Genomic DNA, 54,954 nt, shown 5'->3' with positions numbered 1-54,954 from the left:
GCGACAACTCCTCCCCGTCGTTGTACACCTGCTCGATCCCCTTCCGCACTGCGAGGTCGCCGAGCGGGAGCACGTCCTCCCGCCCGAGAGCGAAGATGAGGTACATCCGCGCAGTCCACGCGCCGACGCCCTTGATCTCGGTGAGCCGGTCGACGACCGCCTCGTCGCTCACGCCGGCCAGCCCCTCCCGGGTGAAGTCGCGCTCGTCGTCGCGGAACGCGTCGGCGACGTTCCGCAGGTACTCGACCTTCGTGGCGCTGAGCCCGGCCTCGCGGAGGGCCGCCTCGTCGGCGGCGAGGACGCGGTCGGGCGTCGGGTCGCCGCCCAGCACCTCCAGAAACCGCTCGCGGATCGCGTCCGCGGAGGCGGTCGAGAGCTGCTGGTTCACGATCGAGGTACAGAGCCGGCCGAACTCGTCGTCCGCGGGCGCGATGTCGAGGGGGCCGTGGCGGTCGACCAGCGCCGCCATCGTCGGGTCCGCGCGAAGCACTTTGGCCACCGACGCGTTCGTGGGCTCCTCGTCCGCGGCCGCAACTCGTTCCGCCGCGCCGTCGACTCCGGCGTCCATACCGGATCGAGGGGACCGCACGCACGAGTACGTTCGGTTCTGCGCCGGTCCCCGACCCGAATCGCTCTTCAGTTCCGAAACGCACCCGGCCTCGCTGCCTCGTCGCCCCCACACCGACTCGCCCAAATAAACTTACGGTGCGTTTCGCGTTTGGAAGATGAAAACGTTCAACCATGACGGTTCCGACCGTTCTGGTATGCAACTCGAAGACGTCCAACGCGTGGCGGTACTCGGCGCCGGAAACATGGGGCACGGCATCGCGGAGGTGGCCGCGCTCGCCGGCTACGACGTGTCGCTCCGCGACATCAACGACGAACTCGTCCAGAACGGCTACGACCAGATCGAGTGGTCGCTCGGCAAGCTCGCCGAGAAGGACCGGATCGGCGACGACGAGGCGGACGCCGCGCTCGACCGCGTCGACGCGTTCGTCGACCTCGAAGACGCGCTCGACGGCGCCGACGTCGTCGTCGAGGTCGTCCCCGAGAAGATGGCGATCAAGAAGGACGTGTACGACGAGGTCGTCGAGCACGCGCCCGACGAGGCCGTCTTCGTCACCAACACCTCCAGCCTCTCCATCACCGAGCTGTCGGAGGTCACCGACCGCCCCGAGCGCTTCTGCGGGATGCACTTCTTCAACCCGCCGGTGCGGATGGACCTCGTCGAGGTCATCTCCGGGAAACACACCAGCGACGAGACGCTCGACCTGATCGAGGGGCTCGCGGAGTCGATGGGGAAGACCCCCGTCCGCGTCCGGAAGGACAGCCCCGGCTTCATCGTGAACCGCATCCTCGTCCCCCTGATGAACGAGGCGGCATGGATCGTCGAGTCCGGCGACGCGACGATGGAGGCAGTCGACTCCACGACGAAGTTCGGCATGGGCCTGCCGATGGGCTCGTTCGAACTCGCCGACCAGGTCGGCATCGACGTGGGCTACCACGTGCTGGAGTACATGTACGAGGTCCTCGGTGACGCCTACCGCCCCTGCCCGCTGCTCGGCGAGAAGGTCGAGGCGGAGGACCTCGGTAAGAAGACCGGCACGGGCTTCTACGACTACGAGGACGGCGACGGCGCGCAGATCCCGAGCGACGCGGTCGACGACGACGTGCGCCGCCGCCTGCTCGCGGTGATGGCCAACGAGACGGCCGGCCTGATCGGCAACGACGTGGCCGACGCCGACGACGTCGACGAGGCGGTCAAACTCGGCGCGGGCTTCCCCGACGGCCCGGCGAAGCTCGCGGACGAGGAGGGGCTCGACGCCCTCGTCGAGACTCTCGACGCGCTCGCCGAGGAGACCAGCGAGGCGCGCTACGAGGCGACCGACTACCTGCGCGAGGCCGCCGATTCCGGCGGGTTCCGTGGCGACGGAAGCGGCGACGGCGACGCGGACAGCGGCCCAGCGTTCGAGGTGCTGAACGTCGACGTCGACGCCGACAGCCGGGTGGGACACATCGAGATCGATCGCCCGCACCGGATGAACACGATCAGCGGCGAGGTCCTCGACGAGCTCGCCGACGCCGTCGACCTGCTCGACGGCGACGACGACGTGCGGGCGATCCTGCTCTCCGGCGCGGGCGACCGCGCGTTCTCCGCGGGCGCCGACGTCCAGAGCATGGCCGCCGGCGGCGCGGACCCGATCCACGCGGTCGAGCTCTCCCGACAGGGCCAGCAGACGTTCGGCAAGTTCGAGGAGTCGGACAAGCCCGTCGTCGCCGCCATCGACGGCTACTGCCTCGGCGGCGGGATGGAGCTCGCGACCGCGGCGGACATCCGGATCGCCTCCGAGCGCTCCGAGCTCGGCCAGCCCGAGCTCGACCTCGGCCTGCTGCCGGGCTGGGGCGGCACCCAGCGGCTCGCGCGGGTCGTCGGCGAGGGCCGCGCGAAGGAGATCATCCTCACCGCCGACCGCTACGACGCCGGGACGATGGCCGAGTACGACTTCGTCAACGAGGTCGTCCCGGACGACGAACTCGACGAGCGGGCGCGTGAGCTGGCCGGCCAGCTCGCCGGCGGCCCGCCGATCGCCCAGAAGTACACGAAGCGCGCGATCCACGCCGGCCGCACCGATAACGAGGCCGGGCTGGAGGTCGAGGCGATGGGCTTCGGCCACGTGATGAACACCGACGACCTCATGGAGGGGGTCACGGCGTTCATGGGCGACGGCGAGCCCGAGTTCGAAGGGAAGTAGGACGCGGGAGGACCAGTCGTTGCGGTGGGTGCGGTCACCCCGACAACCGGTTATTAATAAACGGGAGACGGCGGAGCGGCAGTGGACGCCGTCAAGACCTCGGCCTCTCGGTCGGACGAGAGTGTGTTTTATAAATAACTGATTGACACGACCACCGCCGAAGCCCCAGCCGCGAGGCCGGCGTACGCTCGCTGCGCTCCTCGGTCGCTCCGCTCCCTGCGGTGCTTACGTCGCCTACGCCGGCCTCGCGACTGCCCCTTCGAGTCCCGCCCCTCCGGAAGACGTTCCTGCTCGCTTCGCTGCGCGGGCTGCGACTTCCGTGCTCCCGCTCGCTTCGCTCGCGGGAACGCACANGAGTCCCGCCCCTCCGGAAGACGTTCCTGCTCGCTTCGCTGCGCGGGCTGCGACTTCCGTGCTCCCGCTCGCTTCGCTCGCGGGAACGCACAGCATCGCACCTCACGCCTCCCCAGCCTCGTCGCTGGCGCCGCTGGCGCCAGCGACTCCCTCGCGCGTGTGGCTTCGCGGCCGCCGGAGGCGGCCGCTCACAGGCACGCGCCACAGCACTACGGAGGCATCTCTTTGCGGACTCATTTCGCTCCAAAAACCGCAGTCGTCGTCGATGTCTCGACGGCGGATTCCCGTTTCAGACGTACCCTTCCTCGACGAGCAGTTCGCCGTTGAGCAGCGAGGCGCCGGCCGCGCCGCGGATCGTGTTGTGCGCGAGACAGTTGTACTTCGCGCCGGCGTCGGTCGTCTGGACGCCGCCGGCGACGATCCCCATCCCGTCCGCGTACGTGCGGTCGAGCCGGGGCTGCGGGCGCTCGGGCTCGTCGTCGCCGAACACCTTGATGAGCTGGTCGGGCGAACTCGGGAGGTCGCCGACGCTCTCGAACGAGCGCATCGACTCGCGGAGGTCCTCGGCGGAGGGGTCCTCGGCGAACTCGGCGAAGACGTTCTCCAAGTGGCCGTCGAGCGTGGGGATCCGGTTACAGGACGCCGCCACGTCGGCGACGTGGAGACTGACCTCGGCGCCGTCGAACTCGCCGAGCAGCTTGCGCGACTCCGTCTCCATCTTGTTCTCCTCGCCGCCGATGTGCGGGATGGCGTTGTCGATGATCTCCATCGAGGTGACGCCCGAGTAGCCCGCGCCCGAGACGGCCTGAAGCGTCGAGACGCGGACGCTCTCCAAGCCGAACTCGTCGATCGCTGCGAGCGTCGGGACCATCGTGATCGTCGAGCAGTTGGGGTTCTTCACGAGGGCGCCGTCCCAGCCGCGCTCGTCGCGTTGGACCTCGATCAGGTCGAGGTGGTCGGGGTTGATCTCCGGGATGGTGAGCGGCACGTCCGCCGCCATGCGGTCGTTCGAGGAGTTCGAGGAGACGACGTATCCCTCCTCCAAGAATTCGGGTTCGACCTCGGCCGCGACCCCCGAGGGGAGCGAGGAGAAGAGGAGGTCGACGTCGTCGTCCGCGATGCCCGCGGGCGACGTCTCCGCGACCTCCATCTCGGCGACGTCGTCCGGGATCGGGGTGTTCACGCGCCACTTGGCCGCCTCGCGGTAGGTCTCGCCCGCGCTCTCCGAACTCGCGGTGACCGCGGTGAGGTCGAACGTCGGGTGGTCGTCGAGCAGCTGGATGAATCGCTGGCCCACGGCGCCCGTCGCGCCGAGGATGCCGACTCGTACTGACATTGCGCGTGGGTCCGTGGCAGGGACGTAAGTGCGTTCGGATAGGCGTCGATACCGCCGGTCGCGGCGCGTCGCCGGCGAATCGAACCGGTCGCGAGGACCGTGCGGGGCGTCGCCACCGCGGAGCAGGGGCGTTAAGCCCCTCGGGGCGGTACGTCTCGCCGCGCGCCATCAGTCCCCACCCGAGTACTCCCCGATGGGAGCGATGACAGCGCGGAGAACCCAGGCGCGTCACATCGGTCGCACGCGCGACCCGCCCGTCGCCGCGCAGGCGACCGCCCGCCACGAGGGTTTCCCGGTCGACGCGGCACGCCGCCGGAGATGAGACCGGTCGTTAGTGTTGCGGGCGATATTTCGATTTGAAATGTGTTAGCCACTAGAGCGACTGTTTTGGGCGATGGATGTCACGGTGGTGTGGTCTTCTCAACAGCCGTTTCGAGCCGGTCGAGGAAGGCTGGAGCGTACTCTTCTCCGACATGGTTGACGTTCCACAGTCCGGACTGGCGGATCGCTTCAGACGCGCTCGCGTTACCCAACCATTCGCAATCTCTTCCATCGATAGACTTCTTCGCGTAGTTGCTGGCGAGTGCGATCATGTTGCGTTCGATATATGCCCGATCACTTTCCGGGCTCGGTTCGTCGTCGATGTCTATCCACAGGAATGGGAGATCACGGATGTACTCACTCACGCGGCGTTCGTGTTCCAGCTCCGCGAGACGACGCTCGCGGGCTGCGCTGGAACCTTGGCCCCAATACGGATACTCATCGTGTAGACCGTCCCGCTCGATCATCGCCTCCCCGACACGCTTTCGGAATACCGAGCCACGATGATTTCCGCCACCCTCGTAGCTCCCGCGGTTAGCTCCGCGATGCGTCCGCAGTCGATCCCACAGGGACGTACTCGAACCCGTCGAGACCGCGTGTGTGCCGATGCGGGTGAGCCGTAGCTGGTCAGTCGAGTCTCGTGTCTCACCCGCTGCGAAGAACAGATAGACGCCACGGTCAGGCCAGTCCATATATCCCGTACAGTCTTTGAGCCGTTGCTTGCCACCCACGTTCGCTTCGAGACGGTCGAGGAGGTCGTAGAGTCTATCGAGATCCGGACGGCGCGACATATGACTTCGTTCAGAGGTGGGACACAAAACCGCTCGGGGCTTCAGATGTGTTCGTTGTACCACGCGAGCGTCTTGCCGAACTGAAGACCGTCTGTAGGTGTCTTGATGTCGATCGGCGTATCCTCTAGGAGCGGGATGAGTTCGGTGTAGTAGTCACGCCCCGCATGAAACACGAGGCGATTGCCGTCGTCAAGTAAGCCTTCTTTTTCGAGCTGATTGAACACTGTCTCAGCCCACTCACGTTTCCGGGCAATCGGCGCACCGGACAGGGTGTCGTCATAGGGCCCGATAGGCGGGCCAAAGGGATCGAGCAGGTGGTGTTTCGCGGAGAGGATGTACCAGTCGTCGTGATTGGCTTCGACGTACTCACGCGCCTTCCTGAAGAACGCTGACTCCGTGTATAGGTCGGCGGGCTTCGCGGGTTGGTCGCGTTTGCTCTTCGTACAACTAACGAGGCCGATCTCCATCGTTGGGGTGTATCCACCAACGGAGTAATGACTCTGGTGGTCAATTCAAACAGATTACGTGAACTGCTTCCAACTGCGTACTGCCTGCGTAACTCGATCGGCGTATTCGTTCGGGGACCGTTGCGCTCCGAAGGCCTGTCCACTCATATGAAGCAGAGGAACGACGTGTGTCTCAATTAACCGCTGAGATCGGTATAGATGTCCGTCGATCTCCGTGATACCGGCGTCGGGAGTCGGGTTATGACCCGCTTCGACCGGGGTGAGAGCTAACTCACGCGAGAGAACATCCCAGGCGTCATTACCGAAGGCGAAGATCAGGTTGGGGTCGGCTGTGCGTAGTTCGGGAGCAGTGAAGTACGCTGTGAGCGACGCGATTTCTCTGCTGGTACTGGCTGATGCTCGGTATTTGTTCACGTCAGTGAGATAGAAATCGTCGAAAAACCCGCCGCTTCTGGCGTATGCCCGAGCAGATTGATCAAATTCGATGAGCCCCTCGTCGGCACACGCTCCGAAAAACGATTCCGCGAACCGAGCATTATCAGAACCGAGCCATCGAGAGGCGAAGTCACGGTAGATCGATACTTGCTCAAGCGGGTCATCTCCTGAGAGCTCGGCAAAGTCGATCAAATCCGAGGTATGACGACTTTGAATCCCACCGGGATCTTCGCTCACCATCATGTATGTGGGGTCGTCTGACTCCCAGTCGTGGTAGTAAGTAAATGCAAGCTTCCGGAAGACTGCCTGGTCGTGAACGTCTACACTCCGGTTCGGGAGTGTCTCTTCGACGTTTTGGATGGCCTTGTCTCGGAGTTGTTCAAGTGTTCGTGGTTCGGGGTGCTCAATTCGATTAAGATACTCGGAGTTCATGCTATACGTAGGTACTCCTGTTGTTTGAGCCAACATCATATACCTGTGCTGGAGATCGCAGTTCTAACTGATCGTGGGTTAAAACGCACCGGGTACTGTCAGCGGTGGAAGGCAGAGAGACGAGATTCTACTCCGAGGTCAGCACAGCTAACCGGCAATCGACGTACCGTGGAGATCGCCAACTCCCAATTTACAGTATATTATTACGGGTCGTTTGGTGATCTTGAGAGACGTTAATTCACACTCGTCGCTGACAGCACACACCGTCTGGTGACTACTCAGCGTAGCTGTTTCGTGATGGGGTTCGTCCGAGTCATACCCGCAAGTACCCCGTTATATATAACACCGAACATACGCGGGCGACATTTCGAACGCCGAGGAGCGACGGCGGTGCGCGGAGTCCGCGAACCGGCGATCCGTCGGGTGAGCCGGTGCGGGTTTTACGTCCCGCGTCACCCAGATCGGCGTATGATCGGGCAGATCGCTCTCCCGGGGTGGCTGACGGACCTCCTCGCCGGGTACAACCAGGTGCTGTCGGAGCTGTTCTGGTTCTCGGTGGGGTTCGGCGTCGTCTACCTCGTGAGCCAGCTCGTCCTCATTCCGCTCGCGACGCAGGCCGTCAGGTCGCGCAATCGAAACAACCCCACGATCGAGACGGCGACGAGGACGTACCTCCGGGTGGTTCTGATCGGGTTCGCGGTCCTGACGGGTATCATCGCCGCCGGCTACGGGCAGATACTCTCCGAGTCGGCGGTCATCATCGCGGCGCTCACGTTCGCTCTCGGCATCGCCGGGCAGCAGGTGTTCGGGTCGCTCGTCAGCGGGATGTTCCTCGTCGCCGACCCCGACTTCAACGTCGGCGACTGGATCGAGTGGCCGGGCGGAAGCGGGACGATCGAAGCGGTCGACTTTCGCGTCACCCGCATCCGAACGCCGGCCAACGAGACGGTCTCCGTCCCCAACACCGAGCTCACGGCCAACGCGATCACCCGACCCTACGGTCGGGACCGCTATCGACTCACGGAACGAGTGGATGTCGCCTACTACGAGGACACCGAGCGGGCGCTGTTGGAATTACGGCGGGTCGTTTCGACTCTCGATCCGGTGTTAGACGAGCCGGCACCGGAGACGCGCATCGTCGAACTCGGCGAGAACGCGATCACGATACAGGCGGATTTCTGGACCGACGATCCGGGAAATAGGGATATGCCGACGATCCGGTCGGACTTCCGCCGACTGGTGAAGCGGCGCTTCGACGAGGAGGGGATCACGCTCGCTCCGCCGACCGCGCAGCTGCTCTCAGGGGGGCTCACCGTGACGGACCGGACGGCCGACGCACCGAACGCGTCCGGTCAGTGACCGCGGACACGCGTCGACGGCCTCGCGGACGGCAGCCCGGGCCGTCGAAGGCACGGAGCGGTCGCTACTCCGAGTCCCGCAACACCAGCGGTCCGATCGCGAGCGTCCGCTTCGCGAGGGTGAGGACCCGGAGCAGGTAGGAGACGAACAGCGAGAACGGGAGCAGGGTGACCGCGAACGCGCCCCCGACGACGAGCGTCACGTGGTCGACCCCGAGCGTACTCCCCGAGAACGTGCCGGCGTCGACGACCGTGACCATCGCGCCCGCGACGACCAGCGCGGGCACCGCGGCGTAGAGGATCAGCCGCGAGAGGTCGATCAGCGCCCACTGGAAGTACAGCGTCTTGACGTGCTCGCGGCCGGGACCGAACAGCGACAGCGCCTCCCGGAGCGCGTCGAGTTGGTCGCGTTCCCCGTCGGTGAGCGCCTCGCCGTGTTCGTCGGCGATGCGCTCGATCCCGCCGAGCTTCCGCCCGTAGTTGAAGTCGAGCGCGGCGAACACCACGTCGAAGGAGCCGAACGCCGATCCGTCGAGCCGAGAACGCGCGGCGTCCGCGTTACCGACGACGCCCGCGGCGAACTCGTCGACGTCCCCTTGGAGCCCCGGTCTGTCCGAGTCGTCCTCGTCGGTGCGCTCGCGGACCGATTCTCGGAGGGCGCGAGCGCGTCCCGCCGCGGCCGCGAGGAGCGCGTCGAGAAACGCGGCCGGGTCGGTCGGGGCTGGCTCGCCGATGAGTTCCGCGACGTCGTCCCGGACCGCAAGGGTGTCGTCCATGCGCTCCCGTTGGTCGCCGAGCGGGCCGTTCTCCTGCGTGAGTACGAGCTGTCCGATCGTGACGACGAGCGTCGCCCCGGTGACGATCGCCGTGATCATCGAGGCGAACAGCGTCTCGATCGGGTCGCTGGACCCGAGCTTCTCTGCGAGCGACGGCGAGATGACGGCCGCGACGGCGACGAACGCGACGAAGACGGCGACCGTCAGAACGCCCGCGACGACGAGCCGGTTCGCGCGCAACAGCAGCCAGAGCTTTACCCGGTTCTCACCGGCGCGCTCGCGCATCGTGTCGGCGGTGTCGGTGTCGCTTTCGGTCTCGGGACCGTTGCCGGCGTCGTCCCCGCGCGGACCCGCCCCCGTAGACCCGCTCATCGCGCCTCGACGCGCACCGAGAGGTCGTCGACGTAGTGGGTCGCGTCCGCCTCCCAGGTCACCGCGGTGCCGACGAGGAGGGACAGGGTGTCGGTCGACAGCTCCGGGATCGTCCACTCGAATGCGTACTCGCGCCAGCCCCTCTCGAACCCTTCCTCGAAGGACGGCTCGTCGCCGCCGGACCCCGCACACCCGGCGAGTCCGGCGACGCCGACGGCGCCGACCCCGGCAATCTTCCGGAGCAGTTCGCGTCGCGTCGCCCGCCGCTCACGTCCGCTCATGTCGGGCGGAACGACTCGCGATCGACATATAAGTGTGCGGGCGCCGCGCGGTCGACCGGAACGGGCCGTCTCGGCGGATCGATTGTACCACCGCCGTTCGGGAACGGAGGCTGTCCCCTTCGTCATTTCCGAGGTGGCTCGGTGGGTGGTCGGACTCCTCCGGGTCTTCGGGTGGCCCGGGGAGCGCTCCGCCGCAACCCACAACACCGCGCCCGTCGAAGGGTTAGTATGTCGAAGGACGCCGACCTCGCCGTCACGCTCGTCCGCAACGCCACGGCCTCGCGGCCGTCGGCGGGACCACCTTCCTCGTCGACCCGCTGTTCGCCGAACAGGGCGCGCTGCCGCCGATCGACAACACCCCGAACGACCGGAACAATCCGCTCGTGCCGATGCCCGACGTCGACCTCGCGCACGACGCGGTGGTCGTCACCCACCGCCACCCGGACCACTTCGACGACGCCGCGAAGGCGGAACTCGACGCCGACGTGCCCCTCTTCTGCCGGCCGGCCGAGGCGGAGGCGTTCGTCGAGGACGGGTTCACCGACTTGCGGCCGGTCGAGGAGACGGCGTCGTTCGACGGCGTCACGCTCCACCGGACGCCCGGTCGGCACGGCCACGGGGAACTCGCCGATCAGATGGGGCCCGTTTCCGGGTTCGTCTTCGAGGGCGACGAGACGCTGTACCTCGCCGGCGACACGGTCTGGTACGAGCCGGTCGCGGAGACGCTGACGGAACACGACCCCGACGCAGTCGTCCTCAACGGCGGCGCGGCGCGGTTCAATCAGGGAGAGCCGATCACGATGGGCGTCGGGGACGTGACGGCCGTGCGCGAAGCCACCGACGCCGCGGTCGCCGTGGTACACATGGAGGTCATAAACCACTGTCTGCTCTCGCGCGAGGAACTGCGCGCGGAGACGGCGGACGTGCTGGTCCCCGAAGACGGCGAGCGGATCGGGTTCTGATCCCCGCGAGGGGCCCGGATGTGGAGATGAGCCTCAATCGTCGCGGAGCCTCGCGGCTCGCGGTGTTGCTCGCCGCGAGAAGGTCCGGGTGCGAGAATCGAACCCGCGTCTCAGCCTCCACAAGGCTGAAGGATAGTCCACTACCCTAACCCGGACACGCGTCGCAAAGTACCCCGCTTCGGTAAATAACGGTTACGACTCCCGGACGGGCGTGTGATGCGATGTCGTTCGGACCGCCGATCGATTTATCGGAGGTACGTGCCGAGCGCATCGACGACGCGGTCGACGAATTCGTCGTCGACCTGACCTTGCCACGCGATCAAATCCTCGCTCCGAGGGGAGTGAACCGCCCACGGAGAGACGTACGAGTCGCGCGGAACGCCACCGACCTTTCACACGTCCGATGACAGCGCGATCGACTCAGGGTACTCCTTCGTCGAAACGGCGACCGCGACGAACTGCTCGTCGCCGAACGGGTGCGACTCGTTGTTGACTATCAGCCACGGGCGCTGCCGCTCGTCTCCCGTCTTGAACGGGTCCGAACTCCGGACCACGTCTCCGCGCTCCGGGTATATCAGTCCTCGCGTTCGCTGGGATGCGGCTCGTCCGGCGCGGCTTCGTCCCACGTCTCGGGATCGATACCCCCGTCCTCGGCGTCGAGGCGAGCGCTGCTGTCGTGGAGCGCGTACGCGTCACGGACTCGATCCAGATCCGTCGCGATCGCCCAGTACTCTCCCCGATGGCGGACGATATCGCGTTTCTTCAGCCGTGAGAGGGCGGTCCCGACCGCGTTCGCGTCAGCGTCAATCGCGGATGCGACCTCGGACCGGGTGAACGCTTTATCTCGATTCGCGTAGAGGTGCGCAACCACGCGCTCGGGAACGCTCGGACCGTTCGGCAGGTCGCCGGACTCGAACTCGTCGATACGGACGGGCATAGAGCGTACTTAGTGTACTTTTGAGATGAGTGTATTGACGTACCAAACGCTGCCGGCCGATCTCCCGATCACCGCGTCGCTTTTGAGGGCCGCGGGCGTATCGAGTGGTAACTGTGGCCTTTACCGACAAGATCTACGTGAAGAACCACCGGCAGCTGGCCTCGCAGTTGGAGACGAACATCCCGAAGGGGGCGTTCGCCGGCGCGACCCTCGACCTGCTGTTCACCGGTGACGGCCTCTCGAAGCTCGACGAGACGACCCGGGACCGCGTCCTCGACTTCGCCGAGGACTTCCTCGACTGTAACTGCGAGGCGAACCCCTACTGCGGCTGTCCCGAGGAGAAGTTCATGCGCTACGTCCTCGAACTGCGCGCCGAAGGGCTCGGCCCGCAGGCCATCGTCGACGTGATGACCGACGACTACATGGTGTACGCGTACACCGGCGACGTGCTCTCCTTCCTCGACGACTCCGTCCGGAAACTGGAGGCGATCGAGACGCTCGCGGACGTCGACGGCAACGGGGAGATGTCGGAGCGGGCGCGGAAGGCGAAGCGGGAACTGTCGGGATAGCGACCGGGATCCGTGGGATAGCGACCGGGATCCGTGGGATAGCGACCGGGATTCGTGGGATAGCGACCGAGGCTCGTCGACGCGCTCGCGTCGTTCGAACCCAGACGTTCGCGGCCCGAGTCAGTCGTTGTCCGCCGAGGCGACGCCGGACCCGATCTCGTCGACCGGAGCGTCCTCCTCGGTCAGGTTCCCGTCGCGCCACGTGTCGCGTTTGAACCAGAGGTAGGCGACGACGCCCCCGACGACGTTCGAAATGGGGAAGGCGATCCACAGCCCCATCACGCCGAGCGACCCGGCGGCGACCCACGCGACCGGCAGGCGGACGAAGCCGAGCGTGATCAGGGAGATGACGGCCGCGATCATCGTGTGGCCCGCGCCGCGGAAACCGCCGGTGTACGCGCGCATGGCGCCGATGAAACCGAAGGAGAGCCCGCTCACGCGGAGGAACGTCGTCGCGTGGTCGACGACCGCCGGATCGGGGGAGAAGACGCCGGCGATCGGCCGCGCGGCGAGGACGATGACCCCGCCGCCGACCGTGAGCAGGAGGAGCATGGCGCGCGCGCCGAAGTGGTTCGTCTCGGCGGCGCGGTCCAGTTCCTCCGCGCCGATGTTCTGTCCCGTCATCGTCTCGATCCCCTGCGAGACGGCGAGCGCCGGCAGGAAGATAACCGAGAAGATCCGCGTGCCGATGCCGTACGCCCCGCTGACCGCGTTCGGGAAGTTCGCGACCACGACGAGGAGCGCGGTGATCGACACCGACCGGGCCGCGCCCTCGGCGGAGGCCGGCAGGCCGATGCCGAGGACGGTCTTACCGAACTCGAGGTCCGGGACCATCTCCGAGAGCCGGATCTGGACTCCCCGGTCGCCGCGGAACATGATCTGAAGGCCGACGAGGAGCGCGAGCGCCCGGGAGCCGACCGTCGCGATCGCGGCGCCGGCGATCCCCCAGCCGGTGAACCCCGTCGCGCCGAGCGCGGCGGCCTCCAGCCCGCCGAGTCCGAGCGCGCCGAACAGGGGGTTCGCGTCGAAGCCGAAGATGAATATCGGGTCGAGGAGGATGTTGAGGACCACCGACCCGGCCATGACGTACATCGGGGTCACCGTGTCGCCGTAGCCGCGCATCAGCGCCATGAACACCGCGAAGCCGAAGACGGCGAACAGGCCGACGGCGTACACCCGCATGTACTCGACGACGAGCGGCGCCACCGTCTCGTTCACGCCGAGGAGCGCGGTGACGTCGTCGACGAGGACGTACCCCAGCACGCCCAGCACGACGGAGATGACGGCCGCGTACGCCATCGTCTGCGAGGCGGCGTAGGCGGCTCGGTCCTCGTTTCCGGCCCCGGTGTGCTGGGCGACGAGGACGCTCCCCGCGACGGAGACGCCCAGCGCCAGCGAAATCATCAGGAAGACGATCGGGAACGCGAACGTGATCGCCGACAGCGCCTCGGTGCTGTAGCGCCCGAGCCAGAAAGTGTCGGCGAGGTTGTACAACACCTGAAAGAGGTTCTGGACGACGATCGGTAAAGAGAGGAAGAACAGCGGCCAGCCGATGTCGCCCGAGGTGAGGTCCAGCTCGTCGGCTCCCTTGAACAGCGAGTCGATCGAATCTCGGAGCCCCATCAGCGGCTCGCCTCCGGGAGGCTCGCGGCGTCGTAGTCGGGGAGGCGACCGGACGCGGCGTCGCGGTCGCGGGGGGAGCTGTTCGCGGCGTCGGAGATGCGGCTGTTCGTGTCGGCCATTCGGTTCGTACCAATACTGACTGACTGGTCAGTCAAAAACGTTCGGAAGCCGGGTGATCGCGGCGCCCGCTTCCCGCAGGCGAGGAGCGGCCGAACGGTCTAAGTGCGCGCGCGCCCGAAATCGGCCAATGAGTCTTCGGCCCGCGTGGCTAACGTTCAGGCGATACGCGGCGGCGACGACGGGGATGACGCTCGTCCTCTTCTCGCTCGGCGTCTACACCGCGGCGACCGGCTCCGGACTGGCGTGTCAGGCCCAGTGGCCGCTGTGTTCCGACCAGCTCATCCCGGCGCTGACGATCAATCCCGACTTCATCGAGTGGTTCCACCGCGCGTGGGCGATGGTTACCGGCTTCCTCATCGTCGGCGTCGCCGGCTGGACGTGGCTCGGCTCCGGGTTCGACCGCCGGACCCGGCTGGCCGCGACGCTGGCAGTCGCGATCCTCCCGCTCCAGATCACCGTCGGCGCGATCACCGTCACCCTGAGCGGACTCGTCCCCGGCGGATACGCGGTGTCGACCCACGCCGCCCACCTGATCGTGGCACTGGCCATCTTCACGCTGCTCGGGCTGGCGACCATCTGGGGCGGCGGGCGCGGGAACGCGCGGCTGCTCCGCGCGGCCGCGGGAATCGCGGTCGCCGGCATCGTCGCCAGCGCCCTCTTCTCGCGGGCGGTGCCGGTCCTCACCTACGCGCCGCCCGCGCAGGCCGCCTTCTACATCGCCGGACTCGCCGGCCACCTCGGTCTCGTCGCGACGGTCGCGTACGCGACGGCGGCGGTCCGGTCGGGCTACGACGGCCTCGACGCCGGCACCGCCGCCATCGTCCGCGCGCTCGCCGCCGGATCCATGACCGCGCTCGTCGGCACGCTGCTGCTCGGCCGCGACCTCGTGTTGTACACCGCGACGTGGCAGGGGATCAACCTCGTCGCGCTGGGCGTCGCGGTCGCGCTCGCCGCGGGCGCGATGTGGACGCTCCGCGGGACGGGGGAGCTGCGCGACGGGTCCGTCCCGATCGGCGGCGACTGATCGGGCTGCTCGCCGAGCACGTCGCGGCTGCGACGAAGCGGCGTCTCTCCTGAACGACCCTGTCAGACCCCCGAAGTTCGGCAAATATTGCTCTCCCACGGCCGAAACGTTGAAACCGTGATCAACCGACAAACGGTGTATGGATGAACACCGTGCTGTGAATCGGCGACAGTACCTGACCGCGGTCGGTGCGAGCGGACTGGCGGCCACCGCCGGCTGTATCGGCGGCGGCGGAGGCGGCGGTGAGACGATCACCATCGGCTCGGACATCCCGTACGCGCCCTTCGAGTACCGCAACGAGGCGGGCGACCTCATCGGGTTCGACGTCGAGATCGCTGAGGCCGTGTTCGCCGAGCAGCTCGACATGGACTACGAGTTCCAAGAGACCTCCTTCGACGGGATCATCGCGTCGCTGAACAACGCGAACTTCCGCGTCATCATGAGCGCGATGACGATCAACGAGTCGCGCGCCGAGCGGGTTGACTTCTCGGACCCGTACTTCACGGCGTACCAGACCGTCCTCCTCTTGGAGGGCAGCGACATCGGCTCCCGTGAGGACCTCCAGGGCACGTCCGTCGGCGTCCAACGCGGGACGACCGGCGAGGCCGCCGCCGAGGACCTCCAAGAGGAGTTCGACGGGGATCTCCAGATCGAGAGCTACGACCAGATTAACGGCGCGTTCGACGCGCTGCTCAACAACCAGGTGGACGCGGTCATCAACGACAACACCGTGAGCGCCTCGTTCGCCGCAGAGAACGAGGAGGTCGTCTTCCTCGAGGGCGACGGCGTCGCCGCCGACCGCGACAACGCGCCGCCGTACCTCACGCTGACGATCGAGGAGTACGGGATCGCGTTCCGGCAGGACGACGACGACTTCCGAGAGGAGGTCAACGGAGCCCTCGCGACGGTCCGCGAGAACGGGACGTACGAAGAGATCTACAACGAGTACTTCGACGGCTGAGTCTCCGGACCTCGCCGTTTCTACCTGACATCACATGGCAACACAGACAGAGTCGGAGTCGAGCGGCGGCGGCGTACTGATGCGCGACCGGCTGGTGAAGCGGGTCGGCGAGGTGGCCGCCGGCGGGTTCGTGCTGGCCATCGGGGGGCTGTTGGCCTGGATCCTCTCGACGCAGGTCGACTACGACCTGCTCGCCTCGCCGCTCATCGCGCGGCGGTTCGCGGAGGCGTTCTTCCTCGTCATCCAGATCGTCGTGATCTCGAGTCTCCTCTCCGTGTCGCTCGGCGTCCTCGTGGGGCTCGGCCGGATCTCGACGTCGAACGTCACCGGACGGATCGCGAAGGGGTACGTCGAGTTCTTCCGCGGCACGCCCCTGCTGTTCCAGCTGTTCGTCATCTACTTCGGCGTGCCCCGGCTCTGGGCCACCGGCGAGTTCCCCTTCACGGACTGGGCGATCCCGGCCGCGATCATCGGGCTCACGCTGAATCACGGGGCGTACGTCGGCGAGGCGATCCGCGGCGGGATCGACGCCGTCCCGAACGGCCAGATGGAGGCGGCCCGGTCGCTCGGGATGTCCCGCGTGATGGCGCTGCGGCAGGTCGTCCTCCCGCAGGCGTGGCGCAACGCGCTCGCGGCCATCGGCAACGACCAGATCATCCTCGTGAAAGACACCTCGCTGCTGACCGTCATCGCCGTTCCGGAGATTATGAGCGTGTTCCGAAACATCAACAGCAACCAACTGGACCCGTGGACCCCGCTCGTGTGGGTGTGCGTGCTCTACCTCGCGATCACGATGTCGATGAGCCAACTCGTCAACGGACTGGAACGCCGGTCGGACTGGGGGTCCGACAGCCGGATGTTCGGTCGGCTGTCGGGGCTCGGCTCCGGCGACGACGACGGGGGTGAGGAGACGTGACCGGTCCGCTCGTCGAGTTCGACGGCGTCGACAAGTCGTTCGGCGACACACAGGTGCTGTACGACGTCGACGTCGACGTCGACGAGGGCGAGGTCGTCGTCGTCATCGGACCGTCCGGGTCCGGGAAGTCGACGCTGCTCCGGTGTGCGAACCGGTTGGAGGAGATCCAGGGCGGCGACATCCGGCTCGACGGCCGGTCGGTGATCGAGACGGACGTCAACGAGATCCGACAGCAGATCGGGATGGTGTTCCAGTCGTTCAACCTCTTCCCGCACAAGACCGCGCTGGAGAACGTCGCGCTCGCCCCGGAGAAGGTGAAAGGCGAGCCGGAGGCCGAGGCGAAGCGAGCCGCATCCGACCTCCTCGACCGGGTCGGGCTCGCCGACCAGGCCGAGTCGTACCCGGGTGCGCTCTCGGGCGGCCAGCAGCAGCGCGTCGCCATCGCCCGCGCGCTCGCGATGGAGCCGCGGGTGATGCTGTTCGACGAGGTGACGAGCGCCCTGGACCCTGAGCTCGTCGGCGAGGTCCTCGACGTGATCGAGGGACTCGCGGCCGACGGGATGACGATGGTCCTCGTCACCCACGAGATGGGGTTCGCCCGCGAGGTCGGCGACCGGATCGTCCTGATGGCCGACGGCCGGGTCGTCGAGCGGACCGAGACGCGGTCCTTCTTCGACGAGCCGTCGACGGAGCGCGGCCAGCAGTTCCTCTCGCGACTCTTGTAGGTTGGGCCGCGCTCAGAACTCGGTCACGACCTCGACCCCCCGCGCGTCGTACTCGTCCATCGCGGCGAGCCGATCTGACACTTCCGACAGCGACAGTTCCCGAGAGACGAGTTCGCCGGGGTCGATCCCCGTCGCCTCGATCAGCGCGAACAGGTCCGGGTAGCTCGTCGGCGGCATCCCGCGCGAGCCGAGGAACGAGATCTCCCATCGGGTCATCCAGTCCGTCGGCAGCGACACCTCGCCGCGCTCGGCGTCCGTGGTGAGTCCGACCTGAACGTGCGTGCCGCGGGGTCGCAGCGACCGAACGGAGTTGCGGCAGGTCTCCGCGATCCCGAGGGCGTCGAGCGAGACGTCGGCGCCGCCGTCGGTGAGATCGCGGATCCGTTCGGGGACGGAACGCTCCGCCGGCAGCGACGCCGGGTTCACGGTGTCGGCCGCGCCGAACTCGCTCGCGAGCGCGAGTGCGTCGTCGTCGACGTCGACAGCGACGACGCGCGCGCCAAGCGCGGCGGCGATCTGGACCGCGGAGAGCCCGACGCCGCCGCAGCCGTGGACGGCGACGGCGTCGCCTCCGCCGACGGTCGTCCGCTCGGCGAGGGCGTGATACGCGGTCATGTACCGACAGCCGAGCGCCGCGGCCGCGGTCGGGTCGAGCCACTCAGGGCGCTCGACGAGGTTGTAGTCGGCCGCCGGGACCGCGACGCGCTCCGCGAACGCGCCCGGGGCGGCGGCCTCGAATCCCAGCGCGCGCCCGTCTTCGCAGACGTTCCCGGCCCCGCGGCGGCAGTGCGGACAGGTGCCGTCGCCGAGCGAGAAGGGGACGACCACGCGGTCGCCCTGGCCGAACCGGTCGACCTCGTCGCCGACGGCGGCGACCTCGCCGGCCGGCTCGTGGCCGAGGACCTGGCCGCGCGGGACGCGGTCGTCCGCCCACTCGCCGTGGCCGGCCCACGCGTGCCAGTCGCTGCGGCAGACGCCACAGGCGTCGACGCGGACGACGGCACCGTCGGAGGCCGGCCCGGGGGCTGGGAGTTCGCGGACCGCGAGCGGCTCGCCGTGCTCTCGGAGGATCGCTGCGCGCATACGCCGATCCATCGGCGGCCGCGACAAAGGTCTCTCGGCAGCCCCGTCCGCGCGATCGATTCTTTTCACGCTTTTTCGATTTTATCTCAGCGTTTGACAAGTGATAGCCGAGTAAGGTTTATTCCGGCCGAGTGACCTCGTTGATACGTGTCGCGAGCGATGGAACGACGCCCCGGGATCGCCTATCGCCGTCCCGAGGGAGACCCCGCTCGGTTCGTGATCGAGGCGGCCGGCGAGCCGCGGCTCGACGCGCCGGAGCGGCCGGACGGCGAGTGGCTCGACTGCGTCGCCGCCGAGGACCGCGACCGGCTCCGAGAGGCGCTCGACGCGGACCCCGTCGACGTCGTGTACCGGGTGGCTTCCGACGGGGAGCCGCAGTGGGTCCACGAGCGCGGGCGGACGACCGACGGCGGCGACGTGGTGGGGTACCTCTTCTTCGCGGACGAACGGGTGGAACGCCAGAAGCGACTGGAACAGCAGCGGGAGCGGCTCGAAGAGTTCGCGAGCGTCGTGAGCCACGACCTCCGGAGCCCGCTCTCCGTCGCGGTCGGGAACGTCGAACTGGCCGACGAACTCGACGGCGACGCGTTGAGCCAGCGGCTGGAGCGCGCCCTCGACGCGCTCGACCGCATGGACGACCTCATCAGCGACCTCCTGACGCTGGCCCGCGAGGGGAAGACGGTCAAGGCCGCCGAGCCGACCGACCTGCGATCGGTTGTCGAGCGTGCGTGGAGGACGGTCGGCGAGCCCGCCGACGCCGCGCTCGTCGTCGACGGGCCGCTCCCGACGGTCCAGTGCGACGGTGACAGGCTCCGACAGGCGTTCGAGAACCTCTTCCGGAACGCGATCGAACACGGCACGCCGGAGGGTGGCGGTCCGCCCCTCACCGAGCCCGGAGGCGATGAGTCGGAGCCGAGAGACCCCGTCGCGTCCGAGACGTTCTCGCCGCGTGCCGGTTCGGGCGCCGACGACGCCCCGACGAGTCCCGCGGACGCCGCGGTCCGCGTCTCCGTCGGCGGGACGGACGACGGGTTCTACGTCGCCGACGACGGGCCGGGTATCGACCCCGACCAGCGGGGCGCCGTCTTTGAACCGGGACACACGACGGCGCCGGACGGAACCGGGTTCGGGCTGGCGATCGTCGATCGGATCGCGGCGGCTCACGGATGGGACGTCTCGGTGACGGAGAGCCGCGAGGGCGGCGCGCGGTTCGAGTTCTGCTGCGTGGAGTCGATCGAGGCCGCGGAGGCGGGCGGGAGCGACTCGGACCCGACCTCGCCCTGTCTCAGCGGCGGGGAGCCGTGACCGGCCGCCTCCGGATTACATGAAGTCGGTCAGGCCGGCCTGATCGTCGTCGTCGTCCTCGGTCGAAAGATCGTCGTCCGACGCCGAGTCGCTTCGGTCGGTCCCGTCCGGGGTCGTTTCGGAGTCGTCGGGGTCCGCGTCGTCACGGTCGCCGTCGCGCGCCGCGCCGTTGGGCGCGTCGGCGTCGCCCTCGTCGTCACCGCGGTCCGGTCCGTCGAACGCGAAGGCGCCGTCGGCGTGTTCCTCGATCAGCTCGTCGCGCCGGGCCTGCGCGTCCTCGACGATCGACGCGACCTTGTTCGTCGACTCGCCCGAGCCGGTGACGAAGGCGACGCCCTCTTCGTCGAGGTCGTAGGCCGCCGCCATCGCGACGGTCAGCTCGCGGGGCTTACAGTGGTGGGTGACCGCCTGGAGGAACGGCAACACCTCGCGGCGGGCGGTCGCGACGCTACAGCCGCTCGCGGCCGCGATCTTCCCGACGACCTCGTCTGCGGTCGCGTCCGACGATGACCAGAACTGCGGGCGGCCGTACCGGGTCCAGCCGCCCTTCTCGCCGTCGCGGGCGGCAGCGACGCCCGCCGCGGCGTTGTCTGTCGCGTAACGCCAGTAGGAGTAGTTCTGCGTGGCGCGCACCCGGCCGAGCCACACGTCCGCGTTCGCGAGGAAGTCGTACGCGCGGACCGCCTCCGCCGGCTCGTACACGTCGAGGACGTTGTTCTCGAGCCATCGCATCAGGTCGTCCGGCGTCTCGTCGACGGCGTACGCCGACTGGAGCGCCTCCTCGGCGGACTCCTCTTTCAACACGGCGTCGAGGAACGGGAACAGCCCCAGCGCCTTGTCGCGGTCGCCGGTGACCACGTCCCCGACCGTGATCGAGTCGCGGCCCTGCGTCGCGGCCTGAAGGTCGTTGATGGCGCCGCGGAGGTCGCCGCGGTTCCCCTCCGCGATCCGCTGGAGCGCGTCGGACTCGAACTCGATCCCCTCCTTGCGGCAGACATCCCGGAGGACCGGGACGATGGAGCGCGCGGAGACGTCGCGGAACTCGATCTCTTGGGTCGCGTTCCGGAGCCCCCGCGACATGTCGTAGTAGTCGTTGGCGATGAGCACGATGGGCTGGCCCGACTCCTTCACCAGCTCCGTGATCGCCGAGGCACCGCCGCGGTCGTAGTTGCCGTGGATGTTGTCGGCCTCGTCCAAGATGACGAGCTGGCGCGAGGCGGTGTCGCCGCCGGCCGCGCCGCCGCCCGCCGCGCTCCCGCCGAGGGTGGCGTTGCGCGCGGCCCGCCCCGCGAAGCGCTCGATGACGTCGGCGGTACGCTGGTCGGAGGCGTTGAGTTCGACGGTCTCCCACCCCATGTCGTTGGCGAGCGCGTGCGCCGCGCTCGTCTTCCCGACGCCGGGGCTGCCGTGGAGGACGACCGCCTCGCGGTGGTCGTCCCACGAGCGGGCCCACTCCGCGAACGCGTCCCGGGCCTTGTCGTTGCCGCGCACCTCCGAGAGCGTGCTCGGGCGGTACTTCTCCGTCCAGTCGGCCATTACCGGAGCAAGGAGCGAGCCGCGTTTAGTGGTTGCGGAGCGTCACTCCTCGGTCGGCTCCGTCGGGTCGAGTCGCGGCGCGAAACCCTCGTATGCCTTATCGCTGGAGACGATCCGGTCGCCGTCGGACTCGACGAGGTGGAGCGCGTCGAACGGCGTGAACCCGTGTTCCTCGACGTACGTCGCCGCCGCGACGACCGTGTCGACGTCGCCGCGGACCTCCACGAGATTCGCGGCGTTCGTCACGACCCGCTCCGTGTCTCGGTCCTCGCGATAGGCGACCAGCAGCAGTTCGATGAGCGTGAACTGCGACGTCCACAGCTCGTCCCGACGGTCGCGGTACACCGTCTCGGCCGCGTCGCCCAGCCAGTCTTCGTCTTTGATCACCGCGAGGAGGAAGTCGGTCTCCGCGTACATTCAGCGTCCCGCCTCGTCGAACGCCGCTTCGCGCGCCTCCTCCCGGAGCTCATCGGCCGTCTTCTCGGCCGCCGCGAACTCGTCTCGAAGGGCGTCGAGCGGGTCGTCCGCGACCGGGATCAGCTTGATCCCGTCGTGGACCTCGACGATGCGATAGCGATCGCCGTACCGCTCTCGCAGCTCCTTCGGGACCGTCATCCGACCGCGGTCATCGAGCGTCGCCTCGGACATACGCGAACGTTGTGTGGGTGAGAATAAAAGTATACCCACTCTTCACGTCAGTGCCCACGCTCGAGGTCTCTGGGTTCGTTCACCCGTCACGTCGTGCGTGACTCACTCGTTGATCACGAGAGAGGTGTTCGCGCGCGGCGTCCGTACGAGGTCGACCCCCCGAACGGGTACCGAATCGACCGGATGAGGCGGAGAGCGACCCGGATTTACCCGCTGCGGAGCGGTGCCCGAGATGCTCGCCTGTCGGCCGATGGTGCCCGGAGTACCCGGATTTCGCAGAATTCGAAAAAACGCAGATTCGTACCGCTGAACGCGGCGAACTCCACTCAATTTTCGTCTCTGATATTCGCGGCACTAAGTACATAAGTCCGGTTCCCATTTCTTTAGTTAGCCAGCAACCGATCGGAACGAACCGGCGAGCCACACGACACTGGCACGCGAGGCTCTCAGGCACCGTTTCTCGGTGAACCGCTGGGTTCAAACTATGAAACCAAACACTCAATGCAACTCGGACGACCGTGCGGTGAGCCCCGTTATTGGGGTCATCCTGATGGTCGCGATCACAGTCATCCTAGCGGCCGTCATCGGGACGTTCGTCCTCGGCCTCGGCGATCAGCTGGGCGACACCGCGCCGCAGGCGACGTTCACGATTGACGACAACAGCTCGAAAACGATCAACATCACCAAAACGGGCGGTCAGTCGCTTGAAGCGAGTGATCTCGTGCTTTCTGTTGATGGGGAGAGAGTTAACAGCTCCATTCCGGAGGACACTTGGGAAACAGGTGAACGGAAAGAGATCGGTAACGGAGACAGTAGTCTCAGCGATTGGGACAGTGGTGAGCAGGTCGTTCGAATAATCCACGACCCGAGCGGAAACGCGATCTTCGAGCGGACGTGGGACTTCAGCTGATCGGGTGGCGTCCCTCGTTTTTCGGCTTCGATTTTTGTCGTATTGCGATGACTGGCAGGACCCAGAGGGTAGTTCGGCGTACTCAGCAGAGTTAGTAGCTAGCTACCGCTGAAATTCGACTTACCATGTGTTGGGAAATTTCTCGCAGCAAAGGAGGGACCGAATTTCCTGATAACCCTTTCCCGCTCATCAGGCGCTCCAGCTTCTTTTCGAACTTCACCGCGGTTTCGGCGTCGAGTGTCGCCGGTCCCACCGATTCTGCCGGAATCCGCCGTATTTTCACGTGCGACCCGCCAGAGTCCGACCATGACCGCGAACGCTCCGGGACGGAAGAAGACGGAGAAATACTTGAACGCCTCTAGGTTCCCACTCTCCAGAATCTCCGGAATGTCGACCTCGTAGTAGGTCTGTGTTTCGTAGTCCTTCGTCCCGTAGAGTCGCCACTTCTTCCCGCCAGTGAGGATTCCCCAGTTGAGATTGCCTGGTGTCCATTCGAGGTAGAACTTGATCTGGTGAGAGGCGTCGCGATACGACCGCTGTTCGGAGAAGAACTTCTCAAAGTCGGCTTCCCACTGTTTACTTCGAGGATCGACAGCGACCGCGAGAAGTGGCTTTCCGTGTCGCTGCCGACCGATTGCTCAGCGCTATCCCGGCGCATGTCCTCGCTCTCGAAGAGCAGTCGGTCGACGTATCCGCCGCCGTCCGGGAGCGTCACCTCGGAACTGGTGCCGTACCCGAGGATGTCGAGAATCTCGGCGATCCACGTGTCGATCAGTTCGTCTTCCTTGTAGGAGGGAGAAGCGTGCCCTCTCGATTCCAGAGGTCACGAATCTGTTCGAAGGCTTCCTCCGCCTCGGCGTCGCAGTCCCACGCGTCGAGATCGGCAACGCGCTCGTCGAGATAGTAACCAGAGAAGAGGCTGGAGTTCCGATAGGGACCGCTTCCAAGCGTCGCTTGGCTCATGTAATACCAAACCCACACGTCAGCGCGATTAAATAGATGACGGAGACACTCACAGATCCCGATCTGTTGTGGTTCTTGAGACTTCTTACATTTTGGCTGGGTGTGGTCAGTACAATTAGTATACTAACTGAACCGCAACCGGTCAAACAGGTCGTTAGTCAGCAATCCCCTCCTGCTCCGGTACACTATCTCCGAGTTGACCGGGAACCGCAGGAAGAGTTCCATCCTGTGTCAACGTCTGTGACCCGGCATACAGCGCAATGATCAACGCACAGAGCAGATAGAGTACGGTGTCCCCGGACAGGATGTCAAACACGGCAGGCACGTCTCCAGCAGCGTCTCCGATACGGGGCATATTATGCGAAGCATGGGCAATCATCACGGCTGGTAACGCTCCCCCCGTGTTGTTGTACAGCCAGCCGAGAATGACTGACATCGCTATGATATTCAGCATATACTCCCAAAATACGGTAAAACCGCCGGTTCCAGTGAGTATCATTGGGACGTGCCAAAGGCCCCAGACGACGCCAATTACTACACTCGCGCGAAGCGCACTAAATCGCTGCTGGAGACGAGGCTGTAGGAAGCCACGCCAGCCCAGCTCTTCCAATGCACCAGCCAGAAAGAGCGTAACGGCGAAAGTCAAGAGGTACTGTCCAGCCGGAGCATAGGGAACCGCGACGTCGGCACCGGAAAGTGCCGCAACTATCGTCTCGGCCTCAGTACCGAGCATCATGATGGCGATACCGATGAGATACCAGTGAATGCCAGCTCGCAGGTTGCGAAGTTGTCCAAGCCAATCTCGAACGCTTTCACCAAGTAACCAGACCGTCACCCCCGCAGCAATCATCGGAGCCCATGCATAGAGAATCGGCCCCCCTGGTGACGGAATATCGGATCCAAACATCCCGTAGAGGCCCGCAAAGACGAGTCCCGAATAGAGTGCAAGCACAGCTATGAATGTTCCAATTGGCCGGTGAGATGCCTTTCGTCTGAGGCTACCAACGCCATTCATCTTCTCTCACCATTTTTAAATTTCGTACTCCAATATACACTGTCGGACGCCCAAACGACTGGAAGCGACCATTTCTGAACTGGCAGTTGGTGTGGGCCGTTCATAGGCAAGTGAAATTGTTGGTGAGAAATAAATACCGAGTGGATGTTTCAACTTTTCAAACACAATATACAACAAACCTGATGGGAGTCGGCTACAGCGCATACACAGTGAGCAGGCAGATTCTATCGGCTAGTTCAGGACCTATCTGGAGAAAATAACACAGTCCCAGTGCTGACTACATCCTCTGTATCTCGATTTCTCCAAGCAGGGCACTCGGAAGCGACTCTACGCACTCGCTGACGAGGGACTGCTCGACTTCAAGAAAGTAGGGAGAAACCCGGCATGGTGGCTGACGGATGACGGACGTGAGCATCTCTCTGACGAGAACCAGTAGCGACAGAACGCTTATTCCGAGGTCACTACTACTACCAGCCATGAGTACTGGCCGAGAGATCCGCCTGATCGAGGAGGAAGAAGGCGGCTGGTCGGCGATCGACCAAGAACTGAACGTCGCCAGCCAAGGCGAGACGCGCGAAGAGGCCCTCTCGAACCTCGACGAGGCGATCGAACTGACGAAAGAGGCCCGCGAGGCGGACACGGATGCGCCCGAGCCGGACGCCCCGTGGTTCGAGGGATGAGCGGCCCGCCGCGAAACTTCTCCGGTCGAGAGATCGTCAACGTTCTCACCTCCTTCAGCTACCGCAAAGACCGTCAGCGCGGAAGCCACGCTATTCTGAAGTACACGAACCCCGACACCGGTGAGGTTCGAACCGTCACCGTCCCGCTCCACGATCGAGTGAAGATCGGGACGCTCCAGTCGATCGCCGACCAGTGCGGCGCGGAGGACTTCGACGCGTGGTGCCGCTGGATCGACGACCATCGCTGACGCGCTCACACGCGGCCCCCTTCCATCCGGTCGACGACCACCTCGCCGACACGCTTGACCCAACTCGGGATCACGTCGTCGGGGACGCCGTCGCCGTCGTTGAACGCGCGACCGATCTCTAGCGAGCCGTCGGCGATACGCGTGTCGAGCTCCCAGTTCAGTTCGTTCGCCGCCTCGATCTCGATGCGGAGCGTCGAGTTCGCGTCGACGCTGACGACGACGCTCGCGCTGTAGGGACCGGTGCCGGTCTGGATGCCTTCGGCGACGAGGTCGACGTCGACGCGGAGCGTGGGACTGCGGCGCCAACGAGGTCGCGGGAGAGCCGTTCGAGAACGACATTGCGGGTATAGTCCCGCCAGCAGTTCACATACGCGTGCGGCACGTCGAGGACCTCGCGCCGGAGCTCGCGCACGGCGGCTCTCGCAACAGTCGTCTTCCCGGCGCCGGAGGGACCGAATAGAAAGAAGTTCTCGGCGCGCTGGCCCTTCTGAATATGTGAGACGGCGTCGGTCACCTCGTTCATGTGGCTGTTCCAACCGACAATCGGAGCTGGAAGGTGGTCGTCTTCGAAGACTGCTCCGTCGCTAATCACATCACCGAGGACTCTCGGCGAGGTATATAAAATGAACCCGAGGTGTTCCGGATGGTTCCGGATGGTATAGAACAACAGTTTTGAGATAGAGAAGGCCTGCTAACGGGATAGATACTCTTTCTGTGAGATAGTATCTGACGCTGAAAGTCTCGATGAACGATCAGGCTGAGATTTCACCGGCTGCAATCATATCTGTTGTTGTCACAACTGTATCAGCTGGTATAGTTGGCATGATTGGTCTCGCAGTCATATCACCATTCGCAGCACGCTGTGACGAGCCTAGACCATTTGTTCAGGAGTGTATGGGAATCACTCTATCTGTAGGGTCTAGTATCGATGCCTTGGTCGGACCACTGGGTTTGATCATCCTTGTCATTTCCTTGTTCATCGCGCTTTGCCTCCGGCTCGTCGTTGCGATCACCAACTACGAGCAGGGAAACGATCCGGGGTGCGAGAAACTATGAGACGGATTCTATGACACGCTCAATAGGGCTTGTTTAATCGCATAGTCGAACAGTAACGGTACTACCGGTCGGATTGTTCTGATCGAACTCAAGTTCACCGCCCAATTGAGTGACAGCCCAGCTCACAAACCAGAGTCCGATTCCGCGACCATGTTTGAGTTGGGTCTCCCGTCCATCGGCCACGACTTCCTGCTCCAAATCCGGGATGCCGGGACCGTTGTCAGCGACGATGAGTTCGGTGTCCCCATCCGGATTCTCTCGAACGGTAATGGTGACACAGGGTGTGTCGGTGTCGGCGTGCTTCAGTGCATTTTCGACCAGCTCACGGAGGATCCGTCGAACAACAGGCTGGTGGGATACGATCTGGATATCGGCTGCCTCCACCGTAATGTCTCCACTCGGGTCGCCAGATCGAAACTCGTCAGCAACAGCCATTGCAAGANGGGATACGATCTGGATATCGGCTGCCTCCACCGTAATGTCTCCACTCGGGTCGCCAGATCGAAACTCGTCAGCAACAGCCATTGCAAGAGCCGTAAGATCGAATTCCTCCGGGGAGGTCATAACAGTGCTCATCACCTCCTCAGCCTCACGGGCCTTTGCGCTTAGTCGAAGTGTTCCCTGGAGTGTGCTCTTGATAGTTGATCGAATTTCGTCGTTTGAGATGCGGTCCGAATTGGCTAACACGACGTCAAGATCATTGCGGACGTTGTGTCTGAGAATTCGATTGAGAACCTCGATCCGCTGGCGTCGCATTTCACGGTCAGTCACATCGATGAGGGTGATGGTAAGGCCCAGTCGCTGACCACCACCGCCAGTTATCCTCGACACACGGGGGTCAAACGTCTGAGTCCCGGTTGTGGTCGAATATTCGAGTGTATCACACGCACGCACCGATGAGACTGATTGCTCAAGAACGCTTTCGAAGGATTCACCAACGATATCCGTGCCAAAGAGGGCCGTTGCCGCCGCATTCGCGTTGACAATGTTCTCTTCGGTATTGATTATCAAGACCGCCTCGTCCATCTCGGTCACCACCGAGCGAAGGCCCAGACGACTTGTCCCCGGCCTGCGAGTAAGCACATCGTATCGGGTGACAGCCATCCACAGTGATCCGGTAGCAACCGCCAATACAGTGGCGTTAACTATCGTTCGCGTGGTAGGATCAGCACCAGGTCCCTGTGATGCCATCATTAGCACAACGGGTGGAAGTACCACTGCCAGACTCTGTCCCATGGGGAGTTCGGCGTCTCGATACGTGGAGAGTAACACCATCCCGACGATTGCGAATGTCGCGCCAAACAGGCCTACTATTCCGATACCCAACAGGATGGTCAATAGCGTCGATCCCGGAAGCATTTCTGTTACATCCAATATGAGTACAGTGACGAACAGATAGAGTACAATGCTAATAACACCGATTCGGCGATTCGTCAGGAGGTGATCTCGTCCAGTGTACCTGAGGCAAAATACAGCCCATGGAACCAATACTGCCGCCAAGATTACCAGAGTCAACAGTGTGTAGGCGTCTGGCGGTATGATGCTGTCATACGTCGGAAGGGAGACAACAAGCAACCCGAACAGTACCGTTGTGATAATAAACGGGACAGCTAAATCAGCATGTTGCTCGCGCAGTTGGGGCCACCGGACTACTCGTAGCCACACAGGGAGCGCACATGCTACCAGCCCAACCAGAACGGTTAGACCAGTCGCAAATGTGCTGGGAGAGCTCTGGAGGGTCACTATTAGCGCGAATATCAACGCTTCGTATTAATTCGGATGATATCACGTTTAGATTCCAGCAAACGGCCTCCAGTACGGGAGATCCTCCGGCATCGAGCCGATGCGGTCGCCGTCGGCGTCTCGCGCGTCCGGGACCGAGGGACGAAGCTGGAAGGTCGCCTTCCGCTCGCCGAGGCCGTCCTGTACGCGGACGGCGATCTGGTACTCGTAGAACGTCTCGTAGGGCCGCGACGGCGCCGCGATGCCGCCGGACCAGTACCGCGTTTTGTCGGGATCGATCTCCCAGAGCTCGCCGTCGAAGACGAAGTCGCCGACATCCTCCGCGATCGAGGGCTCGAACTGCGAGACGACGGCGTCGTACGGGGCAAGCGAGCCGGGATGACCCTGCTAGGTTGCGTCGGGCTGTGAGAACAGCAGGTGCGCGCCGAACGCGTGGACACGCGGCTCGACGTACGGGATCGGGCCGTCGGCGTCGAAGCTCCGGTACTCGGTCGCCTCCGGACTGCTGGGATGGACGTCTCCGGTGCCTTCGGTGGCAGCGTCACGAAGCTCACGCGCCTCCTCGGAGTCGACACCGGCGTCGATCGAGTCGTCGGTGTCGGAGGTCACCGGCTCCGCGCCCTCGAGGAGCTCGTCGAGGTCTCCCTGGGCGCCGGGTTCGAGGTAGTCGTCGCTCACAGGTCGACCTCCTTCCGCGGGACGACGACCGGCTCCTTCTGGCCGGCAGTAAAGACAGCCACGACAGGAACCCACGGCTCGGTGACGTCGAGCGGCGGCTCTCCCGTGTCGCGCTCACTCGAATCGAACACATCGATAGAGGCGTGTTCCGGCGCGATCGCGAGGACGTACCGACCGTCGCGATAGCCGCGAACCGGGACCGTCTCCGAGCGGATGCGGTCGATGTGAACGCCGGCGATCCGACGCCGCGGGATCCGGGCCGTGCCGAGCGAGTCGCCAATAATCTCCTCAGTGACGGGGTTAGCCGGGACCCGCTCGTCTCCGACGTGTCGCACGATCGGGCGCCGAAGGACAGTCTGATCGAGCCGCATCACTCGACCTCCGCGGCGTCGAAGACGTTTGTCCAGGTGAGCTGGGCCTTCCGTCCGCGACCGTCAAGTTCCTCACGCCAGCTGGCGTTCGCATCGACGAGCCCGCCGACACTCCGAGCGGGCACGATCTTCATCGCGAGGGGATCTTTCGACGGACGCGGCACGCAGACGACGAAGAGATAGACGCCGCTCCGCTCGACGAGCGCCTCGTGCTGCCCCTCGCGGAGCTTGAAGCGCCCGCGACGCTGGCGGGCGGTATGGACGACCATCGTGCTCCTGATCTCGACGGGTAGCCCGGCCTCGACGACACAGAGTCCGGCCATCGGGAGGTCGTCCGAGGGCCAGAGCGCGGTCTCCGCGACCGCGTCCCAGTGCTGCTCGCCGGAGGCGGGTTCGAGAGCGTCGATGCGGTCGAGGACGTGATGTCCGGCGTTGTGCCCGGCGCGCTTCGCGGCAGCGAGGGCGTCGCTCATCGGTCGAGCCTCGCGGGCATGCGGAGCCGGCCCGCACTGTCCCAGGGCTTCACGCTGACACCACCGCCACCGTAGGCGCACACCGTCGCCCCGAGCAGGTGTTCGCGAGCGAAATGCGTACAGTCTCGGTCAGTCATCGAGCGGACTCACCTCCGTGAAGCGCGGCCTTCGCCTCGGGATCCCACTCGTACACGCCCTCGTGGTCGCGGTACCACGCGACGACGGAGCCGGCCTTCCCACGCGCGACTTCGATCGACCCGTCGACGTCGAGCCTCCGGTCGACGGTCACGAACCGGACGGGGTCGCCGGGCCCAACATCAGCGCTCTCGAAGAGCGCGAGGCCGTCGTCGCCGAGGGCGACACGTCGCATCCGGTCGTCGTCGACGGCGATCTCCTCGGGAACCTCGTCGAGCGAGATGAACCGCTGACCGCGGACGGCGAAGGTGTCGGGGTTGGGGGCGTCGAGCGCGCGCATCTGGTCCCAGATCTCGGTGTGCTGGTGACGGAAGCGGCAGAGGTGCCACTCGCAGAGCGCTTCGTCGCCGCCGAAGTTCGGCCACGCGACGCGGTAGACGGCGTCGCGGTCGCAGTGACCGGAGCCACAGTCGACATCATCGACGGGACCGATGTCGGGCTCCAAGGGCGCCCCGCCGCTGATCTCCCATGGACCGCGGTCGCTGCGGCTCATCGGTTACTCACCCCGATTTTTCGCTGGAGGACGCCACTGGTGATCGACATCAGCAGAAGAGTCAGAAGTGAGATAGCGGCGATGACGAGGGCGGTCTCAAGTACCCCCGGCGGCTCGATGGTCTCACCATTGATCGTCATCCCGCCAACGAGGCGGCCCATGACGTGGTTCGTAATGACGGTCATGAGCCCGATGGGGACTAGGATCGACACCGCTCGAATCGCGCGATGTGCCCACAGCTTGCTTCGTTCTTTCTGACGTTCGGTATCGGTACGCGGCTCAGTGGATCTGTCCCACTCTCTCGGGAGCCGCTTCATCACATCGGCCTCAACGGTGACCTCCAGCTCGTCGTTCCCGTTGTCGTTGGTGACGACCTGAGTGTAGACGAGCTCGCGACGAGTTACGGTACGGTCGCTTCCGTACGTGTGATCATCGTCCTCCAGCTGCCAGAGCGGTATCCTACTGGTTTCGGAAACCGTCGCTTCGTCGCCCAGATCCGCGTTGTCGAGCGGATCGTTCATCGCTGGCCTCCGTCAGCGCGTGCGGCCTCGACCCGGCGGCCGCGGTTCCGATTCGGCTGGTCGGCCGGGTCGACGAGATCGACGTCGACGCCGGCGGCGCTGCCCTTCGAGACGCGACGGAAGCAGTCGCAGCCGAGACAGCGGTGTGCGCGGTCGTCTTGGTCACCGACAACAGACTAAAATTTTTCTGATACGTGACGGCCCCAGTTGAGGCACAGACCGCCACCCTCGGAACCGCCTCGAAGGCGGTTCATAGCACGCCCCCCGAACGCTGTTTTGAAGCGTTAGACGGTGTTGAGACTGTCGATAATGGTAATAGATCAGAATTTTTATGGGACCGCTGAGAGTCGAACTCAGGTCATACGGACCCCATCCGCATAGGATACCACTACCCCACGGTCCCTGACTACACGCTGAAGAACGACGGTCCGGTAATTAAGGACTTCGCTTCACTCCTCGTCGGCGTCCCGCGGGACCTCGAGGTCGCCGTTGTCCCGCACCGCGAGGCTGCCGATCGGGTCGCCCTCGTAGACGGCCAACCCCTCGCACCGACCGAGGACGTAGCCGTCGCTGTCGGCGTGAACCGTCGCGTGCGCTTCGCCCGCGGCGTCGACGACGTCGGCGAGAACGTCGCCCTCGGCGAACCCGTCGCCGGCCGCGACACGGTGCCGGACGAGGCCGGAATCGTCGGTCGTCGGCCCGCGGAAGCGCCGCACGGGGAACTCGACTGGCGCGGGGTCGACGCCGACCCCGGGCGCGCCGACCGACTCGGGCACGTCTCCGGGGGCCAGCAGCCCGAATTCGACGGCGACGCCGAAGACGCCCGCGACGCCCGCGTCGAGCAGAGTGTCGTCGACGACGCTGTGGGCGCCCAGCTCCGCCGTGAACGCCGGGATACCGGCCTCGTTGAGTACGGCGCCCGCGGTCGACCGCTGGAGGTTCTCTTCGACGTACTCGGCCGCGGGGTACTCCCGGACGACCGGGAGGCCGAACGCGTCGATCAGCCGGCCGAGCTCCTCGGAGAGCGCGGCCGCCTCGGACTCGCTCCGGCGGTCGCCGTGGAGGACGCGGTCGCGGATGGCGAAGGGCTCGCTGCCGACGCCGGCGGTGTGGCAGTCGATCAGCGCGTCCGCGGCCGCGTTCCTCCCGACGGTCTCGGCGGCGAACTCGCTCGAATCGTCCGCGGACTCGCTCGCGTCGTCCGAGACTCCATCCGCGTCGGCCGGTACCTCGCCCGTGATCGCGGCGTACAGTCGGGCGTCGATCCGCTCTTGGAGCTTCGGCGGGCGCGCCGACTCCGCGTCGGCGTCCGGGAAGTGGCGGTTCGGGTCCTCGTCGGCGTAGTACGTCTCCCGCGCGTTCCGACGCAGTCCGGCGGGAGAGACGACGGGCACCGCGACGACCGCGCCCGCGAGGTCGGCGAGGCAGTCGCCGAGGGCCGCGAGCGCGTCCTGAACGACCGCGACGCCCGTCGCCTCGTCTCCGTGGACGCCGCCCGTGAGCCACAGCGTTGGTCCGTCGTCGGCACCGTTCGCGACCGCGACCGGAAGCCGCTCCGCGCCGCCAGTCGGAAGTTCCCCGACCCGGAGCCGACCGCGGTCGAGCGTTCCCGGCGCCGCGCTCGCGCTCCCGAGTTTGATTCGGCCGCCCTTCGCCACGTCCGCCTCCGATTCGTCCATGTTCGGATCTGCGGGGAGCTGAATTATAAAAGAACGCGCTCCAAGTCGACGACGACCCCGCTGTCGGCGTCCGGATCGCCGACGACCCGTCCGAGACAGACCGCGGTGCCGTCCGGCGTGAAACACGCGACGAGCGGCGGCCCGTCGTCGGGTCCGCCGTTTGGCCCTCCGTCGCCGTCGCCATCGCCGTCGCGCTCGGTCGGGAGCGCCGCGTCGTCGACGTCGATCACGCCGGGCGCGTAGACGGGCGCGCCGGTCGCGACGTTGCGCGCGGCCGACCGCGCGACCGTCACCGCGGGAAGATGCGTCAGCGCGTCCTCGGCTGGGCGGACCACATCGCGGAGGAGCGCGTCGTCGCCGTCCTCGGCCCACGCGAGCGCGTCCACCAAGTCCTGAAGCATGCGGAGGTCTCGGTCGTCGAACGGGTCGGTGGCGGTCCGGCGGAGGTGCCCCATGTGCGCCCCGACGCCCGTCGCGAGCCCGATGTCGTGGCACAGTTTCCGCACGTACGTCCCAGACTCGCAGCGAATCCTGAGGAGCGCTCGGCGGTCCGCAACCTCCAGCACGTCGAGGTGGTGAATCGTCCGCGTGCGGAGTCGGCGGCTCACCGCGCTCTTCCGCGGCGGCTTCTGGTAGATCTCGCTCTCGAACGCCGCGACCACGTCCCGGAAGTCCGTCGGGGGGGAGCCGTGGAGCTCCAGCACCGCGACGTACTCCTTGGCGCCCTCCAAGAACACCTGCGCCATCCGCGTCGCGTCGCCGGTCAGCGTGGGGAGGCAGCCGGTGACCTTCGGATCGAGCGTGCCCGAGTGGGCGACGCCGCCGGTCGGCTGCCCCTCTGGGTCGAGCGCCGCGAGCGTCTCGTCTATCGCGTCGCGGACCCACGCCGACACCTGGTGCGAGGAGGGGCCGGCCGGCTTGTCCAGGTTGACGACGCCGAACCGTAGCAGCTCCGGTACCGACCGCTCACCGGGGGGTGCTCTGAGGGGGCTCTCGCCGTCGGGGGGCGCGTCGGTGTCGGCGTCGGAAGCGTCTGTCATGCGGGGCGGTGGGTGGTGGAGTCAGAAGTCGTACACGACGCCTTCGACGGGAGCCTTCCCCTCGTCGTCGTCCGGGACGTACGCCTCGACGGTCGCGACGAGGACGTCGAGGAACGGCTCGGGGCCCCAGCGGGCGGTGTTGTACGCGGCGTCGTAGATTGAGAGGTCCTCGATGTCGATGTTGTAGTACTCCTTGTATCGCTTGCGCTCGGAGTCCTCGCGGCGCTCCGTCTCCGTTCGCGCGCGGTCGACGTCCTTCGATTCGCGCTCCGCGATCCGCTCCGCGCGGACCGACAGCGGCGCGTCGAACCAGAACCGGAAGTCGGCGTGGTCGGCCGCGAGCCAGCCGGCGAGCCGCGATTCGAGGACGACGTCGTCGCGCTCGACCGCGATCTCGCGGAGGCGGCGATCGAGGTCGCGGTCGATCTGCGGGTCCTCCTCGGCGAACTCATTGAATTCGACGGGCGTCATGTCGCGTTCGGCCGCCATCTCACGGAAGATGTCGCCGCCGGAGACATGCCCGAGGCCGAGGGCGTCCGCCAGCTGGACGGCGTTGGTGCTCTTCCCGCTGCCGGGCGGGCCGGAGACGGTGATCAACATATCATCACTGCGCGGGTGTCGTTCAAAACGGTTGTCGTTCGCCGGCGTGCCGGCGGGATCTGACGGGGGCGCCGTCGGCCGCGCGGACCGCTCACTCCTCGCGGTCGGCGGTCGCGGCCGTCATCGACCAGACCGCGACGAGGCCGAGGAGGAGGGCTGGGACGAGCGGGAGCGCGAGGTACGTCGCGAAGAACGGGAGACCGAACCAGCCCGCGGCGTACGGGTAGACGTAGATGATCCCCGGGATGACGAGCGCGCAGACGAATATCGCCGCCGTCAGCGCCCATCCCCTGCGACCGAAGCCGTCGGCGGTGGGCTCGTCGGCGTCGACGGCCGGGTCCCGCGAGCCGTCGCCGCCGCTGTCGGTCGCGTCGGCACCGTCGTCGGTGCCGGGGACGTGGACGTAGCCGCCGTCGGTGGTGCCGTCGGCGGGCGCGTCCGCGTCGCGGGTGGACGCATCGTCGGCGGGCGCGTCGGTCTCAGAGCTCACTATCGGGTTTAACGACCACTTTGCCAAAGCCCTCACGGTTCTCGATCATCTCGTGTGCGCGCTCGGCCTCGCTCATCGGGAGGACCTCGCGAACGCGCGGTTCGAAGGTGCCGTCCCAGACGAGATCCAAGACCTCGTCGACCTCGCCCGGCGTCGCCATCGTCGAGCCGAGGACCGACAGCTGGTTCCAGAAGATGCGGTTGAGTCCGGCGCCCGGATTCGGGCCGGTGGTCGCGCCGCAGGTGACGAGCCGGCCGCCCTTCGCCATCGACTTCAGCGAGCTCGGGTAGGTGGCCTCACCGACGTGGTCGACGACGACGTCGACGCCGCGCTTGCCGGTGAGTTCGCCGATCTCCTCGGCGAAGTCGTTCGCCTCGTAATCGATGACGTGGTCGGCGCCACACTCCTCGGCGTGGGAGAGCTTCTCCTCGGTGGAGGCCGTCGCGAACACCTCACAGCCCGCGTGGTCGGCGATCTGGACCGCCGCGTGGCCGACGCCGCCAGAGGCGCCGAGGACCAGAACCTTTTCTCCCGCCTCGATGTCGGCGCGCGTCTGGAGCATGCGCCACGCCGTCTGGAAGACGAGCGACGCGGAGCCGGCGACCTCCCAGTCGACGCCGGACGGGACCGGGACGAGGTTCTCGGCGGGCACCGCGGCCTTCTCGGCGTGGACGCCGCGGACGTGTTCGCCGATGATGTGGAAGGAGACGCAGAGCGACTCCTCACCGTTGCGACAGAACTCGCAGTTCCCGCAGGAGACGCCCGCGCTCACGGCGACGTGGTCGCCCGGCTCGAACCGCGTGACGCCCTCGCCGACCGCCTCGACGACGCCCGCCGCGTCGCTCCCGGGGATGTGCGGCATCTCCAGGTCGATGCCGGGCATCCCGCGTCGGGTCCAGATGTCGAGGTGGTTCAACGCGCCGGCCTTGACGTCGACGAGCACCTCGCCGCGGTCGGGGTCGGGGTCGGGGAAGTCGCCGTACTCGATCACGTCGCGGTCGCCGTGGTCGGCGAACTGAACGGCTTGCATACGCGACCCCTTCCGCGGAACCCACTAAACAGTACGCCTCACGGAACCCTGTGGACCGCGCCGGCCGGGAACCGACACGGTCGCGTGACGGCGCCCGCGGCGACCGTGCGAGACCCCCACAGCGACCCGGCCGTTTCGTGATGTTTAAGTACCGAAAGCGGGAGCATACGAACGCACGAACTGTAGGGGCGTCGGGCCCCGAGTCCGAGAGGGCGATGATACAACGCGGGTTGCGGTAGCCAAGCCTGGCCCAAGGCGCAGGGTTGCTAACTCTGTGGCGTCACTGCCTCCGGGGTTCGAATCCCCGCCGCAACGCTCGAACGGACGAGTACCGCCGGATTCGCGCCGGTAGGGCTCACCACAACCAACACATGAGCACGGAAGAATCACAGGACGACTCGCCGGAGGAGGAGGAAGACCTCCAGTACTTCGTTCGGATCGGGGGCGCGGACCTCGACGGGACGAAGACGGTCGAGCGAAGCCTGTCCGAACTCGACGGCATCGGCACGCGCACGGCGCGGCTGGTCGCCGAGAAGGCCGACGTGGACAGAAACGCCACGTTCGGGCTCCTCGACGAGGATGACATCGACGCGGTGGTCGACATCGCCGAGAACCTCGAAGACCACGTCCCGTCGTGGATGACGAACCGACAGAACGACTTCTTCACCGGAGAGACGACGCACCTCGTCGGCACCGACGTCAACGAGAAGCGCCGTCACGACATCAACCGGATGAAGATCATCGAATCGTACAAGGGCGTGCGCCACAAGCGCGGGCAGAAGGTCCGCGGGCAGCGCACCAAGTCCACGGGTCGCTCGGAGGGGACCATCGGGGTCAACGTCGAGGAGATCCGCGAGGAGATGGCGGACGACGAGGGCGGTGACGACGAATGAGCACCGGAAAGAACACCAAGGGCTACGAGACGCCGAACCACCCGTACCAGGGCGAGCGCATCGCCGAGGAGTCCGACCTCCTCTCGCGGTACGGTCTGAAGAACAAAGAGGAGTTCTGGCGCGCCCAGTCCGAGCTGCGCAACATGCGTCGGGAGGCCCGACGCCTGCTCGGCGAGGCGCAGGGCGACGTCGAGGCCGCTCAGGACGCCGGCGCGGAGTTCGTCGCACGACTCCGCCGCATCGGCATCCTCGGCGACAACGACGACATCTCGACGGTCCTGTCGCTCGACGTGACCGACCTGCTGGAGCGTCGCCTCCAGACGGTCGTCTACCGACAGGGCTTCGCCTCCTCGACCCAGCAGGCCCGCCAGTTCATCGTCCACGGCCACATCACCGTCAACGGCGCCCGCGTCACGCGCCCGTCGGTGAAGGTGGACGTCGACGACGAAGGCGCCATCGCCTTCGACGAGACGAGCCCGCTCGCGGACGATCTCCACCCCGAGCGTGCGGAGTCACAGGAGTGAGCATCCATGAGTGAATCCGAAGACGGAGGAAAGTGGGGCATCGCCCACGTGTACGCGTCGTTCAACAACACGCTCATCACGGTCACCGACGAGACGGGCGCCGAGACGATCGCCAAGTCGTCCGGCGGCACCGTGGTGAAGCAGAACCGCGACGAGGCGTCGCCGTACGCCGCCATGCAGATGGCGGAGGTCGTCGCCGAGCGCGTCAAGGACGCCGGTCTAGAGGGCGTACACGTTCGCGTGCGCGGCCCCGGCGGCAACCTCAACAAGTCCACCGGCCCCGGTGCGCAGGCGACGATCCGCGCGCTCTCGCGTGCGGGCGTCGAGATCGGGCGCATCGAGGACGTCACGCCGATCCCGCACGACGGGACGAAGGCGCCGAAGAACAAGCGAGTCTGACATGACCGAAGACGAATTCGACGTCCAGTACGTCGAACGGGACGAACGCAGCGCGCGAGTGCTGATCCGCGGGCTTACGCCGGCGTTCGCCAACGGCATCCGCCGCGCGATGATCGCCGACGTCCCGACGTTCTCGATCGACACGGTCCAGTTCGTCGAGAACTCCTCGGTCATGTTCGACGAGATGATCGGCCTGCGGCTGGGGCTCGTGCCCCTGACGACGCCGCTCGACGACTTCGAACTCGGCGACGAGGTCACCCTCGCGCTCGACGTCGAAGGCCCGGCGACGGCGTACTCCGGCGACATCGAGAGCAGCGATCCGCTCGTCGAGGTCGCCGACGACAACGTCCCGATCATCGAGCTGAAGGAGGGACAGCGGTTGGAGTTCGAGGCCAACGCGGTCCTCGACACCGGCAAGGAGCACGCCAAACACCAGGGCGGCGTCTCCGTCGGCTACCGCCACCTCCAGCGCGTCTCGGTCGAAGGCGACCGCGGCGAGTTCGACGACGACGAGCCGAACATCCTCCGCGGCGTCATCGAGGCGCCCGAGGGGGACATCGAACTCACCGACGAGTTCGACAACGACCTCTCGGAACGGTTCCCCGGGAAGGAGGTCGCAGTCGAGGAAGTGCCGGGCGCGTTCGTCTTCCACATCGAGACGGACGGCTCGTTCGACGTCGAGGAACTGCTGCTCCGCGCCATCGACTCCATCGAGGAGCGCGCGGACGAACTACAGACGAAAGTCGCAGTATAAGGAAATGACGGCGCTTCAAACCAATACCCTGACCGTCGCCCCCGCAGACAGCCGCGGCGCCGCTCCGACCGTCGGAGCGTCCGCGGCCGACGCGGCGGGCGGCGGGACCGAAAGTGGTTTGAAGGGAGCCGGAATACGGTGGAGTGCACGCAGGGATAGCCAAGTCAGGCCAACGGCGCAGCGTTCAGGGCGCTGTCCTGTAGAGGTCCGCAGGTTCAAATCCTGCTCCCTGCACTCCGTTTTCCACGAACTCTCCACTCAGGAGGGACAGCTATGAGTAGCAAGACGAATCCGAAACTACAGAACCTCATCGCCGATCTGAAGTCGGTCTCGCGTGACTCCGGTGCCAACGTGTGGCAGGACGTCGCCGACCGACTGGAGAAGCCACGGCGCACGCACGCTGAGGTCAACCTGGGCCGCATCGAGCGGTACGCTCAGGAAGACGAGACGGTCGTCGTCCCCGGCAAGGTGCTGGGCAGCGGTGTGCTCGAAACGAACGTCACCGTCGCCGCCGTCGACTTCTCCGGGACCGCCCGGACGAAGATCGACCAGGCCGGCGAAGCGGTGACGCTGGAACAGTACGTCGAACAGAACCCCGAAGGAAGCAACGTCCGGGTGATTCGATGAGTCTCGCGAAGATAGACGCGGACGTCGTCGTCGACGCCCGCGACTGTATCCTCGGTCGCGTCTCCTCGGAGGTCGCACAGCGCGTCCTCGCCGGGGAGACCGTCGCCGTCGTCAACGCCGAACACGCCGTCATCACCGGCAACGAGGAGGCGACGATGGAGACGTACCACAAGCGCGCGGAACTCGGCTCGGACAGCGGGCCGTACTACCCCAAGCGCCCCGACCGGATTTTCAAGCGCGCCATCCGCGGCATGCTGCCGTACAAGTCGGAGGACGGCCGCGAGGCGTTCTCGAACGTGCGCGTGTACGTCGGGAACCCCTACGAGCGCGACGAGGACATCGACAGCGTTGTCCTCGACGGCACCTCGCTCGACCGCCTCTCGAACATCAAATTCACCACGCTCGGGTCGATCTCCGAGTCACTGGGAGCCAACGTCACATGGTAACGAACACCTCAGGCAAGAAGAAGACGGCCGTCGCCCGCGCCACCGTGCGCGAGGGCGAGGGTCGCGTTCGCATCAACTCCCAGCCAGTCGAGCTGGTCGAACCGGAGCAGGCGCGGCTCAAGATGCTCGAGCCGTTCCGCATCGCCGGCGAGGAGCTGCGCGACGGCGTCGACATCGACATCGACGTCGAGGGCGGCGGCTTCAGCGGCCAGGCGGACGCGACGCGGACCGCCATCGCCCGCGGCCTCGTCCAGCACCTCGGCGACGCCGAGCTGCGCGACGCGTACATGAACTTCGACCGCACCCTGCTGGTCAACGACGTGCGCCAGTCCGAACCCAAGAAGTGGGGCGGACCCGGCGCGCGCGCTCGCTACCAGAAGTCCTACCGCTGAGGTGATCCAGTCATGATGATCCCCGTCCGGTGTTTCACGTGCGGCAACGTCGTGGGTGAACACTGGGAAGAGTTTAAACAGCGGGCTCGCGAGGGCGACGAGGACCCCGGCGAGGTGCTCGACGACCTCGGGGTCGACCGGCACTGCTGCCGGCGCATGTTGGTGAGCCACCGCGACCTCGTCGACGTCGTCTCGCCGTACCAGTAACTATGTCAGGACAGCGATACAATCGATACGAGAAGGCACGCATCCTCGGCGCGCGAGCGCTACAGGTGTCCTACGGGGCGCCCGTGCTGATCGACACGGACCAGACGGAGCCGATCCTCGTCGCCGCGGAGGAGTACGACGCGGGCGCGCTCCCGTTCACGGTCCGGAGGGAGAGCTGATGACGCGGATCACCAGCGTCTCGCTCCGTCGCGTGCTCGACTCGCGGGGGAACCCGACGGTCGAGGCCGACGTGCTCACTGAGTCCGGCGGCTTCGGCCGCGGGGCGGCCCCCAGCGGGGCCTCCACGGGCGAGTACGAGGCGATCGAACTGCCCGCGAGCGAGTCGATCGCGAAGGCCCGCGAACACGCGGTGCCGCGCCTCGAAGGCGTCTACGCGGGCGACCAGCGCGCGGTCGACAACGCCCTGCGCGCCGCCGACGGGACGGACGACTTCTCCGCGGTCGGCGCCAACAGCGCGGTCGCCATCTCGATGGCGGCCGCGAAGGCCGCGGCCGACGTGCTGGGCGCGCCGCTGTACCAGCACCTCGGCGGCGCGTTCCGCGGCGAGAACTTCCCGATTCCGCTCGGCAACGTCGTCGGCGGCGGGGAGCACGCCAAGGAGGCGACCCACATCCAAGAGTTCCTCGCGGCACCCGTCGGCGCGCCGAGCGTCTCGGAGGCCGTCTTCGCGAACGCCGCGGTCCACGCGGCGGTCGCGGACGTGCTCGACGAGCGCGGCGTCCCCGCGGCGAAGGGCGACGAGGGCGCGTGGGCGCCCCCCATCTCGGACGCGGACGCGTTCGAGGTCGTCGACGAGGCGGTCGACCGCGTCGAGGAGGAGGTCGGATTCGAGATCCGCTTCGGGCTCGACATGGCCGCCGCCGAACTGTACGACGACGACCGAGGGGCGTACGTGTACGGCGACGAGACGAAGTCGGCCGACGAGCAGATCGAGTACGTCGCCGGCCTCGTCGACGAGTACGACCTCGCGTACGTCGAGGACCCGCTCGACGAGAACGACTACGAGGCGTTCGCGGAGTTGACCGATCAGGTCGGCGACCGGACGCTGATCTGCGGCGACGACCTGTTCGTCACCAACGTCGAGCGGCTTCAAGACGGCATCGACGCCGGCGCGGCCAACAGCATCCTGATCAAGCCGAACCAGATCGGGACGCTGTCGGACGCGTTCGACGCCGTCGAACTCGCCGCCCGCAACGGGTACGAGACGGTTATCTCCCACCGTTCGGGCGAGACCGAGGACACCACCATCGCACACCTCGCCGTGGCGACCGACGCCGGCTACATCAAGACCGGCACGGTCGGCGGCGAGCGAACCGCCAAGCTGAACGAACTGGTCCGCATCGCGGACGACGCGGTATGACGGGCCCACACCACGCATGAGCGAAGACAACGACGCGGTCGAACTCGACGACGACGCGGAGACCGAGGCGGTCGACGCGGCGGTCGAGGAGGAGGCCGACACGACCGAGGAACCGACCGCCGACGCGGCTGCCGAGGGGGCGTCTGCCGACGCCGAACCCGAGGCATCCGCCGACGCCGAGAGCGAGGCCGCCGAGGAGACCGAGGAGGAGGACGCCTCCCCGTTCGACGACGACGTCATGCCCGACGACGACGTCGACCTGTTGATTCCGGTCGAGGACTACCTCTCCGCGGGTGTCCACATCGGGACCCAGCAGAAGACGAAGGACATGGAGCGGTTCATCCACCGCGTCCGCGACGACGGGCTCTACGTCCTCGACGTGAGCCTCACCGACCAGCGGATCCGCACGGCCGCGGACTTCCTCGCGAACTACAACCCCGAGCAGATCCTCGTCACGTCCTCGCGGCAGTACGGCCGGTTCCCGGCCGAGAAGTTCGCGGACGCCATCGGCGCCCGCGCCCGCACCGGCCGCTTCATCCCCGGCACGCTGACGAACCCCGACTACGCCGGCTACATCGAGCCGGACGTCGTCGTGGTGACCGACCCGATCGGCGACGCGCAGGCCGTCAAGGAGGCCATCACCGTCGGCATCCCGGTGATCGCGATGTGCGACTCCAACAACCAGCTGTCGAACGTCGACCTCGTCATCCCGACGAACAACAAGGGTCGACGCGCGCTGTCGGTCGTCTACTGGCTCCTCGCCAACGAGACGCTCGACCGCCGCGGCGCCGACACCGTGTTCGCCCTCGAGGACTTCGAGGACGAGCTCTAAGCCGGTCGCTTTTTGCGTTCACGGTCCCGTTTCGGTCGACTTCCGCCCGCTAGCCGTCGGTCTCCGCCCGCCGGCCGTCGGTAGCCGCACCACCGGAAGAGGACCGTCGTCAGACGATGTCGGGCGTGAACGGGTACGAGTACACCTTCCCGTCGTTGGCCTTCACCGTGCCGACGAGGACCAGGACTAGGTCGGCGACCGCGATGATCGGGAACAGCAGGAGGCCGACGAACACGAAACTGAGGGCGCCGGCGATCATGAGCGCGACGAAGACGATGATCTGGAAGTTCAGCGAGTTCTTCGCGTTCCGTTCGACGAGCTCGTCGCCGTCGTCGGCGAGGATCAGGAAGAGGATCGGGCCGAGGAAGGAGGCGAAGAGGGCCGACGCGTGCGACAGCGCCGCCAGCGTCGTGTCGCCCTCGACGGTGTCGCCCTCGGCGGTGTCGCCCTCGGCGGTCGCGTCGACGGTCTCGGTGGACTCGGTTGCCATAGCGATGGAGTTTCGGAGCGGATTGATAAGTGTTGGGAGAGTGTGACACGACCGCGGCCCGCGCTCAGTCGGCCGTCGACGCCTCGTCGCCGGCGGTCTCCTCCGCCGCCGGAACGTCGTGCGTCCACCGCGGTTCGCCATCACGATCCGGTCGCCGGCGTCGGTGTCGATCCGCGTCTTCCGGAGTTCGATGGCGGCGACGGTGCCGGTGACGCCCTTGGCGTCGACGCGATAGCCGACGTTGAAGTCGGGGTCCCGCAGGAGGTAGACGCCCGCCACCGTGTCCTCTATCATCTCGGAGAGCGCGTAGGAGAGGCCCAGGGCGATGAAGCCGACCGCAGTGCCGAGGCTCGCGGCGATGTCGCCCATGCCGACGACCTTGAGGAAGGTGAGCGCGACCCCGAACCAGAGGAAGATCGCGACGAGCGTCACGATGAGGTCGCCGACCAGCTCCCGGTCGCCGACGTACAGTCGTTCGATCGACCTGCTGACAACGGAGAGGACGATCCGCACCGTCAGGTACGCCAGCGCGAGGAAGATCAGCCCAGAAAGCAGCCGCGGCACCGCGACGACCAGCCCCTCGGCGAAGTTCGAAAGCGACCGGGAGACGAGCGACGGGATCTGGGTCAGTGCCCGATCAGACGTTCGCGCGGGTGGAATAGGTACGGGCCGCGGCGTCGATGGGCGAGGCCGCGGCGTCGAGGCGCGGGACCGCGGCGTCAGTTCGCGTCGGTCTCGTTCGGGCCGGGCTCGGGCGACGACGTATTTGGCGGTGCGGCGTCCGTCGGCGTCGGTCCGCCGTCGGACAGCGCCGACCGCACCTCGGCGACGGTCTCATCCACGCGCGCCCACGCCACGGGCGGCTCGACGGCCTCGAGTTCCGTGTCGAGGCCGTCGAGCCGCTCCTCGAACCGGTCGTCCCACGCCGGTCCGTCGGCGAGCGCCGCCGCGTGGTCCGCTACCTCGGTTTCGAGGCCGTCGAGCCGCTCGTCGACGCCGTCCGGGAAGGAGACGCCGTCACGGCCGGCCCACGTGCGGAGGTCGTCGGCCTCGGCCCGAAGGTCGGCGACGACGAGGTCGAGGACGCGCGTCTGGACCGTCGCGTCGAACCACCGCTCTCGGTCGGGCTCGGCGACGTCCCGAAGCGACTCGACGGTCTCCGCGACAGCCGCAACCGACTCCGCCGCGGCGTCGACCTCGTCCACGAGCGCGTCGTGGCGTCGGTTGGCCGAGTTGAGCCACGCCTCGAACGCCTCCAGTTCGGTTTCGAGGTCGTGAGCGATCCGGACGATGTCCTGCGCGTCGGTCGTGACCTCGTGGAGGGCGACCGCGGCGCGGTAGAGTTCCACCGGGGAGTCAAGTCCCGATCTGGCCTCGCCCAGTTCGTCGCCGAGCGCCTCCACGTCCGCCCGGAGGTCGTCCAGCCGGTCCCCGAACGCGCGGCGTCGAACGGCGACGATATCGAGGTCCGGCGCGTCCGCGGCGGCGGCGGTCGTCTCCTCGTGAGTCCGCGTCGCGAGGTCGACCCGGGTCTCCGCGGTCGCGAGGATCTGTGCCACGTCGGTGACGCTCGCCTCTATCGCCGCGGACGAGACCGTCCCGTCGTCGGTGAACGGATCGAGCCACGTCCGGATCGACTCCGGATCCTCGTCCGTTCGATCGACGACCTCGCCGACGAGTACGTCGGTTGAAACGTTTTCTGTCACCGGTCGGCTCATGTGGTGCCGTACTCGACACGGTGGTGTTATTCCTTCGGTCAGAGCCGAGTATTGACAGATAGAGGCCATTAGAGTGCTATACTGTGCTATATAGGTTATTTATCTCGCTATGATAGATATGGGAACTACCGAGTACTCACTTCGGTCACGGACGCGGACATATCAGAAATATAAACCAGTTTAATACGCTACGCTGTGTCTCCACTCGATGTCAGACCGGAACTGGGTCGACGGCGGCGTGTCGCGGCGGAAAGTTCTCATCACGTGCGGTGCGCTCGGAACCGCCGGATTGGCGGGCTGTAGCGGCGGTAGCGACGGCGGCGACGGCGGCTCCGGGGACGGCGGCGACAGCATGGACGGCAGTGACGGGTCCGACGGCAGCGACGGTAGCGACGGCGGCGACAGCTCCGGGCAGAGTACGTCGCTGCTCAACGCCGAGGGCTCCTCGACCGTGTACCCCATCTCGAACACGGGGAGCTCCTACTGGAACTCCAACGCGCCGCCGAGCGACGGCGAATACTGGGGCGCCAACGACGAGAGTTCGGTCCCCGGCTGGGACGAACTCGCCGCCGACGGCGCGGACGACATGCTCATCGCCGACTACTTCGCCGCGAAGTTCGGCTTCGAGCCGACCGACCAGCGCTCCTCGCCGCCGTTCCCGACGACGGTCGGCCTGAGCCACTCGGGGACCGGCTGTGAGGCCGTCACCGACGGCCTCGTCGACATCGGCAACTCCTCCGGCCCGATCACGGCCGAGCTCGACTGGAGCGATGAGAAGGCACAGAACACGGTCGTCGACAACGTCGTCGGCCGCGACGGGCAGCCGGTCGTCATCAGCTCCGACGTCGCCGACGCCGGCGTTACCCAGCTGACCGGCGAGCAGATTCGCCAGATCTACCAGGACGAGATTACCAACTGGAACCAGATCGACGGCGTCGACTACGACCAAGAGATCTACGCCATCGGTCGCGCCGAGGGGTCGGGAACCGACACCTCGTTCCGCCTGAACATGCTCGGCGCCGCCGACGCTTCGATGTCGGGTGTCGACACCCGCTTCGGGCAGAACCAGCAGGTCGCCCAGGCCGTCGGCCAGAACGAGGGGTCCATCGCGTACATGGCGCTCGCGTTCACCAGCGAGACGGTCATCCCGATCTCCATCGAGTTCGACGGCACGCTGTACGAGACCAGCCGCGACGCGGAGAACACCATCTTCGACAGCTCGTACCCGCTCAACCGCGACCTCCACATGTACACGCTGATCGAGGAGAGCAACCCCGACGGGGGCGGCTACGACACGCGCGAGGCGGCGTTCGTCAACATGTTCCTCAACGAGTTCGGACAGACCGTCTTCGTCGAGGGGAACAACTACATCCCGCTCCCGACGAGCGACCTGGAGTCGATGAAAGAGCAGGTCTCGTCCGTCGCGACGGAAGAGCTCCTCTCGCCGTAGGTCCCCGCGCCTCGGCCCTTCAGCCACGCACCGAGAACCGACCCGGTTCGGCCCGCGTCGGTCGCCGAACCCCTCGCGGGACGTCCGGGATCCGCTGTCGACCACACGACGTTTCCACCAGACACGCATCACGAGGATGTCACTCATAACAGATTCATGGTACCGGTAATCGGCTCCCAAAGCGGACGAATACGCGACGCGCTCGGCGCGCAGCGCAGGCGGCTCAGGGAGTTCGCCGACGAGACCGAACCGACGGCGCTGGCGATCATCGCCGTGATGGTCCTGTCGCTGCTCGGCGCGTTCGTCGGCTTTCTGGCCGTCTCCGACCTCACCATTGTTCCCTTCCTCGCCTTCCTCACCGCCGCGGGGATCGGCTGGTTCCGGTACCAAGAGGAGACGGCGTACGTCATCGCGCTGATGATGACGGTGTCGACGATCCTCATCCTCGGGCTGATCATCGTGTTCATCTTCCGAGAGTCGGTCCCGGTGATCCGATACGAGAGCGCGACGGTGTTCGGGATCACGGTCCCCGGCCTGCGGATGTTCATCCAGCCGAACTGGGACGCCGTCTCGCCGCCCATCCGGTACTCGATGGTGCCGATGATCCACGGGACGGTGATGGTAACGCTCATCGCCTCCGCCGTCGCCGCCCCGCTGGGCGTCTCCGCGGCGCTGTTCCTCTCTGAGATCGCCCCGGCGACGGTCCGCGAGGTCGTCAAGCCCGGCGTCGAGATCCTCGCCGGCATCCCCTCGATCGTCTACGGGTTCATCGGGTTCACCGTGCTGGGTCCGTGGGCGTCTACCCAGTTCCAGACGACCGGACAGGGATCGTACCTGTTCGTCGGCATCGTCGTCGGGGTGATGGCGCTGCCGACCGTCGTCTCCGTCGCGGAGGACGCGCTGAGCAGCGTCCCCGAGTCGATGAAGAGCGGGTCGCTGGCGATGGGGACGACCGACTGGCAGACCATGACCTCGATCACGCTGCCCGCTGCGTTCTCCGGCGTGTCGGCCGCGGTCCTGCTCGGCGTCGGCCGCGCCATCGGCGAGACGATGGCCGCGACGGTGATGCTGCGGGGCGTGCCGCGGCTCACGGAGCCGCTCGTCAACGTCTTCTACGGCCAGGAGACGCTGACCTCTATCATCGCGCGGAACTACGGCGAGGCGGACGGGTTCCAGATGGACGCGCTGTTCGTCGCGGGCGTAATCCTGTTCATCACCGTTCTCGTCATCTCCATCGGCGCGCAGTACATCGAGTGGCGGGTGCACAAGCGGCTCGGAGGTGAGGTCTGATGGCGGGCGCGAGCGAGGCGGACGCGCAACTCGTCGAGCCGAACACCACAGAGACGGACGCCGTCGCCGGCGTCGCCGTCGGGCTCTCCGCGGTCCTGTTCGCGCTCGCCGTCGCCGCGATGTTCGAGCGCGTCAGCCTCACCGGGTCGCTGTTCGGCGTCCAGACCGTGACGCTGCTCGGCGGACTGCTGACCGCGCTCGGCGTCGCGGTGATCGCCTTCGGGGCCGGATCGCGGCTCGGGTACGTCAAGACGACCCCCGACCCGAGCGCCGGACTGATCGCCGGGATCGGCGCCGCCGTCCCGTGGGTCGTCGTCGGTGGCGCCGTCGCGAGCCAGACCCTCGGCCTCGGCACGACGGTCGGCGCGGTCGCCGGGATCGCCACCGGCGGCGTCGCGTTCGCGCTCACCGTCCTCCCGCGCGAGGACCTCGGGTCGACGCTCCCGCTCGGGAGCCTCCTCGCGCTGACCGGACTCGTGTTCCTGACCGGCGTCATCGGGCCGACGTGGGTGTGGGAGCTCGGCTGGGCACAGCAGGCCGCGATCACCGCGGAGTTCCTGATCCCCGTCGCGACGTTGTTCACCACCCTCTACGGCGGCTGGGCGTCGGCGAAGGCGTACGGCGGGTTCGGCGCCCGCGGGCGCCACATGGGCGCGTACGTCCTCGTCTACCTCAACGCGCTCTCGATCGTCGCCTTCCTGTTCATCCTCGTCGCCTTCGTCGTCGTTCAGGGGATTCCGGGGCTGCTGAACGGCGCCGAGATAGGGCTCGGCACCGGGCCCCAGACGACGATACTCGGGATTTCGGTCACGCTCCCGGTGTCCGTCCCGTTTGTGATGAACGGCGTCGCCCTGTTCAACGACTTCCAAGGCGTGCTGCCCGCGATCGTCGGCACGGTCTGGCTCGTGGCCGGCGCGGTCGCGCTGGCGGTGCCGCTCGGCGTCGGTGCGGCCGTCTTCCTCACCGAGTACGCGGACCGCGGCCGGTTCACGCAGGTCGTCGAGGTCGCGACCAACGGGCTGTGGAGCACCCCGAGCATCGTCTTCGGGCTGTTCGGGTTCGCCTTCCTCATCCCTCGGTTCGGCAACGGGAAGTCGCTGCTCTCCGGAATGATCACGCTCGGGTTCATGCTCCTCCCGCTCGTGGTGATCACCTCCCGCGAGGCGATGCTCTCCGTCCCCGACGAGTACCGCGACGCGAGCGCCGCGCTCGGCGTCTCGAAGTGGCAGACGATCCGGAGCGTCGTCCTCCCGGCGGCGCTCCCGGGCGTCGTCACTGGGGTCATCCTCGGCGTCGGCCGGATCGCCGGCGAGACGGCCCCGATACTGCTGACGATGGCCGGCGGAACCTTCGTCCCGGGCTCGCAGACGGTCGACGTCATCGGCGGCTTCCAGTTCACGGCGTCGCCGCCGTTCGTCGCCAACCCGGCCCTGCTGGAGGCGACCTCGGCGCTGCCGTACCAGCTGTACGCCCTCATTTCCGCCGGCGTGGGCGCAAGCAGCAACGTCGGCAACGCGGACGAGTTCCGCTGGGCGACGGCGCTGGTCCTCCTGATCGTCGTCCTCTCTTTCTACGCGATCGGTATCGCGACGCGCTACTACTTCCGGCGGCGGCTCACACACACCTGAATCCGATGAGCGAGAACACCACTCAACAGACCCAGACCGCATCGACCGACGACCGCTCGCCGACCGACGACCGCTCGCCGACCGACGACCGCTCGCCCACCACGACGGCCGGCGAGACCGTCGAGCAGACCCGAGAGGAGTGGACCGAGTACGAGTTCCGGGGCGAGACCAAGATGGCGGTCGAGGACCTCGACGTCCACTACGGCGACGACCACGCGCTGAAGGGCGTCTCGATGGAGATTCCGGAGAAAAGCGTCACCGCGCTCATCGGCCCCTCCGGCTGCGGGAAGTCGACGTACCTCCGGTGTCTCAACCGGATGAACGACCGGGTCAGCTCCGCCCGGATCGACGGCTCGGTGACGCTGGACGGCGAGGAGATCTACCAGGACGGCGTCAACCTCGTCGAACTCCGGAAGCGGGTCGGAATGGTGTTCCAGTCGCCGAACCCGTTCCCGAAGTCGATCCGCGAGAACATCGCCTACGGCCCGAAGAAGCACGGCGACCTCGACACGGGGCTGCTCGCCCGCCTGCTGAACCGGAGCGACGCGGACGAGCGCGACGAACTCGTCGAGCGGTGCCTGCGCGACGCGGCGCTGTGGGACGAGGTGAGCGACCGCCTCGACGACAACGCGCTCGGCCTCTCCGGCGGCCAACAACAGCGCCTCTGCATCGCCCGCTGTCTCTCGGTCGACCCGGAGGTCATCCTGATGGACGAGCCGGCCTCGGCGCTCGACCCCATCGCCACCGCGAAGATCGAGGACCTGATCGACGACCTCTCCGAACACTACACCGTCGTCATCGTCACGCACAACATGCAGCAGGCGGCCCGGATATCGGACCAGACCGCCGTGTTCCTCACGGGCGGCGAACTCGTCGAGTACGGCGACACCGATCAGGTGTTCGAGGACCCGCACAGCGAGCGCGTCGAGGACTACATCACCGGCAAGTTCGGGTGATCGCATGCCCCGAGAACAGTACCAGGACTCGCTCGACGAGCTCCGGGCCGACGTACTCGCCATGGGAGATCAGGTGATCGGGCAGGTCGAACGGAGCCTCGACGCCGTCGAACGCCGCGACGAGTCGCTGGCGCAGGACGTGGTCGACCGCGACGCGGCGGTCAACGAGACGTACCTGCGCTTGGAGGACCGCTGCGTCGACCTCTTCGCGCTCCAGCAGCCGGTCGCCGGCGACCTCCGGTTCGTCACCGCGTCGTTCAAGATCATCACCGACCTCGAACGCATCGGCGACCTCGCGGTCAATCTCGCGGATTACCTCCGGACCGCGACGCAGACGCTCTCGCCGGAGGTCCAGCTCGGCGTCATCGGCGAGGCGGCGCGCGACCTCCTCGAACGGAGCCTCGCCGCGTACGAGGCCGAGGACGCGGCCGCGTGCCGGGCGGTCGCGACCGACGACGACGAGGTCGACGCGCTCTGCCAGCGCGCGAGCGAGAGCGTCACCCGCGACCTGATCGCGGAGAGCGACGGGGACGGCTGGGAGGTCGAGCGGGTGTTGGACGACGTGTCGCGGGTCCTGTTGACGGTCCGGGACCTCGAACGGGTCGCGGACCACGCCGTGAACATCGCGGCGCGGACCCTCTACATGATCGAAAACGATCCGGAGCTGCTCTACTGAGATGGAGTCACGAAAGGTCCAGACCGTGGGAAACGGAACGTACACGGTCTCGCTCCCGAAGGAGTGGGCGGAGTCGCAGGGCGTCGCGTCCGGCGACACCGTGACGCTCCACGACCACATCGACGGCGTGCTGGCTGTCCAGACCGGGAACGGTGACGACTGTGACCCGCCCGTCGCCCGGATCGAGTCGGCCGACCCGGCGGTGATAGAGCGGGCGCTGCGGGCGGCCTACGCCGCCGGCGCGCGCGAGGTCACGCTCGAACGGGACGAGCCGCTCACCCCGGCCCAGCGGCGCGTCGTCGAGCGGGTCGCCCGCAACCGGGTCGGGATGTCCGTGGCCGCGGAGTCGGGGACCGCGACGACGGTCCAGATCATGCTGGACTCGGCGGAGGTCTCCGTGAGCCAGTCGCTCCGACAGCTGGCGTTCACGGTGCGCTCGATACACGGCGACGCGGTCGAGGCGCTGGCGGCGCCCCCCGACTCGTCGCCGATCGGCTCCCGCGACGGGCAGGTCGACCGCCTCGCGTCGATGATCGACCGCTCCGTCTCCCGGGGCATGGCGGACCTCGGGGAGGTCGACGCGCTCGGGACGACCCGCCCGGAGCTGTTCGAGTCGTGGACGGCGATGCGAGAGCTGTGCCGCTTCCGCGACGCGGCGGCGGACATCGGGGACGCGGCGGCGTCGCTCGACGCCCCGCCGTCAGACGGGCGGCTGGAGACGTGTCGCGACGTCGGCGCCGCGGTCCGGGAGGTCGTCTCCGACGGGGTGAGCGTCGCCCTCGGCGACGACGGCGCCGACGTCGCTCGGGGCGCGATCGGCGACCTCAGTCGGGCTCGCGACGAGATCGACGCGCTCGACCGGGATCTGGACGACGCGGGCGAGGGGGCAGCGGCACTCCGGCGCGTCTCGCGCGCGCTGCGGCGGACCGCGGAGTGCGGCGGCGACGTGGCGGAGATCGGGCTGCGCCGGGCGATCCGGTGCCGGGAGCCGATCCGCGACCGCGAGCCGAGTCGGACGGAGCAGTAGGCCTCGTCGCAGGCCGGGGAGATAGATTCCGCCGCGGGCCGGAACCCGGCAAGCGCAACGACTGTAAGCCCGCGGAGCGACGGTCGCCGTATGACCGTTTGCGAGGCGCCGGGGAAGGTGTACCTCTTCGGCGAACACGCCGTCGTCTACGGCGAGCCGGCCGTGCCGGCGGCCATCGAGCGACGCGCCGCGGTGACCGTCGAGCCGCGCGAGGACGACCACGTGCGCGTCGAGGCCGAGGACCTCTCCCTGAACGGGTTCACCGTGGAGTACGCCGGCGGCACCGGCGACCGGCCCGACGTGGACGTGCCGACCCCGCTCGTCGAGGCCGCGATGGGGTACGTCGACGCGGCCGTCGAGCAGGCCCGGGACGCCGCCGACGCGCCCGACGCCGGTTTCGACATCACCGTCGAGAGCGACATCCCGCTGGGCGCGGGGCTCGGGTCGTCCGCGGCCGTGGTCGTGGCCGGCATCGACGCCGCGACGCGCGCGCTCGGCGAGCCGCTCGACCGGCGTGAGATCGCCGACCGGGCGTACCGGGCCGAGTACGAGGTTCAGGACGGACAGGCCTCCCGCGCGGACACGTTCTGCTCGACGATGGGCGGCGCGGTGCGGGTCGAGGGCGACGACTGCGAGCCGATCGACGCCCCCAACCTGCCGTTCGCCGTCGGCTTCGACGGCGGCGCGGGCGACACCGGCGAACTGGTCGCGGGCGTCCGCGAACTGCGGGCTGAACACGAGTTCGCCGCGGACACCGTGGAGTCGATCGGCGACCTCGTCCGGACGGGCGAGGAGCTGCTCGCCGAGGCTGACCCCCACAGCGAGCCGGAACCGGCGTTGCTCGCGGAGCTCGGCGAGCTGATGGACTTCAACCACGGGCTGCTCACGGCGCTCGGCGTCTCCGCCCGGTCGCTCGACGCGATGGTGTGGGCCGCGCGGGACGCGGGCGCGCACGGCGCGAAGCTCACCGGCGCGGGCGGCGGCGGCTGTATCGTCGCCTTGGACGAGAGCGACGCGACGGAGACCGCGCTGTCGTTCACGCAGGGCTGCGAAGAGGCGTTCCGCGCGGAGCTGGCGACGGAGGGCGTCCGGGTGGTGGAGCCGTGACGGGCGATGACTCAGTCCGCAACGTCGACGGCGCCGCACCCCCCGTCGTCCTCAAACTCGGGGGGAGTCTGATCACCGAGAAGGGCCGGCCCGAAACCCTCGACGACGCGGCGCTTTCGGCCGCCTGCGACGCCGTCGCCGACGCGCTCGCGGCGGGCGCGGCCGACCGGCTCGTCGTCGTCCACGGCGGCGGGAGCTTCGGCCACCATCACGCCAGCGAACACGGGGTGTCGACGACCGACGGGACGCGGGACGCGGAGGCGGTGGCCGCGATTCACGGCGCGATGAAGCGCCTCAACGCGCACGTGCTGGAGCGGTTGCGGGAGCGCGGCGTGCCCGCGGTCCCGGTCCACCCGCTGTCGCTCGCGGCGCGGGCCGACGGCGCGGACGGCGGACTCGACCTCCCGCTCGGATCGACCGTGACGCTGCTCGGCGAGGGGCTCGTCCCCGTCCTCCACGGCGACGGCGTGGCGACTGCGGGCGACGGGGTGACGGTCGTCTCGGGCGACGAGTTGGTCGTGGAACTCGCGACCGGGCTCGGCGCGCGCCGCGTGGGCGTCTGCTCGACGGTCCCCGGCGTCCTCGACGGCGCCGGCGACGTGATTAGCGAGATCGACGAGTTCGCCGCGGTCGCGGACGCGCTCGGCGCGAGCGACGCGACCGACGTCTCCGGCGGGATGGCCGCGAAGGTGCGGGAGCTGCTCGCGCTCGACGCGCCGGCGTACGTGTTCGGCGCGGACGGGCTGGCCCCGTTCCTGCGCGGCGAGGACGCCGGGACGCGGATCGACTGAGCGGGTGACCGCGGGCGCGTCGCGAACGGTGGCGCGCCCGGGTACAGAACCCTTATTCGACCCACGGCCCTCCCACCGGGCATGAACGAATCGGACGTGCGGGAGCGGCTCGCGGACGTGCGGGACCCCGACCTCGGCGACGACATCGTCTCGCTCGGGCTGGTGAACGACGTTGAGGTCGACGACGACGCCGGGACCGTCCACGTGTCGCTCGCGCTCGGCGCGCCCTTCTCGCCGAACGAGTCGGCCGTCGCGGACGACGTGCGCGAGGCGCTCGCGGACACCGGCCTCGACGTCGAGCTGTCGGCGTCGATCCCGGACGACCTCTCGACGGACGAGCAGGTCCTCCCGGGCGTCCAGAACGTGATTGCGGTCGCCTCCGGGAAGGGCGGCGTCGGGAAGTCGACCGTTGCGGTGAACCTCGCAGCCGGGCTCTCCGAGCTGGGCGCCCGCGTCGGCCTGTTCGACGCCGACGTGTACGGGCCGAACGTGCCGCGGATGGTGTCGGCCGAACAGCGCCCGGAGACGGACGGCGAGACGATCGTCCCGCCCGAGCGGTTCGGGGTGAAGCTGATGAGCATGGATTTCCTCACCGGCGAGGACGACCCCGTCATCTGGCGCGGCCCGATGGTCCACAAGATCATCACCCAGCTCGTCGAGGACGTGGAGTGGGGGGAACTCGACTACCTCGTGATGGACCTGCCGCCGGGGACGGGCGACACCCAGCTCACGATCCTCCAGACGCTTCCCCTGACGGGCGCCGTGATCGTCACGACACCGCAGGACGTGGCGCTCGACGACGCGGTGAAGGGGCTCCGCATGTTCGGCAAACACGACACGAACGTCCTCGGCATCGCGGAGAACATGGCCGGCTTCCGCTGTCCGGACTGCGGCGGCTTCCACGAGATATTCGGCTCCGGCGGCGGGAAGGGGCTCGCGCAGGAGCACGAGCTCCCGTTCCTGGGCGGCATCCCGCTCGACCCGGACGTGCGCACCGGCGGCGACGACGGCGAGCCCGTCGTCCTGGAGGACGGCGAGACGGCGGACGCGTTCCGGGTGCTCGTCGAGAACGTCGCGAACAACGCCGGCGTCGTCC

Annotated in this window: 59 protein-coding genes, 4 tRNA genes and 6 pseudogenes (1 of these 69 only partly in view); 34 read left to right on the top strand and 35 right to left on the bottom strand. The window is 67.0% G+C overall.

The annotated features are described in order from the left end of the window. Positions 1-469, bottom strand: partial view of a DNA-3-methyladenine glycosylase family protein gene (locus C463_RS06595; protein ID WP_049905647.1) — the 5' portion only. 86 nt of this gene lie to the left of the window's left edge; only the first 469 of its 555 coding nucleotides appear in the window; it begins with the start codon at positions 467-469; its stop codon lies off the left edge, out of view. 295 nt (positions 470-764) lie between these two features. Here C463_RS06595 and C463_RS06590 point away from each other — a divergent pair, with 295 nt between their 5' ends. Further along, a complete protein-coding gene (locus tag C463_RS06590; RefSeq protein ID WP_008442215.1) occupies positions 765-2,753 on the top strand; it encodes a 3-hydroxyacyl-CoA dehydrogenase/enoyl-CoA hydratase family protein in 1,989 nt (662 codons plus the stop codon). 643 nt (positions 2,754-3,396) lie between these two features. Here C463_RS06590 and asd read toward each other — a convergent pair. The 4 genes from asd to C463_RS06570 all read right to left on the bottom strand — a co-directional run bounded on the left by asd (position 3,397) and on the right by C463_RS06570 (position 6,889). Further along, positions 3,397-4,443: an aspartate-semialdehyde dehydrogenase gene (gene asd / locus C463_RS06585; RefSeq protein ID WP_008442214.1), complete on the bottom strand. Its 1,047-nt coding sequence runs from the start codon at positions 4,441-4,443 to the stop codon at positions 3,397-3,399. A gap of 401 nt (positions 4,444-4,844) precedes the next feature. Further along, entirely contained in the window at positions 4,845-5,555 is a 711-nt protein-coding gene (locus C463_RS06580) for a hypothetical protein (RefSeq protein ID WP_008442213.1), read from the bottom strand. Between the two features lie 41 nt (positions 5,556-5,596). Next, on the bottom strand, positions 5,597-6,022 hold the full coding sequence (locus C463_RS06575) for a DUF6884 domain-containing protein (RefSeq protein ID WP_008442212.1): 426 nt from the start codon (positions 6,020-6,022) through the stop codon (positions 5,597-5,599). Between the two features lie 54 nt (positions 6,023-6,076). Next, on the bottom strand, positions 6,077-6,889 hold the full coding sequence (locus tag C463_RS06570; protein WP_008442211.1) for a uracil-DNA glycosylase family protein: 813 nt from the start codon (positions 6,887-6,889) through the stop codon (positions 6,077-6,079). Positions 6,890-7,357: 468 nt separating this feature from the next. On the opposite strand from C463_RS06570, the gene C463_RS06565 reads away from it, so the two are divergent. Continuing rightward, the gene (locus C463_RS06565) at positions 7,358-8,248 is read left to right on the top strand and encodes a mechanosensitive ion channel family protein (RefSeq protein ID WP_008442210.1); all 891 of its coding nucleotides are present in this window, start codon (positions 7,358-7,360) and stop codon (positions 8,246-8,248) included. A 64-nt stretch (positions 8,249-8,312) separates the two neighbouring features. Here the strand turns inward: C463_RS06565 and C463_RS06560 are convergent, their stop codons facing one another. Both C463_RS06560 and C463_RS06555 read right to left on the bottom strand, forming a co-directional pair. Then, positions 8,313-9,395, bottom strand: coding sequence for a hypothetical protein (locus C463_RS06560; protein ID WP_008442209.1), 1,083 nt, complete (start codon positions 9,393-9,395; stop codon positions 8,313-8,315). Beyond that, the gene (locus C463_RS06555) at positions 9,392-9,676 is read right to left on the bottom strand and encodes a hypothetical protein (protein ID WP_008442207.1); all 285 of its coding nucleotides are present in this window, start codon (positions 9,674-9,676) and stop codon (positions 9,392-9,394) included. Before C463_RS06555 ends, C463_RS06560 begins: the two co-directional genes overlap by 4 nt. Positions 9,677-9,904: 228 nt before the next feature. Between C463_RS06555 and C463_RS06550 the strand changes: the two are divergent. Beyond that, a pseudogene (locus C463_RS06550) lies at positions 9,905-10,638 on the top strand (MBL fold metallo-hydrolase). Between the two features lie 82 nt (positions 10,639-10,720). On the opposite strand, the gene C463_RS06545 reads toward C463_RS06550, so the two are convergent. From C463_RS06545 to C463_RS06535, 3 genes and pseudogenes are all read right to left on the bottom strand, one after another. Beyond that, positions 10,721-10,793, bottom strand: a tRNA-His gene (locus C463_RS06545). Positions 10,794-10,883: 90 nt separating this feature from the next. After that, positions 10,884-11,213 (bottom strand): annotated as a pseudogene (locus C463_RS20120) (type II toxin-antitoxin system PemK/MazF family toxin). Further along, positions 11,213-11,575 (bottom strand): hypothetical protein, encoded by a 363-nt coding sequence (locus C463_RS06535; RefSeq protein ID WP_008442201.1) that lies wholly within the window; start codon positions 11,573-11,575, stop codon positions 11,213-11,215. The pseudogene C463_RS20120 and the gene C463_RS06535 overlap by 1 nt, the downstream one beginning before the upstream one ends. Positions 11,576-11,688: 113 nt before the next feature. Here C463_RS06535 and C463_RS06530 point away from each other — a divergent pair, with 113 nt between their 5' ends. Then, entirely contained in the window at positions 11,689-12,144 is a 456-nt protein-coding gene (locus tag C463_RS06530) for a DUF5814 domain-containing protein (RefSeq protein WP_008442198.1), read from the top strand. Positions 12,145-12,264: 120 nt separating this feature from the next. Here the strand turns inward: C463_RS06530 and C463_RS06525 are convergent, their stop codons facing one another. Then, the gene (locus C463_RS06525; RefSeq protein ID WP_008442197.1) at positions 12,265-13,767 is read right to left on the bottom strand and encodes an MATE family efflux transporter; all 1,503 of its coding nucleotides are present in this window, start codon (positions 13,765-13,767) and stop codon (positions 12,265-12,267) included. 247 nt (positions 13,768-14,014) lie between these two features. On the opposite strand from C463_RS06525, the gene C463_RS06520 reads away from it, so the two are divergent. The 4 genes from C463_RS06520 to C463_RS06505 all read left to right on the top strand — a co-directional run bounded on the left by C463_RS06520 (position 14,015) and on the right by C463_RS06505 (position 17,513). Continuing rightward, a complete protein-coding gene (locus C463_RS06520) occupies positions 14,015-14,911 on the top strand; it encodes a COX15/CtaA family protein (RefSeq protein ID WP_080510784.1) in 897 nt (298 codons plus the stop codon). Positions 14,912-15,050: 139 nt separating this feature from the next. Further along, a complete protein-coding gene (locus C463_RS06515; protein WP_008442194.1) occupies positions 15,051-15,872 on the top strand; it encodes a basic amino acid ABC transporter substrate-binding protein in 822 nt (273 codons plus the stop codon). A gap of 79 nt (positions 15,873-15,951) precedes the next feature. After that, positions 15,952-16,788 (top strand): amino acid ABC transporter permease, encoded by an 837-nt coding sequence (locus tag C463_RS06510; RefSeq protein ID WP_049905646.1) that lies wholly within the window; start codon positions 15,952-15,954, stop codon positions 16,786-16,788. After that, the gene (locus C463_RS06505) at positions 16,785-17,513 is read left to right on the top strand and encodes an amino acid ABC transporter ATP-binding protein (protein WP_008442191.1); all 729 of its coding nucleotides are present in this window, start codon (positions 16,785-16,787) and stop codon (positions 17,511-17,513) included. Before C463_RS06510 ends, C463_RS06505 begins: the two co-directional genes overlap by 4 nt. 12 nt (positions 17,514-17,525) lie before the next feature. Here the strand turns inward: C463_RS06505 and C463_RS06500 are convergent, their stop codons facing one another. Beyond that, complete coding sequence (locus tag C463_RS06500; protein ID WP_008442187.1) at positions 17,526-18,596, bottom strand: zinc-binding dehydrogenase; 1,071 nt, start codon at positions 18,594-18,596, stop codon at positions 17,526-17,528. A gap of 159 nt (positions 18,597-18,755) precedes the next feature. On the opposite strand from C463_RS06500, the gene C463_RS06495 reads away from it, so the two are divergent. After that, a complete protein-coding gene (locus C463_RS06495) occupies positions 18,756-19,901 on the top strand; it encodes a sensor histidine kinase (RefSeq protein WP_008442186.1) in 1,146 nt (381 codons plus the stop codon). Positions 19,902-19,916: 15 nt separating this feature from the next. On the opposite strand, the gene C463_RS06490 is transcribed toward C463_RS06495, so the two are convergent. Genes C463_RS06490 through C463_RS06480 form a run of 3 tightly spaced genes read right to left on the bottom strand, consistent with a single transcriptional unit; the run spans position 19,917 to position 22,085 of the window. After that, a complete protein-coding gene (locus C463_RS06490) occupies positions 19,917-21,437 on the bottom strand; it encodes a replication factor C large subunit (RefSeq protein ID WP_008442185.1) in 1,521 nt (506 codons plus the stop codon). Between the two features lie 42 nt (positions 21,438-21,479). Beyond that, the gene (locus C463_RS06485; protein ID WP_008442184.1) at positions 21,480-21,854 is read right to left on the bottom strand and encodes a type II toxin-antitoxin system VapC family toxin; all 375 of its coding nucleotides are present in this window, start codon (positions 21,852-21,854) and stop codon (positions 21,480-21,482) included. Then, on the bottom strand, positions 21,855-22,085 hold the full coding sequence (locus C463_RS06480; RefSeq protein ID WP_008442182.1) for an AbrB/MazE/SpoVT family DNA-binding domain-containing protein: 231 nt from the start codon (positions 22,083-22,085) through the stop codon (positions 21,855-21,857). It abuts the gene before it with no gap. Positions 22,086-22,569: 484 nt separating this feature from the next. On the opposite strand from C463_RS06480, the gene C463_RS06475 reads away from it, so the two are divergent. Beyond that, complete coding sequence (locus C463_RS06475; RefSeq protein WP_049905644.1) at positions 22,570-22,995, top strand: type IV pilin; 426 nt, start codon at positions 22,570-22,572, stop codon at positions 22,993-22,995. Positions 22,996-23,309: 314 nt separating this feature from the next. Here the strand turns inward: C463_RS06475 and C463_RS20115 are convergent. Beyond that, a pseudogene (locus tag C463_RS20115) lies at positions 23,310-23,958 on the bottom strand (Eco57I restriction-modification methylase domain-containing protein); the annotation flags it as partial. 154 nt (positions 23,959-24,112) lie between these two features. Then, positions 24,113-24,910 (bottom strand): CPBP family intramembrane glutamic endopeptidase, encoded by a 798-nt coding sequence (locus C463_RS06465; protein ID WP_158294464.1) that lies wholly within the window; start codon positions 24,908-24,910, stop codon positions 24,113-24,115. A 539-nt stretch (positions 24,911-25,449) separates the two neighbouring features. Here C463_RS06465 and C463_RS06460 point away from each other — a divergent pair. Together C463_RS06460 and C463_RS06455 are read left to right on the top strand one after the other, a co-directional pair. Beyond that, positions 25,450-25,653, top strand: coding sequence for a type II toxin-antitoxin system HicB family antitoxin (locus C463_RS06460; RefSeq protein WP_008442178.1), 204 nt, complete (start codon positions 25,450-25,452; stop codon positions 25,651-25,653). Beyond that, the gene (locus tag C463_RS06455; RefSeq protein ID WP_008442177.1) at positions 25,650-25,901 is read left to right on the top strand and encodes a type II toxin-antitoxin system HicA family toxin; all 252 of its coding nucleotides are present in this window, start codon (positions 25,650-25,652) and stop codon (positions 25,899-25,901) included. Before C463_RS06460 ends, C463_RS06455 begins: the two co-directional genes overlap by 4 nt. Before the next feature lie 271 nt (positions 25,902-26,172). Here C463_RS06455 and C463_RS19590 read toward each other — a convergent pair. From C463_RS19590 to C463_RS06385, 15 genes and pseudogenes are all read right to left on the bottom strand, one after another. Further along, positions 26,173-26,424: pseudogene (locus C463_RS19590) on the bottom strand (AAA family ATPase); the annotation flags it as partial. Between the two features lie 566 nt (positions 26,425-26,990). Continuing rightward, positions 26,991-28,061 (bottom strand): ATP-binding protein, encoded by a 1,071-nt coding sequence (locus C463_RS18980; protein WP_049905641.1) that lies wholly within the window; start codon positions 28,059-28,061, stop codon positions 26,991-26,993. A gap of 687 nt (positions 28,062-28,748) precedes the next feature. Then, positions 28,749-29,057 (bottom strand): annotated as a pseudogene (locus C463_RS20280) (DUF7845 domain-containing protein); the annotation flags it as partial. Positions 29,058-29,087: 30 nt separating this feature from the next. Beyond that, entirely contained in the window at positions 29,088-29,378 is a 291-nt protein-coding gene (locus tag C463_RS19585; RefSeq protein WP_008442175.1) for a hypothetical protein, read from the bottom strand. Then, the gene (locus C463_RS06430) at positions 29,375-29,749 is read right to left on the bottom strand and encodes a hypothetical protein (protein ID WP_008442173.1); all 375 of its coding nucleotides are present in this window, start codon (positions 29,747-29,749) and stop codon (positions 29,375-29,377) included. Before C463_RS06430 ends, C463_RS19585 begins: the two co-directional genes overlap by 4 nt. Continuing rightward, a complete protein-coding gene (locus tag C463_RS06425; RefSeq protein ID WP_008442171.1) occupies positions 29,749-30,222 on the bottom strand; it encodes a hypothetical protein in 474 nt (157 codons plus the stop codon). The genes C463_RS06430 and C463_RS06425 overlap by 1 nt, the downstream gene beginning before the upstream one ends. Next, complete coding sequence (locus tag C463_RS18975; protein ID WP_160163098.1) at positions 30,219-30,359, bottom strand: hypothetical protein; 141 nt, start codon at positions 30,357-30,359, stop codon at positions 30,219-30,221. The genes C463_RS06425 and C463_RS18975 overlap by 4 nt, the downstream gene beginning before the upstream one ends. After that, the gene (locus C463_RS06420; RefSeq protein WP_008442169.1) at positions 30,356-30,910 is read right to left on the bottom strand and encodes a hypothetical protein; all 555 of its coding nucleotides are present in this window, start codon (positions 30,908-30,910) and stop codon (positions 30,356-30,358) included. The genes C463_RS18975 and C463_RS06420 overlap by 4 nt, the downstream gene beginning before the upstream one ends. Beyond that, positions 30,907-31,431, bottom strand: a complete 525-nt coding sequence (locus C463_RS06415; RefSeq protein WP_008442167.1) for a hypothetical protein — start codon at positions 31,429-31,431, stop codon at positions 30,907-30,909. The genes C463_RS06420 and C463_RS06415 overlap by 4 nt, the downstream gene beginning before the upstream one ends. Positions 31,432-31,763: 332 nt before the next feature. Further along, positions 31,764-31,834: transfer RNA gene (locus tag C463_RS06410), tRNA-Pro, on the bottom strand. A gap of 46 nt (positions 31,835-31,880) precedes the next feature. Continuing rightward, positions 31,881-33,110 carry a succinylglutamate desuccinylase/aspartoacylase family protein gene (locus tag C463_RS06405; protein ID WP_008442165.1) on the bottom strand — a complete coding sequence of 410 codons (1,230 nt, stop codon included), beginning with the start codon at positions 33,108-33,110 and terminating at the stop codon, positions 31,881-31,883. Positions 33,111-33,133: 23 nt separating this feature from the next. After that, the gene (locus C463_RS06400; protein ID WP_008442163.1) at positions 33,134-34,150 is read right to left on the bottom strand and encodes an RNA-guided pseudouridylation complex pseudouridine synthase subunit Cbf5; all 1,017 of its coding nucleotides are present in this window, start codon (positions 34,148-34,150) and stop codon (positions 33,134-33,136) included. A gap of 21 nt (positions 34,151-34,171) precedes the next feature. Then, positions 34,172-34,750, bottom strand: coding sequence for a (d)CMP kinase (gene cmk / locus C463_RS06395; protein ID WP_008442161.1), 579 nt, complete (start codon positions 34,748-34,750; stop codon positions 34,172-34,174). A 91-nt stretch (positions 34,751-34,841) separates the two neighbouring features. After that, a complete protein-coding gene (locus C463_RS06390; protein ID WP_008442160.1) occupies positions 34,842-35,240 on the bottom strand; it encodes a hypothetical protein in 399 nt (132 codons plus the stop codon). After that, positions 35,230-36,270 carry a zinc-binding dehydrogenase gene (locus C463_RS06385; RefSeq protein WP_008442159.1) on the bottom strand — a complete coding sequence of 347 codons (1,041 nt, stop codon included), beginning with the start codon at positions 36,268-36,270 and terminating at the stop codon, positions 35,230-35,232. Before C463_RS06385 ends, C463_RS06390 begins: the two co-directional genes overlap by 11 nt. 229 nt (positions 36,271-36,499) lie before the next feature. Between C463_RS06385 and C463_RS06380 the strand changes: the two genes are divergently transcribed. From C463_RS06380 to rpsB, 13 genes are all read left to right on the top strand, one after another. Further along, positions 36,500-36,585: transfer RNA gene (locus tag C463_RS06380), tRNA-Ser, on the top strand. 56 nt (positions 36,586-36,641) lie between these two features. Further along, on the top strand, positions 36,642-37,163 hold the full coding sequence (locus C463_RS06375; protein ID WP_008442156.1) for a 30S ribosomal protein S13: 522 nt from the start codon (positions 36,642-36,644) through the stop codon (positions 37,161-37,163). After that, entirely contained in the window at positions 37,160-37,687 is a 528-nt protein-coding gene (locus tag C463_RS06370) for a 30S ribosomal protein S4 (RefSeq protein ID WP_008442154.1), read from the top strand. The genes C463_RS06375 and C463_RS06370 overlap by 4 nt, the downstream gene beginning before the upstream one ends. Positions 37,688-37,693: 6 nt before the next feature. Beyond that, entirely contained in the window at positions 37,694-38,086 is a 393-nt protein-coding gene (locus C463_RS06365; protein WP_004595254.1) for a 30S ribosomal protein S11, read from the top strand. Between the two features lies 1 nt (position 38,087). Further along, complete coding sequence (locus tag C463_RS06360) at positions 38,088-38,840, top strand: DNA-directed RNA polymerase subunit D (protein WP_008442152.1); 753 nt, start codon at positions 38,088-38,090, stop codon at positions 38,838-38,840. Between the two features lie 149 nt (positions 38,841-38,989). Beyond that, a tRNA-Leu gene (locus tag C463_RS06355) sits at positions 38,990-39,074 on the top strand. A 39-nt stretch (positions 39,075-39,113) separates the two neighbouring features. Continuing rightward, a complete protein-coding gene (locus C463_RS06350; protein ID WP_004595256.1) occupies positions 39,114-39,467 on the top strand; it encodes a 50S ribosomal protein L18e in 354 nt (117 codons plus the stop codon). After that, positions 39,464-39,913 carry a 50S ribosomal protein L13 gene (locus tag C463_RS06345; protein ID WP_008442150.1) on the top strand — a complete coding sequence of 150 codons (450 nt, stop codon included), beginning with the start codon at positions 39,464-39,466 and terminating at the stop codon, positions 39,911-39,913. The genes C463_RS06350 and C463_RS06345 overlap by 4 nt, the downstream gene beginning before the upstream one ends. Further along, a complete protein-coding gene (locus C463_RS06340; RefSeq protein ID WP_004595258.1) occupies positions 39,907-40,305 on the top strand; it encodes a 30S ribosomal protein S9 in 399 nt (132 codons plus the stop codon). Before C463_RS06345 ends, C463_RS06340 begins: the two co-directional genes overlap by 7 nt. Positions 40,306-40,317: 12 nt before the next feature. Further along, entirely contained in the window at positions 40,318-40,512 is a 195-nt protein-coding gene (locus C463_RS06335) for a DNA-directed RNA polymerase subunit N (protein WP_008442149.1), read from the top strand. Positions 40,513-40,514: 2 nt separating this feature from the next. After that, positions 40,515-40,691 (top strand): DNA-directed RNA polymerase subunit K, encoded by a 177-nt coding sequence (locus C463_RS06330; RefSeq protein ID WP_006628057.1) that lies wholly within the window; start codon positions 40,515-40,517, stop codon positions 40,689-40,691. Beyond that, entirely contained in the window at positions 40,691-41,893 is a 1,203-nt protein-coding gene (gene eno / locus C463_RS06325) for a phosphopyruvate hydratase (protein ID WP_008442148.1), read from the top strand. Before C463_RS06330 ends, eno begins: the two co-directional genes overlap by 1 nt. 16 nt (positions 41,894-41,909) lie before the next feature. After that, entirely contained in the window at positions 41,910-42,725 is an 816-nt protein-coding gene (gene rpsB, locus C463_RS06320) for a 30S ribosomal protein S2 (RefSeq protein WP_008442147.1), read from the top strand. Between the two features lie 109 nt (positions 42,726-42,834). On the opposite strand, the gene C463_RS06315 is transcribed toward rpsB, so the two are convergent. The 3 genes and pseudogenes from C463_RS06315 to C463_RS06305 form a co-directional block, all read right to left on the bottom strand. Further along, the gene (locus C463_RS06315; protein ID WP_049905637.1) at positions 42,835-43,215 is read right to left on the bottom strand and encodes a DUF4870 domain-containing protein; all 381 of its coding nucleotides are present in this window, start codon (positions 43,213-43,215) and stop codon (positions 42,835-42,837) included. A 64-nt stretch (positions 43,216-43,279) separates the two neighbouring features. After that, positions 43,280-43,845, bottom strand: a pseudogene (locus C463_RS06310) (mechanosensitive ion channel domain-containing protein). An 89-nt stretch (positions 43,846-43,934) separates the two neighbouring features. Further along, complete coding sequence (locus C463_RS06305) at positions 43,935-44,933, bottom strand: hypothetical protein (RefSeq protein ID WP_008442142.1); 999 nt, start codon at positions 44,931-44,933, stop codon at positions 43,935-43,937. Between the two features lie 208 nt (positions 44,934-45,141). On the opposite strand from C463_RS06305, the gene C463_RS06300 reads away from it, so the two are divergent. From C463_RS06300 to C463_RS06260, 9 genes are all read left to right on the top strand, one after another. Further along, the gene (locus C463_RS06300; RefSeq protein ID WP_008442141.1) at positions 45,142-46,383 is read left to right on the top strand and encodes a PstS family phosphate ABC transporter substrate-binding protein; all 1,242 of its coding nucleotides are present in this window, start codon (positions 45,142-45,144) and stop codon (positions 46,381-46,383) included. A gap of 156 nt (positions 46,384-46,539) precedes the next feature. Next, entirely contained in the window at positions 46,540-47,673 is a 1,134-nt protein-coding gene (gene pstC / locus C463_RS06295; protein ID WP_008442133.1) for a phosphate ABC transporter permease subunit PstC, read from the top strand. Next, complete coding sequence (pstA, locus tag C463_RS06290; RefSeq protein ID WP_008442132.1) at positions 47,673-49,301, top strand: phosphate ABC transporter permease PstA; 1,629 nt, start codon at positions 47,673-47,675, stop codon at positions 49,299-49,301. The genes pstC and pstA overlap by 1 nt, the downstream gene beginning before the upstream one ends. A 5-nt stretch (positions 49,302-49,306) precedes the next feature. Then, a complete protein-coding gene (pstB, locus tag C463_RS06285; RefSeq protein ID WP_008442130.1) occupies positions 49,307-50,257 on the top strand; it encodes a phosphate ABC transporter ATP-binding protein PstB in 951 nt (316 codons plus the stop codon). A 4-nt stretch (positions 50,258-50,261) separates the two neighbouring features. Then, positions 50,262-50,933 (top strand): phosphate signaling complex protein PhoU, encoded by a 672-nt coding sequence (phoU, locus tag C463_RS06280; RefSeq protein WP_008442128.1) that lies wholly within the window; start codon positions 50,262-50,264, stop codon positions 50,931-50,933. 1 nt (position 50,934) lies between these two features. Next, entirely contained in the window at positions 50,935-51,960 is a 1,026-nt protein-coding gene (locus C463_RS06275; protein ID WP_008442125.1) for an AbrB/MazE/SpoVT family DNA-binding domain-containing protein, read from the top strand. Positions 51,961-52,050: 90 nt separating this feature from the next. Then, positions 52,051-53,067 (top strand): mevalonate kinase, encoded by a 1,017-nt coding sequence (gene mvk / locus C463_RS06270; RefSeq protein ID WP_008442123.1) that lies wholly within the window; start codon positions 52,051-52,053, stop codon positions 53,065-53,067. Then, complete coding sequence (locus C463_RS06265) at positions 53,064-53,858, top strand: isopentenyl phosphate kinase (RefSeq protein ID WP_008442122.1); 795 nt, start codon at positions 53,064-53,066, stop codon at positions 53,856-53,858. Before mvk ends, C463_RS06265 begins: the two co-directional genes overlap by 4 nt. An 81-nt stretch (positions 53,859-53,939) precedes the next feature. Further along, the coding region (locus C463_RS06260; protein ID WP_008442120.1) for an Mrp/NBP35 family ATP-binding protein at positions 53,940-54,954 on the top strand (1,015 nt) is incomplete at its 3' end.

This window comes from Halorubrum californiense DSM 19288, from assembly GCF_000336875.1.
Taxonomy (GTDB): domain Archaea; phylum Halobacteriota; class Halobacteria; order Halobacteriales; family Haloferacaceae; genus Halorubrum; species Halorubrum californiense.
The sequence above is the reverse complement of the archived record's forward strand: the minus strand, read 5'-3'. Positions and strand labels throughout refer to the sequence as shown.

Coding starts and splice junctions, on each gene's coding strand:
- C463_RS06305 (WP_008442142.1), bottom strand. CDS start 44,933: ATGAGCCGACCGGTGACAGAAAACGTTTCAACCGACGTACTCGTCGGC.
- C463_RS06525 (WP_008442197.1), bottom strand. CDS start 13,767: ATGGGGCTCCGAGATTCGATCGACTCGCTGTTCAAGGGAGCCGACGAG.
- pstA (WP_008442132.1), top strand. CDS start 47,673: ATGGCGGGCGCGAGCGAGGCGGACGCGCAACTCGTCGAGCCGAACACC.
- C463_RS06345 (WP_008442150.1), top strand. CDS start 39,464: ATGAGTCTCGCGAAGATAGACGCGGACGTCGTCGTCGACGCCCGCGAC.
- cmk (WP_008442161.1), bottom strand. CDS start 34,750: ATGTTGATCACCGTCTCCGGCCCGCCCGGCAGCGGGAAGAGCACCAAC.
- C463_RS06430 (WP_008442173.1), bottom strand. CDS start 29,749: ATGCGGCTCGATCAGACTGTCCTTCGGCGCCCGATCGTGCGACACGTC.
- C463_RS06365 (WP_004595254.1), top strand. CDS start 37,694: ATGAGTGAATCCGAAGACGGAGGAAAGTGGGGCATCGCCCACGTGTAC.
- C463_RS06500 (WP_008442187.1), bottom strand. CDS start 18,596: ATGCGCGCAGCGATCCTCCGAGAGCACGGCGAGCCGCTCGCGGTCCGC.
- C463_RS06475 (WP_049905644.1), top strand. CDS start 22,570: ATGAAACCAAACACTCAATGCAACTCGGACGACCGTGCGGTGAGCCCC.
- C463_RS06515 (WP_008442194.1), top strand. CDS start 15,051: ATGGATGAACACCGTGCTGTGAATCGGCGACAGTACCTGACCGCGGTC.
- eno (WP_008442148.1), top strand. CDS start 40,691: ATGACGCGGATCACCAGCGTCTCGCTCCGTCGCGTGCTCGACTCGCGG.
- C463_RS06315 (WP_049905637.1), bottom strand. CDS start 43,215: ATGGCAACCGAGTCCACCGAGACCGTCGACGCGACCGCCGAGGGCGAC.
- C463_RS06335 (WP_008442149.1), top strand. CDS start 40,318: ATGATGATCCCCGTCCGGTGTTTCACGTGCGGCAACGTCGTGGGTGAA.
- C463_RS06535 (WP_008442201.1), bottom strand. CDS start 11,575: ATGCCCGTCCGTATCGACGAGTTCGAGTCCGGCGACCTGCCGAACGGT.
- C463_RS06480 (WP_008442182.1), bottom strand. CDS start 22,085: ATGTCCGAGGCGACGCTCGATGACCGCGGTCGGATGACGGTCCCGAAG.
- C463_RS06340 (WP_004595258.1), top strand. CDS start 39,907: ATGGTAACGAACACCTCAGGCAAGAAGAAGACGGCCGTCGCCCGCGCC.
- C463_RS06360 (WP_008442152.1), top strand. CDS start 38,088: ATGACCGAAGACGAATTCGACGTCCAGTACGTCGAACGGGACGAACGC.
- C463_RS06520 (WP_080510784.1), top strand. CDS start 14,015: ATGAGTCTTCGGCCCGCGTGGCTAACGTTCAGGCGATACGCGGCGGCG.
- C463_RS06560 (WP_008442209.1), bottom strand. CDS start 9,395: ATGAGCGGGTCTACGGGGGCGGGTCCGCGCGGGGACGACGCCGGCAAC.
- C463_RS06400 (WP_008442163.1), bottom strand. CDS start 34,150: ATGACAGACGCTTCCGACGCCGACACCGACGCGCCCCCCGACGGCGAG.
- C463_RS06460 (WP_008442178.1), top strand. CDS start 25,450: ATGAGTACTGGCCGAGAGATCCGCCTGATCGAGGAGGAAGAAGGCGGC.
- C463_RS06420 (WP_008442169.1), bottom strand. CDS start 30,910: ATGAGCCGCAGCGACCGCGGTCCATGGGAGATCAGCGGCGGGGCGCCC.
- C463_RS06330 (WP_006628057.1), top strand. CDS start 40,515: ATGTCAGGACAGCGATACAATCGATACGAGAAGGCACGCATCCTCGGC.
- C463_RS06275 (WP_008442125.1), top strand. CDS start 50,935: ATGGAGTCACGAAAGGTCCAGACCGTGGGAAACGGAACGTACACGGTC.
- C463_RS06590 (WP_008442215.1), top strand. CDS start 765: ATGCAACTCGAAGACGTCCAACGCGTGGCGGTACTCGGCGCCGGAAAC.
- C463_RS06385 (WP_008442159.1), bottom strand. CDS start 36,270: ATGCAAGCCGTTCAGTTCGCCGACCACGGCGACCGCGACGTGATCGAG.
- rpsB (WP_008442147.1), top strand. CDS start 41,910: ATGAGCGAAGACAACGACGCGGTCGAACTCGACGACGACGCGGAGACC.
- C463_RS06570 (WP_008442211.1), bottom strand. CDS start 6,889: ATGAACTCCGAGTATCTTAATCGAATTGAGCACCCCGAACCACGAACA.
- C463_RS06565 (WP_008442210.1), top strand. CDS start 7,358: ATGATCGGGCAGATCGCTCTCCCGGGGTGGCTGACGGACCTCCTCGCC.
- C463_RS06405 (WP_008442165.1), bottom strand. CDS start 33,110: ATGGACGAATCGGAGGCGGACGTGGCGAAGGGCGGCCGAATCAAACTC.
- pstB (WP_008442130.1), top strand. CDS start 49,307: ATGAGCGAGAACACCACTCAACAGACCCAGACCGCATCGACCGACGAC.
- C463_RS06575 (WP_008442212.1), bottom strand. CDS start 6,022: ATGGAGATCGGCCTCGTTAGTTGTACGAAGAGCAAACGCGACCAACCC.
- C463_RS06425 (WP_008442171.1), bottom strand. CDS start 30,222: ATGAGCGACGCCCTCGCTGCCGCGAAGCGCGCCGGGCACAACGCCGGA.
- phoU (WP_008442128.1), top strand. CDS start 50,262: ATGCCCCGAGAACAGTACCAGGACTCGCTCGACGAGCTCCGGGCCGAC.
- C463_RS06415 (WP_008442167.1), bottom strand. CDS start 31,431: ATGAACGATCCGCTCGACAACGCGGATCTGGGCGACGAAGCGACGGTT.
- C463_RS06370 (WP_008442154.1), top strand. CDS start 37,160: ATGAGCACCGGAAAGAACACCAAGGGCTACGAGACGCCGAACCACCCG.
- C463_RS06490 (WP_008442185.1), bottom strand. CDS start 21,437: ATGGCCGACTGGACGGAGAAGTACCGCCCGAGCACGCTCTCGGAGGTG.
- C463_RS06510 (WP_049905646.1), top strand. CDS start 15,952: ATGCGCGACCGGCTGGTGAAGCGGGTCGGCGAGGTGGCCGCCGGCGGG.
- C463_RS06580 (WP_008442213.1), bottom strand. CDS start 5,555: ATGTCGCGCCGTCCGGATCTCGATAGACTCTACGACCTCCTCGACCGT.
- asd (WP_008442214.1), bottom strand. CDS start 4,443: ATGTCAGTACGAGTCGGCATCCTCGGCGCGACGGGCGCCGTGGGCCAG.
- C463_RS06300 (WP_008442141.1), top strand. CDS start 45,142: ATGTCAGACCGGAACTGGGTCGACGGCGGCGTGTCGCGGCGGAAAGTT.
- mvk (WP_008442123.1), top strand. CDS start 52,051: ATGACCGTTTGCGAGGCGCCGGGGAAGGTGTACCTCTTCGGCGAACAC.
- pstC (WP_008442133.1), top strand. CDS start 46,540: ATGGTACCGGTAATCGGCTCCCAAAGCGGACGAATACGCGACGCGCTC.
- C463_RS06485 (WP_008442184.1), bottom strand. CDS start 21,854: ATGTACGCGGAGACCGACTTCCTCCTCGCGGTGATCAAAGACGAAGAC.
- C463_RS18975 (WP_160163098.1), bottom strand. CDS start 30,359: ATGACTGACCGAGACTGTACGCATTTCGCTCGCGAACACCTGCTCGGG.
- C463_RS06495 (WP_008442186.1), top strand. CDS start 18,756: ATGGAACGACGCCCCGGGATCGCCTATCGCCGTCCCGAGGGAGACCCC.
- C463_RS06455 (WP_008442177.1), top strand. CDS start 25,650: ATGAGCGGCCCGCCGCGAAACTTCTCCGGTCGAGAGATCGTCAACGTT.
- C463_RS06350 (WP_004595256.1), top strand. CDS start 39,114: ATGAGTAGCAAGACGAATCCGAAACTACAGAACCTCATCGCCGATCTG.
- C463_RS06555 (WP_008442207.1), bottom strand. CDS start 9,676: ATGAGCGGACGTGAGCGGCGGGCGACGCGACGCGAACTGCTCCGGAAG.
- C463_RS06375 (WP_008442156.1), top strand. CDS start 36,642: ATGAGCACGGAAGAATCACAGGACGACTCGCCGGAGGAGGAGGAAGAC.